General features: G+C 68.4%; 45 protein-coding genes and 2 pseudogenes. 34 read left to right on the top strand and 13 right to left on the bottom strand.

The window, feature by feature from the left end:
• From A5736_RS26485 to A5736_RS21935, 4 genes and pseudogenes are all read left to right on the top strand, one after another.
• Nucleotides 1–321: pseudogene (locus A5736_RS26485) on the top strand (hypothetical protein); the annotation flags it as partial.
• A 47-nt stretch (nucleotides 322–368) separates the two neighbouring features.
• Complete coding sequence (locus A5736_RS21945; protein ID WP_076248536.1) at nucleotides 369–1,457, top strand: PPE family protein; 1,089 nt, start codon at nucleotides 369–371, stop codon at nucleotides 1,455–1,457.
• A 77-nt stretch (nucleotides 1,458–1,534) separates the two neighbouring features.
• Complete coding sequence (locus A5736_RS21940) at nucleotides 1,535–1,831, top strand: WXG100 family type VII secretion target (protein WP_076128462.1); 297 nt, start codon at nucleotides 1,535–1,537, stop codon at nucleotides 1,829–1,831.
• A gap of 31 nt (nucleotides 1,832–1,862) precedes the next feature.
• Nucleotides 1,863–2,147 carry a WXG100 family type VII secretion target gene (locus A5736_RS21935; protein ID WP_076064078.1) on the top strand — a complete coding sequence of 95 codons (285 nt, stop codon included), beginning with the start codon at nucleotides 1,863–1,865 and terminating at the stop codon, nucleotides 2,145–2,147.
• Here A5736_RS21935 and A5736_RS21930 read toward each other — a convergent pair.
• From A5736_RS21930 to A5736_RS21920, 3 genes are read right to left on the bottom strand one after another with little or no spacing between them, the layout of a single operon-like run.
• Nucleotides 2,144–3,160 carry a zinc-binding dehydrogenase gene (locus tag A5736_RS21930; RefSeq protein WP_076248534.1) on the bottom strand — a complete coding sequence of 339 codons (1,017 nt, stop codon included), beginning with the start codon at nucleotides 3,158–3,160 and terminating at the stop codon, nucleotides 2,144–2,146. The two genes, A5736_RS21935 and A5736_RS21930, sit on opposite strands and share 4 nt — an antisense overlap.
• The gene (locus A5736_RS21925) at nucleotides 3,160–4,353 is read right to left on the bottom strand and encodes an LLM class flavin-dependent oxidoreductase (protein WP_076248532.1); all 1,194 of its coding nucleotides are present in this window, start codon (nucleotides 4,351–4,353) and stop codon (nucleotides 3,160–3,162) included. The genes A5736_RS21930 and A5736_RS21925 overlap by 1 nt, the downstream gene beginning before the upstream one ends.
• A complete protein-coding gene (locus A5736_RS21920; RefSeq protein WP_139333495.1) occupies nucleotides 4,350–5,318 on the bottom strand; it encodes an alpha/beta fold hydrolase in 969 nt (322 codons plus the stop codon). The genes A5736_RS21925 and A5736_RS21920 overlap by 4 nt, the downstream gene beginning before the upstream one ends.
• 91 nt (nucleotides 5,319–5,409) lie before the next feature.
• On the opposite strand from A5736_RS21920, the gene A5736_RS21915 reads away from it, so the two are divergent.
• The 19 genes and pseudogenes from A5736_RS21915 (at nucleotide 5,410) to A5736_RS21825 (ending at nucleotide 22,871) form a co-directional block, all read left to right on the top strand.
• The gene (locus A5736_RS21915; RefSeq protein WP_076248528.1) at nucleotides 5,410–5,826 is read left to right on the top strand and encodes a VOC family protein; all 417 of its coding nucleotides are present in this window, start codon (nucleotides 5,410–5,412) and stop codon (nucleotides 5,824–5,826) included.
• A 176-nt stretch (nucleotides 5,827–6,002) separates the two neighbouring features.
• On the top strand, nucleotides 6,003–8,342 hold the full coding sequence (ftsH, locus tag A5736_RS21910) for an ATP-dependent zinc metalloprotease FtsH (protein ID WP_076128472.1): 2,340 nt from the start codon (nucleotides 6,003–6,005) through the stop codon (nucleotides 8,340–8,342).
• Nucleotides 8,343–8,357: 15 nt separating this feature from the next.
• Entirely contained in the window at nucleotides 8,358–8,978 is a 621-nt protein-coding gene (gene folE / locus A5736_RS21905) for a GTP cyclohydrolase I FolE (RefSeq protein WP_076128475.1), read from the top strand.
• Nucleotides 8,975–9,815 (top strand): annotated as a pseudogene (gene folP, locus A5736_RS21900) (dihydropteroate synthase); the annotation flags it as partial. The gene folE and the pseudogene folP, both read left to right, overlap by 4 nt.
• 24 nt (nucleotides 9,816–9,839) lie before the next feature.
• Nucleotides 9,840–10,190, top strand: a complete 351-nt coding sequence (gene folB / locus A5736_RS21895; RefSeq protein WP_369805179.1) for a dihydroneopterin aldolase — start codon at nucleotides 9,840–9,842, stop codon at nucleotides 10,188–10,190.
• The gene (folK, locus tag A5736_RS21890; protein ID WP_076128479.1) at nucleotides 10,187–10,723 is read left to right on the top strand and encodes a 2-amino-4-hydroxy-6-hydroxymethyldihydropteridine diphosphokinase; all 537 of its coding nucleotides are present in this window, start codon (nucleotides 10,187–10,189) and stop codon (nucleotides 10,721–10,723) included. The genes folB and folK overlap by 4 nt, the downstream gene beginning before the upstream one ends.
• Nucleotides 10,723–11,199 carry a DUF3180 domain-containing protein gene (locus A5736_RS21885; protein WP_076128482.1) on the top strand — a complete coding sequence of 159 codons (477 nt, stop codon included), beginning with the start codon at nucleotides 10,723–10,725 and terminating at the stop codon, nucleotides 11,197–11,199. Before folK ends, A5736_RS21885 begins: the two co-directional genes overlap by 1 nt.
• Nucleotides 11,200–11,283: 84 nt before the next feature.
• Nucleotides 11,284–12,654: a DUF6779 domain-containing protein gene (locus A5736_RS21880; protein ID WP_076248526.1), complete on the top strand. Its 1,371-nt coding sequence runs from the start codon at nucleotides 11,284–11,286 to the stop codon at nucleotides 12,652–12,654.
• A gap of 113 nt (nucleotides 12,655–12,767) precedes the next feature.
• A complete protein-coding gene (locus A5736_RS21875; protein WP_076248524.1) occupies nucleotides 12,768–13,676 on the top strand; it encodes a Rossmann-like and DUF2520 domain-containing protein in 909 nt (302 codons plus the stop codon).
• A complete protein-coding gene (gene panC, locus A5736_RS21870; RefSeq protein ID WP_076248522.1) occupies nucleotides 13,673–14,602 on the top strand; it encodes a pantoate--beta-alanine ligase in 930 nt (309 codons plus the stop codon). Before A5736_RS21875 ends, panC begins: the two co-directional genes overlap by 4 nt.
• The gene (gene panD / locus A5736_RS21865) at nucleotides 14,602–15,021 is read left to right on the top strand and encodes an aspartate 1-decarboxylase (protein ID WP_076064099.1); all 420 of its coding nucleotides are present in this window, start codon (nucleotides 14,602–14,604) and stop codon (nucleotides 15,019–15,021) included. Before panC ends, panD begins: the two co-directional genes overlap by 1 nt.
• A 2-nt stretch (nucleotides 15,022–15,023) precedes the next feature.
• Nucleotides 15,024–15,848: a type III pantothenate kinase gene (locus A5736_RS21860; protein WP_076128490.1), complete on the top strand. Its 825-nt coding sequence runs from the start codon at nucleotides 15,024–15,026 to the stop codon at nucleotides 15,846–15,848.
• Nucleotides 15,849–15,945: 97 nt separating this feature from the next.
• On the top strand, nucleotides 15,946–17,442 hold the full coding sequence (gene lysS / locus A5736_RS21855; RefSeq protein ID WP_076248520.1) for a lysine--tRNA ligase: 1,497 nt from the start codon (nucleotides 15,946–15,948) through the stop codon (nucleotides 17,440–17,442).
• A gap of 118 nt (nucleotides 17,443–17,560) precedes the next feature.
• Nucleotides 17,561–17,899, top strand: a complete 339-nt coding sequence (gene lsr2 / locus A5736_RS21850) for a histone-like nucleoid-structuring protein Lsr2 (protein WP_076064105.1) — start codon at nucleotides 17,561–17,563, stop codon at nucleotides 17,897–17,899.
• 299 nt (nucleotides 17,900–18,198) lie between these two features.
• Entirely contained in the window at nucleotides 18,199–20,733 is a 2,535-nt protein-coding gene (gene clpC1, locus A5736_RS21845; RefSeq protein ID WP_076128495.1) for an ATP-dependent protease ATP-binding subunit ClpC, read from the top strand.
• Between the two features lie 69 nt (nucleotides 20,734–20,802).
• Nucleotides 20,803–21,183 carry a YbjQ family protein gene (locus A5736_RS21840; protein WP_076064108.1) on the top strand — a complete coding sequence of 127 codons (381 nt, stop codon included), beginning with the start codon at nucleotides 20,803–20,805 and terminating at the stop codon, nucleotides 21,181–21,183.
• Nucleotides 21,184–21,318: 135 nt separating this feature from the next.
• Complete coding sequence (locus tag A5736_RS21835) at nucleotides 21,319–21,522, top strand: CbtB-domain containing protein (RefSeq protein WP_076128497.1); 204 nt, start codon at nucleotides 21,319–21,321, stop codon at nucleotides 21,520–21,522.
• 9 nt (nucleotides 21,523–21,531) lie between these two features.
• A complete protein-coding gene (locus A5736_RS21830) occupies nucleotides 21,532–22,323 on the top strand; it encodes a CbtA family protein (protein ID WP_076248518.1) in 792 nt (263 codons plus the stop codon).
• Nucleotides 22,320–22,871 carry a histidine phosphatase family protein gene (locus A5736_RS21825; RefSeq protein ID WP_076128500.1) on the top strand — a complete coding sequence of 184 codons (552 nt, stop codon included), beginning with the start codon at nucleotides 22,320–22,322 and terminating at the stop codon, nucleotides 22,869–22,871. Before A5736_RS21830 ends, A5736_RS21825 begins: the two co-directional genes overlap by 4 nt.
• A 3-nt stretch (nucleotides 22,872–22,874) precedes the next feature.
• Here A5736_RS21825 and A5736_RS21820 read toward each other — a convergent pair whose 3' ends face one another.
• Both A5736_RS21820 and mhuD read right to left on the bottom strand, forming a co-directional pair.
• Nucleotides 22,875–24,182, bottom strand: coding sequence for a serine hydrolase (locus A5736_RS21820; protein WP_083667636.1), 1,308 nt, complete (start codon nucleotides 24,180–24,182; stop codon nucleotides 22,875–22,877).
• A gap of 34 nt (nucleotides 24,183–24,216) precedes the next feature.
• Nucleotides 24,217–24,531, bottom strand: a complete 315-nt coding sequence (gene mhuD / locus A5736_RS21815) for a mycobilin-forming heme oxygenase MhuD (RefSeq protein ID WP_076128504.1) — start codon at nucleotides 24,529–24,531, stop codon at nucleotides 24,217–24,219.
• Nucleotides 24,532–24,594: 63 nt separating this feature from the next.
• Here mhuD and A5736_RS21810 point away from each other — a divergent pair, with 63 nt between their 5' ends.
• Entirely contained in the window at nucleotides 24,595–25,350 is a 756-nt protein-coding gene (locus tag A5736_RS21810; RefSeq protein ID WP_076248514.1) for an alpha/beta fold hydrolase, read from the top strand.
• On the opposite strand, the gene A5736_RS21805 is transcribed toward A5736_RS21810, so the two are convergent.
• Entirely contained in the window at nucleotides 25,333–26,232 is a 900-nt protein-coding gene (locus A5736_RS21805; protein ID WP_076248513.1) for an A/G-specific adenine glycosylase, read from the bottom strand. The two genes, A5736_RS21810 and A5736_RS21805, sit on opposite strands and share 18 nt — an antisense overlap.
• On the opposite strand from A5736_RS21805, the gene A5736_RS21800 reads away from it, so the two are divergent.
• Together A5736_RS21800 and A5736_RS21795 are read left to right on the top strand one after the other, a co-directional pair.
• Entirely contained in the window at nucleotides 26,231–26,848 is a 618-nt protein-coding gene (locus tag A5736_RS21800) for a carbonic anhydrase (RefSeq protein ID WP_076248512.1), read from the top strand. The two genes, A5736_RS21805 and A5736_RS21800, sit on opposite strands and share 2 nt — an antisense overlap.
• A 90-nt stretch (nucleotides 26,849–26,938) precedes the next feature.
• Nucleotides 26,939–27,742 carry a hypothetical protein gene (locus A5736_RS21795; RefSeq protein WP_139333493.1) on the top strand — a complete coding sequence of 268 codons (804 nt, stop codon included), beginning with the start codon at nucleotides 26,939–26,941 and terminating at the stop codon, nucleotides 27,740–27,742.
• Between the two features lie 6 nt (nucleotides 27,743–27,748).
• On the opposite strand, the gene disA is transcribed toward A5736_RS21795, so the two are convergent.
• Genes disA through A5736_RS21780 form a run of 3 tightly spaced genes read right to left on the bottom strand, consistent with a single transcriptional unit; the run spans nucleotide 27,749 to nucleotide 30,860 of the window.
• Nucleotides 27,749–28,831, bottom strand: a complete 1,083-nt coding sequence (disA, locus tag A5736_RS21790; protein ID WP_139333492.1) for a DNA integrity scanning diadenylate cyclase DisA — start codon at nucleotides 28,829–28,831, stop codon at nucleotides 27,749–27,751.
• Nucleotides 28,832–28,866: 35 nt separating this feature from the next.
• Nucleotides 28,867–30,285: a DNA repair protein RadA gene (gene radA, locus A5736_RS21785; RefSeq protein ID WP_076248511.1), complete on the bottom strand. Its 1,419-nt coding sequence runs from the start codon at nucleotides 30,283–30,285 to the stop codon at nucleotides 28,867–28,869.
• Between the two features lie 59 nt (nucleotides 30,286–30,344).
• Entirely contained in the window at nucleotides 30,345–30,860 is a 516-nt protein-coding gene (locus A5736_RS21780; protein WP_076128517.1) for a hypothetical protein, read from the bottom strand.
• 292 nt (nucleotides 30,861–31,152) lie between these two features.
• Here A5736_RS21780 and carD point away from each other — a divergent pair, with 292 nt between their 5' ends.
• The 7 genes from carD to A5736_RS21745 all read left to right on the top strand — a co-directional run bounded on the left by carD (nucleotide 31,153) and on the right by A5736_RS21745 (nucleotide 36,566).
• Nucleotides 31,153–31,641: an RNA polymerase-binding transcription factor CarD gene (gene carD / locus A5736_RS21775; protein WP_003419482.1), complete on the top strand. Its 489-nt coding sequence runs from the start codon at nucleotides 31,153–31,155 to the stop codon at nucleotides 31,639–31,641.
• A 16-nt stretch (nucleotides 31,642–31,657) separates the two neighbouring features.
• Nucleotides 31,658–32,335: a 2-C-methyl-D-erythritol 4-phosphate cytidylyltransferase gene (gene ispD, locus A5736_RS21770; protein WP_076128518.1), complete on the top strand. Its 678-nt coding sequence runs from the start codon at nucleotides 31,658–31,660 to the stop codon at nucleotides 32,333–32,335.
• A complete protein-coding gene (ispF, locus tag A5736_RS21765; protein WP_076128520.1) occupies nucleotides 32,332–32,820 on the top strand; it encodes a 2-C-methyl-D-erythritol 2,4-cyclodiphosphate synthase in 489 nt (162 codons plus the stop codon). The genes ispD and ispF overlap by 4 nt, the downstream gene beginning before the upstream one ends.
• Nucleotides 32,821–32,900: 80 nt before the next feature.
• Nucleotides 32,901–33,161 (top strand): hypothetical protein, encoded by a 261-nt coding sequence (locus A5736_RS21760; protein WP_076128522.1) that lies wholly within the window; start codon nucleotides 32,901–32,903, stop codon nucleotides 33,159–33,161.
• 99 nt (nucleotides 33,162–33,260) lie between these two features.
• Entirely contained in the window at nucleotides 33,261–34,670 is a 1,410-nt protein-coding gene (gene cysS, locus A5736_RS21755) for a cysteine--tRNA ligase (RefSeq protein ID WP_076128524.1), read from the top strand.
• A 9-nt stretch (nucleotides 34,671–34,679) separates the two neighbouring features.
• On the top strand, nucleotides 34,680–35,606 hold the full coding sequence (gene rlmB / locus A5736_RS21750) for a 23S rRNA (guanosine(2251)-2'-O)-methyltransferase RlmB (RefSeq protein WP_076248510.1): 927 nt from the start codon (nucleotides 34,680–34,682) through the stop codon (nucleotides 35,604–35,606).
• On the top strand, nucleotides 35,607–36,566 hold the full coding sequence (locus A5736_RS21745; RefSeq protein WP_076248509.1) for a glycerophosphodiester phosphodiesterase: 960 nt from the start codon (nucleotides 35,607–35,609) through the stop codon (nucleotides 36,564–36,566).
• Nucleotides 36,567–36,585: 19 nt separating this feature from the next.
• Here A5736_RS21745 and A5736_RS21740 read toward each other — a convergent pair whose 3' ends face one another.
• Nucleotides 36,586–37,983 carry an NAD(P)/FAD-dependent oxidoreductase gene (locus tag A5736_RS21740; protein ID WP_076128530.1) on the bottom strand — a complete coding sequence of 466 codons (1,398 nt, stop codon included), beginning with the start codon at nucleotides 37,981–37,983 and terminating at the stop codon, nucleotides 36,586–36,588.
• Between the two features lie 236 nt (nucleotides 37,984–38,219).
• Nucleotides 38,220–39,461 (bottom strand): SLC13 family permease, encoded by a 1,242-nt coding sequence (locus tag A5736_RS21735; protein ID WP_076128532.1) that lies wholly within the window; start codon nucleotides 39,459–39,461, stop codon nucleotides 38,220–38,222.
• Between the two features lie 135 nt (nucleotides 39,462–39,596).
• Here A5736_RS21735 and A5736_RS21730 point away from each other — a divergent pair, with 135 nt between their 5' ends.
• On the top strand, nucleotides 39,597–40,922 hold the full coding sequence (locus A5736_RS21730) for an MFS transporter (protein WP_076248507.1): 1,326 nt from the start codon (nucleotides 39,597–39,599) through the stop codon (nucleotides 40,920–40,922).
• Here A5736_RS21730 and A5736_RS21725 read toward each other — a convergent pair.
• Complete coding sequence (locus tag A5736_RS21725) at nucleotides 40,824–41,741, bottom strand: MBL fold metallo-hydrolase (protein WP_076248506.1); 918 nt, start codon at nucleotides 41,739–41,741, stop codon at nucleotides 40,824–40,826. The two genes, A5736_RS21730 and A5736_RS21725, sit on opposite strands and share 99 nt — an antisense overlap.
• The coding region (locus A5736_RS21720) for a LamB/YcsF family protein (protein ID WP_175611356.1) at nucleotides 41,741–41,970 on the bottom strand (230 nt) is incomplete at its 5' end. The genes A5736_RS21720 and A5736_RS21725, both read right to left, overlap by 1 nt.

Here is a 41,970-nt window from a genome sequence, read left to right as displayed (position 1 = left end):
ACGGGCGCGTCCGCGACGCCCGCCGACGCTCAACCGGCCGCACCGGCCACGGGCGCGTCCGCGACGCCCGCCGACGCTCAACCGGCCGCACCGGCCACGGGCGCGTCCGCGACGCCCGCCGACGCCCAACCGGCCGCGGCGGGCGCCGAGCACACGGAAGCGCTGCCCGCATACAAGGACCCCGCCGCTCCCGTGTACAAGGACCCCGCGGTGCCCGAGTACAAGGATCCGCTGCCCGTGTACAAGCACCCGTTGCCTGCGTACGAGGAGCCCGCGGCGCCCGTCTACAAGGCGCCGTCTTACAAGGTGCCGGCCAAGTAGCGCGGCTGTCATACGAGAACAAACGAATCGAAGAAAGGTATATACCAATGGATTTCGGTGCGTTACCTCCGGAAATTAACTCCGGGCTGATGTATGCGGGCCCGGGATCGGCGCCTATGCTGGCGGCCGCCGCGGCCTGGGAGGGTCTGGCCGCCGAGCTGCGCATGGCGGCGACGGGCTATGGGTCGGTGGTCCTCGAACTGGCCGACGCGGCGTGGCAGGGTCCCTCTGCCGCATCGATGGCCGCCGCCGCCGCGCCCTACCTGGCGTGGATGCAGAGCACCGCGGCGCAGGCCGAGCAGGCCGGGACGCAAGCGGCCGCGGCCGCGGCCGCGCACGAGGCGGCTTTTGCGGCCACCGTGCCCCCGCCGATGATCGCCGCCAACCGGGCCCTGCTGATGACCCTGATCGCGACCAATTTCATGGGCATCAACGCCGCCGCGATCGCGGCGACCGAGGCGCAGTACGCCGAGATGTGGGCCCAGGACGCGGCCGCGATGTACGCCTATGCAGGTGCCTCGACCGCGGCGTCCATGCTCACACCGATGGCGCCGGCCCCGGCCACCACCAGTCCGGCCGGGGCGGCCGCCGGCGCCGTCCAGGGAATGACCACCCAAGCGGCCAACGGCGCGTTGACATCCGCATCGACACTGGCCGGCCCCGTCGAATCCGGCGTCGGAAGTTTCGGCGACGTGCTCAGCGGCGTCCTCGGGCAGGGCGGGGGCACCGGCACCTCGGGGCTGAGCGGGATGGAACAGCCCGCCGCCCTGGGTCTGGGCATGGCGGCGCGGGAACCATTGGTCGGCCCTCGACCGGTGATGCCCGAACGGTTGTCTCCCGCGCTGGCTCCCACCCGCGTTCCGGAGATGCCGGCACGGTTGATGCCGTTGGCCGCGCTGGGCCAGGCCACTTCGGTCGGCGGCCTGTCGGTCCCGCCGGGATGGAACCCAGCGGGACAGGCGGTCTCGGCCGCGGCCACACCGGATGTCGCGCCGGCTGCCAGCGCACCCGCGGGTGCGCCGATGATGGCCCGGGGCATCCCCGCGAGCACCGTCGGGGGCATGGAGATTCGCGGATCCGGCGCCGTCGAGGCGCCGCGCGTAGTCGTCCTACCGCGCACGAGCCTCGTCGGTTAACGGAAAGGGGGACAAGAGCTTTCATCTTATCACTGACCACTCACCACACACGACAACTCATTTCAAGGAGATCATCAATGACCACACGATTCATGACCGATCCGCAGCTGATGCGGGACATGGCGGGCCGCTTCGAGGTGCACGCGCAAACCGTGGAGGACGAGGCCCGCAAGATGTGGGCGTCGTCGCAAAACATCTCCGGCGCGGGCTGGAGCGGGACCGCCGAGGCCACCTCGCTGGACACGATGGGCCAGATGAATCAAGCGTTCCGAAACATCGTGAACATGCTGCACGGAGTCAGCGACGGACTGGTTCGCGATGCCGGCAACTACGAGCAGCAAGAGCAGGCCTCCCAGCAGATCCTGGGCAGCTAACCAACCGAACGAACAACAGGAGGCTTTTAAGATGACGATCAACTATCAATTCGGCGACGTCGACGCCCACGGTGCCCTCATCCGGGCGCAGGCCGCATCGCTGGAAGCCGAGCACCAGGCCATCGTTCGCGATGTGCTTGCCGCCGGCGACTTTTGGGGCGGCGCCGGCTCGATGGCCTGCCAGCAGTTCATCACCGACTTGGGCCGCAACTTCCAGGTGATCTACGAGCAGGCCAACGCCCACGGGCAAAAGGTCCAGTCCGCGGGCAGCAACATGGCCAACACCGACAGCGCGGTGGGATCCAGCTGGGCCTAGGGAGTCACGAGAATCTTGCAGTGCCGCTCGGGGTCGGCGAGGTCATCGAAGGCCGCGCCGACCCCGTCCAGGCCTACCTCGCCGGTGATCAGCGGGGTGACGTCGATGTCGCCCTCGGCGAGCGCGCGCAGCGAATCGGCGAATTCATCCGGGCTGTAGGCGAGGACGAACTGCACGTTGATCTCTTTGGCGATCGCGAAGAAGGGATGCACGGTGTCGGGCTGCATACACACCCCGGCGACGACCAACCGGGTGCCTGGACGCGCCCGCAACAGCACGTCGTCGATGATTCCGGGCACCCCGACCGCCTCGAACACCACCGCGGGTTTGACGCTGTCGAAGGGCGAGCCCTGGGCCGGGTCCAGCGTCCGATGCGCGCCCATCGCGGTGGCCAGCTCCCGGCGTTTCGGTGAAAAGTCCGATGCCGCAATGGTTTCCACGCCACGGGCGCGAAGTGACGCGATGATCGCGATGCCGATCGGACCGCAACCGAGCACCAGGGCGGTCTCCCCTGGCGCGATGTTCGACTTGTTGACCGCGTGCAGGCCCACCGCCATGGGTTCGGTCAGCGCGGCGTGCTTGAAATCGAGGCCGTTGGGAATCGGCATCAGCAGCGGCGCCGATAGCAGCATCCGTTCGGCGTAGCCGCCGACCGTCGTGTTGCTGTACACGATGGGCTCGACGCCCTTGCTGGACAGCAACACGGGAAGCGAGGTGACCAGCGTTCCCGGGGGATGCGTTTCGGTGTCCGGTCCGGCTTCGAGTACCTCGGCGCTGAACTCGTGACCCATGAAGATATCGCGACTCAGGTCGAGGCTCATCCCGCCCGCGGCGTCGCCGCCCATCCGGTCGGTCAGCGCCATCACCTCGGACCCGTGCGCCGCGAAATGTAGGTCAGAACCGCAGATTCCGCACGATTGGACCGCGACCAGTACCTGGCCGGATTCGGGAATCGGGTCGGGGACGTCGTCGCGGTAGACCATCCGGCCGTCCCGCAATACCGAGGCGCGCATCAGCTCTTCTCGCTTTCCAACTTGTGCTCGTCGACATGCTCGGTGATGGCCTTCACCACGGCCTCACCGGCGCGGCCAATCAACTGGTCGCGGTGTCCCTTCGCCCAGTCGTGAGACGACCGCGAGGCCTGTAGCTGTCCCTTGAAATGGGGAATCACCTTGCGGGCCATCAGGTCATAACAGTGGTACGTCGCTTCGGGTGATGCCCAGTCATGGCCGAGCATGAGCAGCGTCCCGAAGCCGCCCGAGCGTTCGAGCAGATCTTCGATGTGCGCGATCGCGTCGTCGGGCGTGCCGATGCAGCAATTGCCTTTGGCCGCATAGTCTTCGACAAATTCGTGTGGTGTCTGCGCGCCGTCGACGGTGTTGGCCAGCGGAACGAACCCGGCGGCGCCGAAGTAGTTGGCGAAGTCCTGCAGCCCGTAGGTGCAGTCGTCGATCGCCTGGTCGCGGCTGTCCGCGATGTGCATGATGCTCAGCACTCGCCAATCGGCTCGATCAGGCTCGTCGCGGCCGACTTTGTCGGCCTGTTCGCGCACCACCTCCCAGGTGTTTTCCAGGGCGGCGTAGCCGCCGGGCACCGACATCGACAGTGACAGCAGCGACGTGCCCAGGGCGCCCGCCAGCCGCGGCCCGGACGGCGAAATCATTGCGGCCGTGGCGATTTCCGGATACGGCCAGGTGTAGGGGCGGATATGCAGCTGGGCGTCGCGCAGCGTGAACCAGTCGGAGTGGCGGTCGATTCGCTCGTCGGGCGCGGCGCGAAACAGGGCGAGGATCGCCTCGAGTGATTCCTGCATCATCCGGCGCTGCTCGATCGGGTCGATCCCCATCATGTAGGCGTCCGACGGCAGCGCGCCCGGACCGGTACCGAACATGACCCGGCCGCGAGTCAGGTGGTCCAGCAGCACCCAGCGATCAGCCACCATGAGCGGATGGTGGTACGGCAGCGAGACCACACCGGTGCCCAGCCGGATGTGCTTGGTCCGCTCCGCGGCGGCCGCGATGAACACCTCCGGACACGCGATCAGCTCGTAACCGCCGGAGTGGTGCTCGCCGAACCACGCTTCGTCGAAGCCCAGGCGGTCGAGCGCGACGACACGCTCCATGTCGTATTCCAATGCCACCGTTGGGGATTGGCCGATCGGATGAAACGGTGTGATAAAGACGCCGAAGCGCAGGGGGGCGGTCATCGCAGCTCCAATCCGTTGAGGAAGTCCAGCAGTGCCGCATTGACCTCGTCGGGTCGCTCTTGTTGCAGCCAGTGTCCCGCACCGTCGAGCATCACCTGACGGTACGGCCCGGAAACCACCTGCGAAGCGCGGTCGGCGCGGGTGAAGGACAGCACGGGATCGGCCGACCCGCCGATGAACAAACACGGAACCGAGATTTTCGCGCCGTCGAGTTCGGGAGTGGTCTCCCAGTTGCGGTCGAAATTGCGATACCAGTTCAGCCCGCCGGTGAATCCCGTGCGGGAGAACTCTTCGATGTAGCGGTCGAGCTCGTCCTGGCTTATCCAGTCCGGCAGCCCGTCGGGCTCGGGAAGGCGATCGATGAAGCCTGCCGGGCCGGGGGTAGCCATCCGCACCAGGGCGTCCTGGCCACCGGATGTCCGCAGGCCGCCCATCATCCGTCGAATCACCCTGGCGGGGTCTGCGTTGAGTTCGGCGTCGGCGACGCCCGGTTCCTGGAAATACAGGATGTAGAAGAAGTTTTCGCCGAATAGCTTGCGCCACGCCTTGGTCGGCGCCACGTGCGAGCGCGGCAGCGGCGGGACGCTCAACCCCACTACCGCCGAGACCCGGTCGGGGTGCAGCAGCGGCGCATGCCACGCCACCGGGGCGCCCCAGTCGTGACCGACCCAGACGGCGCGCCCGGCGCCGACGTCATCGAGCAGCCCGACGATGTCGGCGGTCAACTCGTGAATGTTGTAGGCCTCGATCGCATCCGGGGCCGACGACCCGCCGTACCCGCGCTGATCGGGCGCCAGCACGTGGTAGCCCGCCTCGGCGAGGGCCGGAATCTGGTGCCGCCATGAGTACGCCAGTTCGGGAAAGCCATGCGCCAGGACCACCGTCGGCGCGCCGCGGTCCCCGGCTTCGACGACCCGCAACTGCACACCATTGGTGTCTACTAACCGTTCGGTTGATAAGGGCATCGTTTCACCAAATCACAACGCCGGTGGGCTGAGAAGGCCTGACATCGTGGTAGATATCGCGGCAAGACATCTGAACGAAAGGTGACTTGGCGTGAAGCGGCTGGACCATGTCGTCTTGTGGACGAAGGATGCGCGCGCATCGATGGACTTCTACACGCGGGTGGTCGGGCTCGCGCCCGTACGGTTCGCCGAGTTCGAGGCCGGTGAAGCCCCGTTCCCCAGTGTGCGGGTCAGCGAGGACTCGATCATCGACCTCTCGCCGATCGGCAGCGCCGGCGCGACCGAATCCCTCACGAAGGTCGAGGGCAGCGCGGGCCATCCGGTCAATCACGTCTGCCTGGCGATGTCGAAGTCTGAATACGACGCGCTGGACCGTCGTTTGCAGGCCGAGGGCGTGGACACCAGTGCGCGGCTGAAGCGCACCTATGGGGCCCGAGGTTGGGCGCCGCAGGGCTACTACTTCCGCGATCCCGACGGCAATGTCATCGAGGCCCGCTATTACGAGTAGGCGCTCCGCCGAACGTGCGGCCAGCCGCACACTGGGCGACGAGCGTGCGGCCAGCCGCACGCCGGGCCGCCCATCGGCTGCCCATCGGGAACAGCCAGTCGTTGGTATAGCGGTAGCCTGGACTTTTCCAGCTGCGTGTGGATAGGGAAGGACTTGGCCGCAACGGCCGATGATTGATGAACCGGAAAAACGTGATTCGCACCGTGACGGCGATCGCCGTCGTGGTGCTGCTCGGCTGGTCGTTCTTCTATTTCAGCGACGACACCCGCGGCTACAAGCCCGTCGACACCTCGGTGGCGATGGCACAGATCAACGGCGACAACGTCAAGAGCGCGCAGATCGACGACCGTGAGCAGCAATTGCGGTTGACCCTGAAGAAGGGCACCAACGACACCGAGAATTCGGACAAGGTCATCACCAAGTACCCCAGCGGGTACGCCGTCGACCTGTTCAACGCCCTCAACGCCAAGAACGCGAAGATCAGCACCGTCGTCAACGAAGGCAGCATCCTGGGCGAGCTGCTCGTCTACGTGCTGCCGCTGCTGTTGCTGGTGGGCCTGTTCGTGATGTTCTCGCGCATGCAGGGCGGCGCCCGGATGGGCTTCGGCTTCGGCAAATCGCGCGCCAAGCAGCTCTCCAAGGACATGCCCAAGACCACCTTCGCCGACGTCGCCGGCGTCGACGAGGCGGTCGAGGAGCTCTACGAGATCAAGGACTTCCTGCAGAACCCCAGCAGGTATCAGGCGCTGGGCGCCAAGATCCCCAAGGGCGTGTTGCTGTACGGCCCGCCGGGGACCGGAAAGACGCTGCTGGCCCGCGCCGTCGCCGGTGAGGCCGGGGTGCCGTTCTTCACCATCTCCGGCTCGGACTTCGTCGAGATGTTCGTCGGCGTCGGCGCGTCGCGGGTGCGCGACCTCTTCGAGCAGGCCAAGCAGAACAGCCCGTGCATCATCTTCGTCGACGAGATCGACGCGGTGGGCCGCCAGCGCGGCGCCGGTCTCGGCGGTGGCCACGACGAGCGCGAGCAGACGCTGAACCAGTTGCTGGTCGAGATGGACGGTTTCGGCGACCGCGCCGGCGTCATCCTGATCGCGGCCACCAACCGGCCCGACATCCTCGACCCGGCCTTACTGCGGCCCGGCCGCTTCGACCGGCAGATCCCGGTGACCAACCCCGACCTGGCCGGCCGCCGCGCCGTCCTGCGGGTGCATTCCAAGGGCAAGCCGATCGCCCCTGACGCGGACCTGGACGGCCTCGCCAAGCGCACCGTCGGCATGACCGGCGCCGACCTGGCCAACGTGATCAACGAGGCGGCGCTGCTGACCGCCCGCGAGAACGGCACCGTCATCACCGGCCCCGCCCTGGAGGAGGCGGTGGACCGGGTCATCGGCGGGCCACGCCGCAAGGGCCGGATCATCAGCGAGCAGGAGAAGAAGATCACCGCCTACCACGAGGGTGGGCACACGCTGGCGGCCTGGGCGATGCCCGACATCGACCCCGTCTACAAGGTGACCATCCTGGCCCGCGGGCGCACCGGCGGGCACGCGGTGGCGGTGCCGGAGGAAGACAAGGGCCTGCGGACCCGCTCGGAGATGATCGCGCAGTTGGTGTTCGCGATGGGCGGGCGCGCCGCCGAGGAGTTGGTGTTCCGCGAGCCGACGACCGGCGCGGTGTCGGACATCGAGCAGGCCACCAAGGTCGCCCGCGCGATGGTCACCGAATTCGGCATGAGTTCGAAGCTCGGTGCGGTCAAGTACGGCACCGAACACGGCGACCCATTCCTGGGCCGCACCATGGGCACACAGGCCGACTACTCACACGAGGTCGCCCGCGACATCGACGACGAGGTGCGCAAGCTGATCGAGGCCGCACACACCGAAGCGTGGGAGATTCTCACCGAATACCGCGACATCCTGGACACCTTGGCCGGTGAGCTGCTGGAAAAGGAAACCCTGCACCGCGCCGAGCTGGAGGGGATCTTCGCCGGCGTCGAAAAGCGGCCCCGGCTCACCATGTTCGACGATTTCGGCGGCCGGATCCCGTCGGACAAGCCGCCGATCAAGACGCCGGGCGAACTGGCCATCGAGCGCGGCGAGCCCTGGCCCCCGCCGGTCGCCGAGCCGGCCTTCAAGGCGGCCATCGCGGCCGCCAGCCAGGCCGCCGAGGCCGCGCGCGCCGAGGCAGACCGAAATACCCACGGCCCCAACGGTTCTCACGGTCAAGGCGAACGCCAGGGCGCGGCCCACGGTCCCACGCGGCCCGACTACGGCGCGCCGGCCGGCTGGCACGCGCCGGGCTGGCCGCCGCAGCAACCGCAGGGCCATTGGTATCCGCCCGCGCCGCCCCAGCAGCCCTATTGGCCGCAGCCGGCACCGAGCTACCCGGGCCAGGGACACCAGTCTTATCCGCCCTACCCGCCCTATCCGCCGCCTGGTCAACCCACCCCGGATACACAGAAATCCCCCGACCAGCCGGATGAGGATGTGAGCCGGTCCAACCCGCCGGCGCACGGCTGACGAACGGAGGAGTCGATGGCGTTGCCGGATCTGGGGCCGGGTTCCCGTCACGCGGCGGGCCGCGTGCGGAAGTTCGACCAGTCACGTGCCGAGGCCGCCATCCGCGAGTTGCTGTTCGCGATCGGCGAGGACCCCGGGCGGGATGGCTTGCGGGAGACCCCGGCCCGCGTCGCCCGGGCCTACCGGGAGATGTTCGCCGGCCTATACACCGACCCCGACAGTGTGCTCAACACGATGTTCGACGAAGAGCACGACGAGCTGGTGATCGTCAAAGAAATCCCGATGTACTCCACCTGCGAGCACCACCTGGTGTCGTTCCACGGTGTGGCGCACGTCGGCTACATCCCCGGCAAGGACGGCCGGGTGACCGGCCTGTCGAAGATCGCGCGCATGGTCGACCTATACGCCAAGCGGCCGCAGGTGCAGGAGCGCCTCACCAGCCAGATCGCCGACGCTTTGGTCCGGCAACTCGACCCCTCCGGGGTCATCGTCGTCGTCGAGGCCGAGCACCTGTGCATGGCGATGCGCGGTGTCCGCAAGCCTGGCGCCGTCACCACGACGTCGGCGGTGCGCGGCCTGTTCAAAACCAACGCCGCTTCTCGAGCGGAAGCGCTCGACCTCATCCTGCGTAAGTGAGTCCGGCGCCTGTGCAGGTCATGGGAGTTCTGAACGTCACTGACGATTCATTCTCGGACGGCGGGCGCTACCTCGATGCGGACAGCGCCGTCGCGCACGGACTCGCAATGGTCGCCGAAGGCGCGGGAATCATCGACATCGGCGGGGAGTCGACCAGGCCCGGCGCCGCCCGCATCGACTCTCGGATCGAGGCCTCGCGCGTCGTTCCCGTCGTCAAAGAGCTTGCGGCACAGGGCATTACCGTGAGCATCGACACCATGCACGCCGACGTCGCGCGGGCGGCGCTGCAGAGCGGCGCGCGGATCGTCAACGACGTGTCCGGCGGGCGGGCCGACCCTGCGATGGCGCCGCTCGTGGCCGAGGCCGGCGTGACCTGGGTGCTGATGCACTGGCGCTCGGTGTCCTCCGAGCGGCCGCACGAGGCCCCGCCCTACGACGACGTGGTGGCCGAGGTGCGCTCCGAATTGCTCGCCAGCGTTGACGCCGCCGTCGCCGCGGGCGTGGATCCGGCAAAGCTAGTGATCGACCCCGGGCTGGGATTTGCCAAGACGGGACAACACAATTGGGCGCTGCTGCACGCCCTGCCGCAGTTGGTCGCCACGGGCGTGCCGGTGCTCCTGGGTGCCTCGCGCAAGCGCTTCCTCGGCACGCTGCTGGCCGGTCCCGACGGGTCGCCGCGACCGCCCGACGGGCGCGAGACGGCGACCGCCGTGATTTCCGCACTGGCCGCCCTGCACGGGGCGTGGGGTGTGCGGGTGCACGACGTGCGTGCGTCCGTCGACGCGCTCAAAGTCGTCGGGGCGTGGACGCATGGCTGATCGAATAGAGTTGCGCGGCTTGGCGGTTCGCGGGCGGCACGGAGTGTTGGAACACGAGCGCGCCAACGGCCAGGAGTTCGTCGTCGACATCACGGTATGGATCGACCTAGCCGACGCCGCGACCAGCGACGAGCTGGCCGACACCTACGACTACGCCGCGCTGGCCAAGCTCGCGGCCGACGTCGTCGCCGGGCCGCCGCGCAACCTCATCGAAACCGTCGGGGGCGAGATCGCCGGGAAGGTGATGGAGGACGAACGCGTGCACGCCGTCGAGGTGGTGGTGCACAAGCCGCAGGCGCCGATCCCGCAGCGGTTCGACGACGTCGCGGTGGTGGTCCGGCGGTCGCGGCGCGGCGGCCGCGGCTCGGTGGTCCCGGCGGGCGGGGCGCTATGACGCGGGTCGTGCTGTCCATCGGCTCCAATCTCGGTGACCGGCTGGCGCGGTTGCGGTCGGTCGTCGACGGGCTCGGCGATGCGGTGCTCGCGGTCTCCCCGGTGTACGAGACCGACCCCTGGGGCGGCGTGGAACAGGCGCCCTTCCTCAACGCGGTGGTGATAGCCGACGACCCCGGGTGCGACGGGCAGGGGTGGCTGCGGCGTGCTCAGGACTTCGAGCGCGCGGCGGGCCGGGTTCGCGGTGAACGCTGGGGACCGCGCACCCTCGACGTCGACCTGATCGCCTGCTACGACGACACCGAGGTGATCGCCCGGGAGCCCAACCTGACGCTGCCGCATCCCCTGGCGCACCTGCGCGCTTTCGTGATGGTCCCGTGGCTGGCCATCGACCCGGATGCCCAGCTGACCGTCGCCGGGGGCGTTCGGCCGGTCGCCCGCCTGCTGGCCGAGCTGGAGCCGGCCGACCGCGAGGGTGTCCGGTTGTCCGGGCTGACGCTGACGTCCTCCGCCAACCGGGAGTCGCGGCGCTGATGGGCCCGACCAGGAAACGTGACCTGACGGCCGCGGTGGTGGGAGCTGCGGTGGTGGGTTATCTCCTGGTCATCCAGCTCTACCGGTGGTTCCCGCCCATCACGATCTGGACCGGGCTGTCGCTGCTCGCGGTCGCCATCGGCGAGGCGCTGTGGGCGCGCCACGTGCGGGCCAAAATCAACGAGGGCGAAATCGGCGACGGGCCGGGATGGCTGCATCCGCTTGCCGTCGCGCGCAGCGTGATGGTCGCCAAGGCGTCGGCCTGGGTCGGCGCGCTCGTCCTGGGTTGGTGGGTCGGCGTGCTGGTGTACTTCCTGCCGCGGCGGTCATGGCTGCGGGTCGCCGCCGAGGACACCACCGGCACGGTGGTCGCGGCGGTCAGCGCGCTGGCGCTCGTGGTTGCCGCGCTGTGGCTGCAGCATTGCTGTAAATCCCCGCAGGATCCGACCGAGCACGGCGAGGGCGCGGAAAGCTAAAGCCGCGCCGGGGTCGGCGTAGGGCCAGCGGCACGCCGGACCGGTGCGACACGCGGATTGACCTCGCACAGGTACTCTCAGGCCATGACCGTTCTGTCCCGCGGCGCCCGGGTCCGGCGCGGCGGTCGCAGGCCGGGGTGGGTGCTCTTGACCGCGTTGCTGGTCCTCGCAATGGGGGCCAGTTCCGCACTGGTTTTCACCAATCGGGTGGAACTCCTCAAGCTCGCTGTAATCCTGGCGCTGTGGGCCGCAGTCGCCGGCGCGTTCGTGTCGGTGCTCTACCGCCGGCAAAGCGATGCTGATCAATCCCGCGTGCGTGACCTCAAGCTCGTCTACGACCTGCAGCTGGACCGGGAGATCTCGGCCCGCCGCGAATACGAGCTGACCGTGGAGTCCCAGCTGCGCCGCGAGCTGGCGTCCGAGCTGCGCGCCCAGGCCGCCGACGACGTCGCCGCGCTGCGTGCGGAGCTGGCCGCGTTGCGGACCAGCCTGGAGATCCTGTTCGACACCGACCTTCAGGATCGCCCGGCGCTGGAGACGCTCGAGACGGAGGCGCCGCGCGCACGCACCTACAGCGACTGGGAGCGAAACGGTGAGAGCGCCGATTGGGTGTCCAGCGATCGCGTGACGTCGGCCCGCCAGGACAACCCGCTCGGGCGCACCGACCGGCGCGCCGACGAAGAGGCGATCATCGACGTGCCCGAGGAGCCGCTGCTGCCGCCCCGCCAGGCGCCGCCCGCGCGGGAGGCCTCCCGGAGCCACTACGACGTCCCGCCCGAGGCTCCCTACCTGGTCTCGCAGGAGCCCCCGTACATGGCCCCGCCTCCGGAGCCCGAGCAGCGATTCGAGCAGTTTCACCGGCCGCCGCCACAACCGGCCCCACCGCCGCCGTACGCGCCGCCGCCACCGCCGCCCCAACCGGAACCGCAGCCCCAGCCGCAGGATTGGCAGCCGGTCGCCGCGGACGGGCTCTGGCTGCCGCCGGGCGCACGGGGCAGCCACTGGGCCGGTGACGATTCCCCGGCCCCGGCCGACGCGGGGCGCCGCCGCGCCCGGCACTCCCACCCGGACGAGCCCGTGGACGGCGCGCGCGTCGAACACGAACCTTCCTGGCCGTACGGGGAGGCCGGTCGCCGGGCCTCCCGGCATTCGGCGGAGTACCGCGACTTCGGGATCTTTGCGGCGACGAACGAGCCGCCGGCCGCTCCGCCGCCACCCCCTCCCGCCGCCGCTACGCCGCCTATGCCGCCGCCGGCTGGGCCGCCGCCACCACAAATGGCACCGCCACCACCGGCCGCGAACGCCCCTCGGCACGGGGGAGCCGACCCATCGGCCGAAGCGCGGCAGGGCGCGGGCGAGGCCCCGCCGTCGGGTGGCCACTCCGTCGCCGACCTGCTGGCGAGGCTGCAGGTGGAGCCGTCCGGCGGGGGCCGTCGGCGTCGCCGGGAAGGCTGAGCTGAGGGCATCGTCACATTGGGGACGGCCCACCCAATCGACTACAGTCTTAGTGACCGTCCGGTACCCAGATGGGACTGGAACGAACGAATAAATCAGTGAGGTCGTCTGCGATGGTGCAGTTCGACGGTTTGCGCCCGGCCAGGCTCAAGGTGGGCATCATCTCGGCCGGCCGGGTGGGCACCGCGCTGGGCGTCGCGCTGGAGCGCGCTGACCACGTCGTCGTCGCGTGCAGCGCCATTTCCCACGCATCGCGGCAGCGGGCGCAGCGCCGGCTGCCCGATACCCCCGTGCTCTCGCCGCCCGACGTGGCGGCCGGTGCCGAGCTGCTGCTGTTGGCGGTTCCCGACAGCGAACTCGCCGGCCTGGTGTCCGGCCTGGCCGCGACGTCGGCGCTGCGGCCCGGCACGATCGTGGCGCACACGTCCGGCGCCAACGGCGTCGGCATCCTCGCGCCGCTGGCGCCCGACTGCATACCGCTGGCCATCCACCCGGCGATGACCTTCACCGGATCCGACGAGGACATCAGCAGGCTGCCCGACACCTGCTTCGGGATCACCGCGGCCGACGACGTCGGGTACGCGATCGGCCAATCCCTGGTCCTGGAGATGGGCGGCGAGCCGTTCTGCGTCCGCGAGGACGACCGCGTCCTGTACCACGCCGCGCTGGCCCATGCCGGAAACCACATCGTGGCGGTGCTCGCCGACGCGATCGACGCGCTGCGGGCCGCGCTGCGCGGCAGCGAACTGCTCGGGCAGCAAACCGTCGACGACCAGCCGGGCGGCATCGCCGAACGCATCGTCGGGCCGCTGGCGCGGGCCACGCTGGAGAACACCCTGCAACGCGGCCAGGCCGCGCTCACCGGGCCGGTCGCGCGCGGTGATGCCGCCGCCGTCGCCCAGCATCTGGCCGCGCTGGAGCGGGTGGACCCCGCGCTGGCCAACGCCTACCGGGTGAATGCTCTGCGGACCGCCCAGCGCGCCCACGCCCCCGCCGACGTCGTCGAGGTGCTGGCGCGATGAACCCCACGGCGCCGACCGCGTTCACGGCGGGCGAGCTCAACCTGTATTCGACGCCGCGCGACGTCACGGAGGTCAGCCGCGCGCTACGCCACACCGGTCGGCGGGTGATGTTGGTGCCCACCATGGGCGCGCTGCACGACGGGCACCTGGCCCTGGTGCGCGCAGCCAGGCGGGTGCCCGGCTCGGTGGTGGTCGTTTCGATCTTCGTCAATCCGCTGCAGTTCGGCGCCGGCGAAGATCTCGACGCGTATCCCCGGACGCTGGACGAGGACCTGGCGATGTTGCGCGGCGAAGGCGTCGAGATCGTGTTCGCGCCGACCGCCGCGGCGATGTATCCCGACGGCCTGCGCACCAGCGTGCAGCCGGGTCCACTGGCCGCCGAACTCGAGGGCGGCTCGCGGCCAACGCATTTCGCCGGCGTGCTGACCGTCGTGTGCAAGCTGCTGCAGATCGTGCGTCCCGACCGGGTGTTCTTCGGCGAGAAGGATTACCAGCAGCTGGTCCTGATCCGGCAGATGGTGGCCGACTTGAACCTCGACGTCGCGGTGGTCGGGGTACCGACGGTGCGGGAAGGCGACGGGCTGGCTATGTCGTCGCGCAACCGCTACCTCGATCCGGTGCAGCGCGAACTGGCCGGCACGCTGTCGGCGGCATTGGCGGCCGCCGCGCACGCCGCGCCGGTCGGCGCCCGGGCCGCGCTGGACGCCGCGCGCTCGGTGCTCGACGCCGTGCCCGCCATCGAGGTCGACTACCTGGAGCTGCGTGACGCCGAGCTGGGCCCGCCGCAGGTCGGCAGGCCCGGGCGCCTGCTGATCGCCGCCCGGCTGGGCGGCACCAGACTGCTGGACAACATTGCGATCGAAGTTGGAAATCTCGCCGGCACCGACGGGCCGGACGAACTCGCCCAATCACATTGGAGGAACTGATGTTTCGGACGATGCTGAAATCGAAGATCCACCGCGCCACGGTCACGCAGGCCGACCTGCACTACGTCGGCTCGGTGACCATCGACGCCGACTTGATGGATGCCGCGGACCTGCTCGAGGGCGAACAGGTGACCATCGTCGACATCGACAACGGCGCGCGGTTGGTCACCTACGCCATCACCGGCGAGCGGGGCTCCGGGGTGATCGGAATCAACGGCGCCGCAGCCCATCTGGTTCACCCCGGCGATCTGGTGATTCTGATCGCCTACGGCACCATGACGGACGCCGAGGCGCGCGCCTACCGGCCGCGGATCGTCTTCGTCGACGCCGACAACAAGCCGATCGACCTCGGCCACGATCCGGCCTTCGTGCCCGACGACGCGGCCGAGCTACTCGATCCGCGGATGGGTGCACGGTAGCCGTGCTGCTGGCGATCGACGTCCGCAATACCCACACCGTTGTCGGGCTGCTGTCGGGCTCCAAGGAGCACGCAAAAGTCGTGCAGCAATGGCGTATTCGCACCGAATCCGAGGTCACCGCGGACGAATTGGCGCTGACCATCGACGGGCTGATCGGTGAAGATTCGGAGCGGCTCACCGGCGCCGTCGCCCTGTCCACCGTCCCGTCGGTGCTGCACGAGGTGCGGATCATGCTCGACCAGTACTGGCCGTCGGTGCCGCACGTGCTGATCGAGCCGGGGGTACGCACCGGGATCCCGCTGCTGGTCGACAATCCCAAAGAAGTCGGCGCCGACCGAATCGTCAACTGCCTGGCGGCCTTTCACAAGTTCGGCCGGGCCGCGATCGTCGTCGACTTCGGCTCGTCGATCTGCGTGGACGTGGTGTCGGCCAAGGGCGAGTTCCTCGGCGGGGCCATCGCCCCCGGGGTTCAGGTCTCGTCGGATGCTGCCGCGGCCCGCTCGGCCGCACTGCGCCGGGTCGAGCTGACCGAGCCCCGGTCGGTGGTCGGCAAGAACACCGTGGAATGCATGCAGGCCGGTGCCGTGTTCGGCTTCGCCGGATTGGTCGACGGCCTGGTCACGCGGATCCGCGCGGACGTCGACGGCTTTTCCGAGGACCTCGGCGACGACGTCGTCGTGGTGGCGACCGGGCACACCGCGCCGCTGCTGCTGCCCCAGCTGCACACCGTCAACCACTACGACGCGCACCTGACCCTGCACGGCCTGCGACTGGTCTTCGAGCGCAACCGCGACGCCCAGCGCGGCCGCCTGAAGACCGCACGCTGACTTTTCTCTCGCGCTGAGTGTGGCCTCACGGCGCCCGAGGCGCACACAAGACGCCGTCAGCGCACACTCGAAGCCCCGTCATTTAAGCTGGCACGTCGTGAACTCTGCCGACGCAGCAGACCTTCCCGAGCAGTTCCGGATCCGCCGGGACAAGCGCGCTCGCCTATTGGCGGAGGGTCGCGAGCCCTACCCGGTCGCGATCGAGCGCACCCACACCCTGGCGCAGGTGCGCGCCGATCACCCCGATCTGCCGACCGACACCGCGACCGACGACATCGTCGGCGTCGCCGGCCGGGTCATCTTCGCGCGCAACTCCGGAAAATTGTGTTTTGCGACACTCCAGGACGGCGACGGCGCCAGCCTGCAGGTGATGATCAGCCTGGACAAGGTCGGCCGCGATGCGCTGGACGCGTGGAAGGCCGATGTCGACCTCGGCGACCTCGTCTATGTGCACGGCAACGTGATCAGCTCACGGCGCGGCGAATTGTCGGTGCTGGCCGACTCCTGGCGGATGGCGGCCAAGTCGTTGCGGCCGCTGCCCGTCGCGCACAAGGAGATGAGCGAAGAGGCGCGGGTGCGGCAGCGCTACGTCGACCTGATCGTCCGCCCGCAGGCACGCTCGGTCGCCCGCCAGCGGATCGCCGTCGTCCGCGCGATACGCGGCGCATTGGAACGGCGTGGGTTTCTCGAAGTCGAAACGCCTATGTTGCAGACACTGGCGGGGGGCGCGGCGGCGCGGCCGTTCATCACACATTCCAATGCTCTTGACATCGATCTGTACCTGCGGATCGCGCCGGAACTGTTCCTCAAGCGCTGCATCGTCGGTGGATTCGACCGGGTTTTCGAGCTAAATCGCGTGTTCCGAAACGAAGGGGCCGATTCCACGCATTCTCCGGAATTCTCCATGTTGGAGACGTATCAGACCTACGGAACGTATGACGATTCGGCAGTGGTCACCCGCGAGCTTATTCAAGAGGTGGCCGACGAGGCGATCGGCACCAGACAACTACCGTTGCCGGACGGCAGCGTCTACGACATAGACGGAGAATGGGCGTCGATACAAATGTATCCGTCGCTGTCGGCGGCACTAGGTGAAGAGATCACACCCGAGACGACCGTGGATCAACTGCGCGCCATCGCCGGCCGGCTCGGCGTCGAGATTCCCGACAACCGCGGCTACGGCCACGGCAAGCTCGTCGAGGAACTATGGGAGCACACGGTGGGCAACGCACTCACCGCCCCCACCTTCGTCAAGGATTTCCCAGTCGAGACAACACCTTTGACGCGTCAGCACCGAAGTATCCCGGGCGTCACCGAGAAGTGGGACCTCTATGTGCACGGGGTCGAACTTGCCACCGGCTATTCCGAATTGACCGACCCGATCGTGCAGCGCGAGAGGTTCGCCGAGCAAGCCCGCGCCGCGGCCGCGGGCGACGACGAGGCCATGGCGCTCGACGAAGACTTTCTGGCCGCACTGGAGTACGGGATGCCGCCGTGCACCGGAACCGGAATGGGTATCGATCGGTTGTTGATGTGTTTGACCGGACTGTCAATTAGGGAGACAGTTTTGTTCCCGATTGTTCGTCCGCACTGAAGTTCAACTGTGCGTCATGCATCCAGATTGAGTATGCTGCGTTCCTATGGCAGATTGATGCGGGGAGTCTATCCAATCTGCTCAGCAACTGCTCAAGATGAAATGCGAGGGTAATCTGATGGCGAAGAAAGTGACCGTCACCTTGGTCGATGATTTCGACGGTGCGGGCGCGGCCGACGAAACAGTCGAATTCGGGCTCGATGGGGTGACGTATGAGATTGACCTTTCTTCCAAGAATGCGGCAAAACTTCGCAGTGATCTGAAGCAGTGGGTAGCGGCGGGCCGCCGCGTGGGCGGGCGCCGTCGCGGCCGTTCGGGTTCCGGCCGCGGCCGTGGCGCGATCGACCGTGAGCAGAGCGCGGCGATCCGCGAGTGGGCCCGTCGCAACGGGCACAACGTGTCCACGCGGGGGCGTATCCCCGCCGACGTCATCGATGCCTTCCACGCGGCAACCTAGAAACGCAGTCTTAACCGGCGCCCGGCCGCAACCGCCGGGCGCCGGTTCTTTCGCTGGTGGCGAAACGATCGCGCGGGGTTTGCGGAAACGATTTGGCGGTTTGCCGCGTTTCCTCAGTTACCGCTGTGTCGGCGGCGGGGAGATCGCAGGTAAAGGCCGCGCGAGCCCCGAACCGCGGGGAACCGCAAGGTTAGGAACCCTGGCAGGCCGACCATTACAGTGGATGGCAGGTACGCGAGTCCGGCTCCCACTGGCCGGAACTGAGGCTGTACCGACGTTGAGGGAGAGCAGGTAACCCGATGTTCGAAAGATTTACCGACCGTGCCCGCAGGGTCGTCGTCCTGGCGCAAGAAGAGGCCCGGATGCTCAACCACAACTACATCGGCACCGAGCACATCCTGCTGGGTTTGATTCACGAAGGCGAAGGCGTCGCAGCGAAGTCGCTGGAATCGCTGGGCATCTCGCTCGAGGGCGTCCGCAGCCAGGTCGAGGAGATCATCGGCCAGGGCCAGCAGGCGCCGTCCGGACACATCCCGTTCACCCCGCGCGCCAAGAAGGTTCTCGAGCTCAGCTTGCGCGAGGCGCTGCAGCTCGGCCACAACTACATCGGCACCGAACACATCTTGCTGGGCCTGATTCGTGAGGGCGAGGGTGTTGCCGCCCAGGTGCTGGTCAAGCTCGGCGCCGAGCTGACCCGGGTGCGCCAGCAGGTGATCCAGCTGCTCTCCGGCTACCAGGGCAAGGAGGCAGCCGAAGCCGGAACCGGTGGCCGCGGTGGCGAATCCGGCAGCCCGTCCACCTCGCTGGTCCTCGACCAGTTCGGCCGCAACCTGACGGCCGCCGCGATGGAGGGCAAGCTCGACCCCGTCATCGGCCGCGAGAAGGAAATCGAGCGGGTGATGCAGGTGCTATCCCGGCGCACCAAGAACAACCCGGTGCTGATCGGCGAGCCCGGAGTCGGCAAGACCGCCGTCGTCGAGGGCCTGGCGCAGGCCATCGTGCACGGCGAGGTTCCCGAGACGCTGAAGGACAAGCAGCTCTACACATTGGACCTGGGATCGCTGGTCGCCGGCTCGCGCTACCGCGGTGACTTCGAGGAACGCCTGAAGAAGGTCCTCAAGGAGATCAATACCCGCGGCGACATCATCCTGTTCATCGACGAGCTGCACACCCTGGTGGGCGCCGGTGCCGCCGAGGGCGCGATCGACGCGGCGTCGATCCTCAAGCCCAAGCTGGCCCGCGGCGAGCTGCAGACGATCGGCGCAACCACGCTCGACGAGTACCGCAAGTACATCGAGAAGGACGCAGCGCTGGAGCGCCGCTTCCAGCCGGTGCAGGTGGGCGAGCCGACGGTGGAGCACACCATCGAGATCCTCAAGGGTCTGCGCGACCGCTACGAGGCACACCACCGGGTGTCGATCACCGATTCGGCGATGGTGGCCGCGGCCACCCTGGCCGACCGTTACATCAACGACCGGTTCCTGCCGGACAAGGCGATCGACCTGATCGACGAGGCGGGTGCGCGGATGCGGATCCGCCGGATGACCGCGCCGCCGGACCTGCGCGAGTTCGACGAGAAGATCGCCGAGGCCCGCCGCGAGAAGGAATCGGCGATCGACGCCCAGGACTTCGAGAAGGCGGCCAGCCTGCGCGACCGCGAGAAGACGTTGGTGGCCCAGCGTGCCGAACGCGAAAAGCAATGGCGCTCAGGCGATCTCGACGTGGTTGCCGAGGTCGACGACGAGCAGATCGCCGAGGTGCTGGGCAACTGGACCGGCATCCCGGTGTTCAAACTCACCGAGGCCGAGACCACTCGTCTGCTGCGCATGGAGGACGAGATCCACAAGCGGATCATCGGCCAGGAGGACGCCGTCAAGGCGGTGTCGAAGGCCATCCGCCGCACTCGCGCCGGGCTGAAAGACCCCAAGCGCCCGTCGGGTTCGTTCATCTTCGCCGGCCCGTCCGGTGTCGGTAAGACCGAGCTGTCCAAGGCGCTGGCCAACTTCCTGTTCGGCGACGACGACGCGCTCATCCAGATCGACATGGGCGAGTTCCACGACCGCTTCACCGCGTCGCGGCTCTTCGGCGCGCCGCCGGGGTACGTCGGCTACGAAGAGGGCGGCCAGCTCACCGAGAAGGTGCGGCGCAAGCCGTTCTCCGTGGTGCTGTTCGACGAGATCGAGAAGGCGCACCAGGAGATCTACAACAGCCTGCTGCAGGTCCTCGAGGACGGCCGGCTCACCGACGGCCAGGGCCGCACGGTGGACTTCAAGAACACCGTTCTGATCTTCACGTCCAACCTCGGCACCTCCGACATCTCCAAGCCGGTCGGCCTGGGCTTCACCCAGGGCGGTGGCGAGAACGACTACGAGCGGATGAAGCAGAAGGTCAACGACGAGCTGAAGAAGCACTTCCGGCCGGAGTTCCTCAACCGCATCGACGACATCATCGTCTTCCACCAGCTGACCCGCGAGGAGATCATCCGGATGGTCGACTTGATGATCGGCCGGGTCGCCGCGCAGCTCAAGAGCAAGGACATGGCGATGGAGCTGACCGACAAGGCCAAGGCGTTGCTGGCCAAGCGCGGCTTCGACCCGGTGCTGGGTGCTCGCCCGCTGCGGCGCACCATCCAGCGCGAGATCGAGGACCAGCTGTCCGAGAAGATCCTCTTCGAGGAGGTCGGGCCCGGACAGATTGTCACCATCGACGTGGACAACTGGGACGGCGAAAGCGCGGGCGAGGACGCGAAGTTCACCTTCACCGGAACCCGCAAGCCGCCGCCCGAGCCGGAGCTGCAGAAAGCCGGAGCGCACGCCGCGCCCGACACGCCGTAGCCACAGCGCAAACGGGTGGTTAGTCTCTGACGGGACTAGCCACCCGTTTCGCATGTAAGGGGCCCGCCCGTGCTGATCGTGACCACCAACGACCTCCCGGGCTGGGAAATCCAACGCGTATGCGGCGAAGTCTTCGGCCTGACCGTTCGCTCCCGAAACGCGTTCTCCCAAATGGGCGCCGGCTTCAAGGCCATGTTCGGGGGCGAGCTGGCCGGAATGACCAAGAACCTCGCCGAGAGCCGCAACGAGGCGATGGGCCGGCTGATCGCCGAGGCGCGCAACCGCGGCGGCAACGCGATCGTCGCGATGCGCTTCGACACCACCGAGATCGGCGATGTTTGGACCGAGATCTGCGCCTACGGCACCGCGGTCCAGGCGGTGCCGATCACCGACGCGGCGAAGTACACGGCGAATCAGCTCGGCTACGGGGCCGCGCCCCCGCAGCAGTGACGGCGGTTTACACTGTCGCTTGCCAAACGAGTGACGGAATCCGGTGAAAGTCCGAAGCGGTCGCGCCACTGTCAAAGTCAGACCCGAAGCTCGTCGGACCTAAGCGGGACGCGATATCCCCAGAAGGAGTCAACTGTGTCCGATTCCACCGACACCCGGTCGATCGATTTATCGGCGGCAAGCGCCGCGCTGTGGCTGGCGGCGACCGTCTTCCTGGCGCTCTTGGCGCTTTACTTCGTCGGCATCGATCAGGGCGCGGTGTCGCTGTTCGGCAGCGACTCCCACGTGCACGAGTTCGTGCACGACGCGCGGCATCTGCTCGGCTTCCCCTGCCACTGACGGCTCCTGGTGGAGAAGCGTCTGATCGCGCGCGGCCTCTTGGCCGGCGCGCTTGCCGCGGTGCTCGCATTCCTCTTCGGCCGCCTGTGCGCCGAGCCCGTCATCGGTCGTGCGATCGCCTTTGAAGACGGCCGAACCGACGCCGAGCACGCGCACGGCGTGCACGAGCACGGCGCCGAGTTGTTCACCCGCGCGGTGCAGGCAAACGCCGGATTGGGTTTCGGCGTCCTGATTTTCGGCGTTGCGATGGGCGCATTGTTCGCCGCGCTGTTCTGCGTTGTCGCCGCGCGCGCCAGAGGTCTTGGGCCACAGTCGCTTTCGTTGCTGCTGGCGGCGGCCGCCTTCGGCGCGGTCTACCTGGTGCCGTTCCTGAAGTACCCGCCGAATCCGCCCTCCGTCGGGCAGGCGGACACGATCGGGGCGCGCACCGGCTGGTATCTGGTGGCGGTGCTGGTGTCGGTGGTGCTGGCGATCGCGGGGGTGTGGTTGGCCCGCCGGCTCGCCGCCCGGCTGGGCACGCCGAACGGTTGGCTGCTCGCCGCCGGCGCCTATCTGGTGACGATCACGGCGGTGCTGGCGTTGTTGCCCGCCGTGGACGAGACGCCCGAGCCGTTGCGCGACGCCTCGGGTGCGATCATCTATCCCGGCTTTCCCGCCGATGATCTCTACGAGTTCCGGTTGGTTTCGCTGGCCACGCAGGCGGTGCTGTGGGCGACCATCGGCGTGGCGTTTGCGACGCTGGCGGGGCGGCTGCTGGGGGAGCGATCCCGGAGCGGACGCGCGTCAAGCACCGCCGCGTGACCGAGGTCGTCCGGCTGACCCTGGTCTCGCACGCGATGACCGACGCGATGGCGGCCGGGCGGTTTCCCGCCGACGAGCCGCTCAACGACACCGGCCGGCGCCTTCTCGAAAGCGTTGCTGCACTTGCGATCTCCGGCGATACACGTCAGCTCACCGCGCCCGAGCGGCGGGCCCGCCAAACCGCGCAGTTGCTGGGCTTGCAAGCCACGACGGAGCCGCGGTTGGGCGATCTCGACTGCGGGCGGTGGCGCGGCGAGGCGCTGGCGAATATCGGGCCCGCGGACGTCGAGGCGTGGCTGGCCGACCCGGCCCATGCCCCGCACGGCGGGGAGTCGATAGCCGACCTGGTCGCGCGTGTGAGGGGCTGGCTGGGCGCCCTGACGGGCGACATGTCGCGCGCCGTCGCCGTGACGCATCCCGCGGTGATCCGGGCGGCGATCCTGCTGGCCCTCGATGCGCCGCCGAAATCGTTCTGGCGCATCGACATTGCCCCACTCAGCCAAACCGTCCTGCACTTCCGGGACGGCCGCTGGACGCTGCGGTTGTGAGGGTTACCGCGGCGCGATCAGCGCGAACACCTGCTTGGCGACCTGCAAGAACCAGCCGGTCGCGGTCGGGCCATGATCGCGGGGCCAGTTCAACTGGAAGCTGACCACCCACGGCTGCCCGGTCTTGTCGACGGCGTACCAGCTGAACGTCAGGTCACCGGGTAGCCCGCCGGCCTTCGCACCGATGTATGGCCAGACGTTGCGGTCGAGCTGGATTCCCGATACGGCGGACAGGATCTGTCTTACCGGCGCGGCCGCGCCCACCGCGTCGGCCTGCAGCGCCGCGTGGACTCGGCAGATGTCATCCGCGTTGCCGTACCACTCAGCGCCGTAGCTCGAGGCCGGGGTGTGGGCTCGGGTCGGATCGGGTTGATAGGGAGCGGAATTCGCCTGCGCCAGCAGCCGAGCCCGGTCGTCCGGCGAACCCTGTTTCCACTGGTTGCGCAGATCAGGTTGGCCCCAGCCGACGGAGAACAGCTCGTACATCGTGGGGAAGGGCGTCATGCTGGCCGGATCGTGGTGGCCGGCCGTCGCGAGCGCTTCCTCGATCGCATGCGTGCCCATCCGCCCGATCAGCAAGTCAGTCGCCATGTTGTCGCTGGTGGCGATCATCTTCTCAGCGGCCGTGCGAACCGAAACATGAGCTCCCGGAGGCAATTCCAGGCCCGAGGAACCGACGGCCCTACTCTTCTCCGTGACCGTCAGCTGGTCATCCCAGGACACCGTGCCGTTTTGCACCGCACCCGCCAGCGCGTGCAGCACGTACAGCTTGAAAATCGATGCCAGCGGCAGGGATTCGCGGGCGTTGGTGCCCTGCACCGGGTCGCAGCGACCGTTGTCGACCTTGGAAACCTGGTAGGAGTAGCGGGCACCGGTCTTGCTCAACACCGCATCGACGTCGTGCCATGACGCGACCGTCGGGGGTTGCGTCTCGAGATCGAATCGATCGACACGCCCGTCGTCGTCGGTGTGGATCCGGATGTCTTGTCGCGCACCGTAAGAGGAGATGAGATGCAGCGTGGCAACGCTTGCGCCGATGTCGACGCCCCCAAGGGTGAAGGGGCGATCCCACCACAGCCCCTCCATGGTGGTTTGCACCGATTCGACCTTGTCGGACGCGGCCAGCGTGCGCACACCGACCGGGCCGATGGGCCAGTCGGAGTTCAGCATGTCCAACGTCTGCTGCGCACGGATACCGGGCGGAGTCCGGGTGTCGATCTGCCGTCCCGGGTTCGCCGCGTTCGCCTGCGGCGAGGGTGAGGGCGCGCAACCGGGCGCCAGGGTGACCACGAGTGCTGCGGCGGCGCTCATCGCCGCCGCCCGGCGTCGCGCGGATGGCCGCTTGCTAGCCGGTCTTGTTGGCGGCAACGTCCAGCACAACCTCGAATTCCAGCAGCGTCGCGCCTGTCGCCACGGGGTTGGCCCGGTGGCCGGCATGGGCTTCGATGGCAGGCCCTTTCGCCCACGCCTGGAATGCTTCATCGGACTCCCAGTGTGTCACCACGAAGTAGCGGTCCTCACCCTTGACCGGACGCAGCAGCTGAAAGCCGAGGAAACCGGGTTGGTTCTCCACCGCGTGCGCGCGATGGGCGAACCGCTTCTCCAGCTCGGGGCCAGCGTCGGCGGGTACTTCGATTGCATTGATCTTCACCACTGGCATTCCGCTAGGCTACCGCGGCCCCTCGCCCGTCGAACTCGAGGGCGCTACACGCAAGATGGTCATATGCCCGGCGATCTGCTGACCTGCCACGGCGGCCAAGGCCCGCCGTTGGTACTGGTGCACGGCCTGATGGGCCGAGGCACCACCTGGTCGCGGCAGCTGCCGTGGCTGACCCGTTTGGGCACCGTGTACACCTACGACGCACCGTGGCACCGCGGCCGCGATGTCGACGATCCGTTTCCGATCAGCACCGAGCGGTTCGTGGCCGATCTCGGCGATGCGGTGAGCGGGTTGGGGGCACCGGCCAGGATGGTCGGGCACTCGATGGGTGCCCTGCACTCGTGGTGTCTGGCCGCGCAGCGTCCCGATCTGGTGTCGGCGCTGGTGGTCGAGGACATGGCCCCGGACTTCCGTGGCCGCACCACCGGCCCATGGGAGCCCTGGCTGCACGCCCTCCCGGTCGAATTCGATTCCGCGCAACAAGTATTCGATGAATTCGGCCCGATCGCGGGGCAGTATTTCCTGGATGCCTTCGATCGCACCCCAACGGGTTGGCGGTTGCACGGCCACACGTCGCGATGGATAGAGATCGCCGCCGAGTGGGGCACCCGTGACTACTGGTCGCAGTGGCGGGCCGTGCGGGCGCCGGCGCTGCTCATCGAGGCCGGCAACTCGGTCACGCCGCACGGCCAGATGCGTGCGATGACCCAAACCGATTCCCCGACAACATATTTGGCGGTCAAACAGGCGGGTCACCTGATCCACGACGAAGCGCCGCGGGTGTACCGCGAGGCGGTCGAGTCATTCCTCGCCGGCTAACCCGAAGCGGCCGTCTGGAGTCTGGGTCACCAACCCGTCGGCGAGTAGCGAATCCAGCGCCCGGTCGCGCTGAGCGCAATTGGTTAGCCACGCCACGTCCAGCTGGGCGCGCGTCACCGGTGAATCGTTGGTCCGCAACACATCCAGCAATCGCCCGCGGACCTGACGGTCCGTTCCGGCGTAGGTCTGGACGCGTCGCGCCGGACCCTGCGCTGGCGGGTATCCGGCATGCCGCCACGCGCACCGGTCCAGGGGACATATCCCGCATCGCGGGCTGCGCGCGGTGCACACCGTCGCGCCCAGTTCCATCAGTGCCACCGAAAACTTCGGCGCCGTGTCGTCGCGCGGCAGCAGGGCCGCGACGTCGGCGTGATCGCGCGCCGCGGCGGGCGCGGCGGCGTCGGCCAGGCCGTGTACGGCGCGGGCCACCACCCGTCGCACATTGGTGTCCACCACAGGTACAGCGTGGCCATAGGCGAAGCAGGCCACGGCGCGCGCGGTATAACTGCCGATACCGGGCAGCGTCAGCAGGGTTTCGACGTCGTCGGGAACCACGTCGCCGTGGTCGCGGGCGATGACCGTGGCGCATTCGTGCAGCCGCTTGGCCCGCCTCGGATAGCCCAGCTTTCCCCAGGCGCGCAGGACGTCGGCCGCGCTGGCGGCGGCCGTGGCCGACGGGGTGGGCCAGCGTTGTACCCAATCCGGCCAGATCGCCAGCACCCGGGCCACCGGCGTCTGCTGCAACATGAACTCACTGACCAGGATCTGCCACGCGCTGATTCCGGGTTCGCGCCACGGCAGGTCGCGGCGCGATCGGTCATACCAGTCGATGAGCTCGTTCGGAGGGACGTTCATTTGCCCATGCGGCATGATGTGTGCCATGCCCAACACCAGCCCGGTAACCGCGTGGAAAGCACTCAAAGAGGGTAACGAGCGATTCGTGGCCGGCAAGCCGCAGCATCCCAGCCAGAGCGTCGATCACCGGGCCAGCCTGGCCGCGGGTCAGAAGCCCACCGCGGTGATATTCGGCTGCGCGGACAGCCGGGTGGCCGCCGAGTTGCTCTTCGATCAGGGCCTGGGCGACGTGTTCGTGGTGCGCACCGCCGGTCAGGCGATCGATTCGGCGGTCCTGGGCTCCATCGAGTACGCGGTGACGGCCCTCGACGTGCCGCTCATCGTCATCCTCGGCCACACCAGTTGCGGTGCCGTCAAGGCGGCGATACAGGCGATCGATGACGGCGCGATACCGGCCGGTTTCGTCCGGGACGTGGTGGAGCGGGTCGCGCCGTCGATCCTGATGGGCCGCCGCGACGGGTTGAGCCGGGTCGACGAGCTCGAGGAACGCCACGTGCGCGAGACGCTGGCGCAGCTGGTGGCGCGTTCGACGGCGATCTCGGAGCGGGTCGCGGCCGGCACGCTGGCGGTAGCGGGCGTCACGTATCAACTCGCCGAAGGGCACGTGGTGCTGGTCGACCACGTGGGCGATATCGGCGAATAACGGCCTCTTACACGCGTGCTGGCCAGCTAACATCGCGACACGCCGAGGCGGGTCGGGCAAAACCACGTGACCTGGCCCTACGGTGTGAATGTGCTGGATCTGGAACCGCGTGGCCCGCTACCGACCGAGATCTATTGGCGGCGCCGGGGCCTGGCCCTGGGCATCGCGGTAGTAGTGATCGGGATCGTCGTCGCCACCGTCATCGCCTTCATGAGCAACAACGCGGGCGCAAAACCCGCCAACGCCGACAAACCCAACTCCGCGCAAAGCAAGCCGGGATCGCCCGCACCCCAGGCGCCCCCGCCGGTGGCGCCCGAAGGGCCCGCACCGGTGCCGGCGCCGCAGGGCCAAAACCCGGAGTCGCCGACACCCACCGCCGCCGTGCAGCCGCCGCCGGTGCTGAAGGAGGGCGATGACTGCCCCGATTCGACGCTGGCCGTCAAGGGACTGACCAACGCTCCCCAATATTTCATCGGTGACCAGCCGAAATTCACCATGGTCGTCACCAACATCGGGCTGGTGTCCTGCAAGCGTGACGTCGGGGCCGCGGTGCTGGCGGCATACGTGTACTCGCTGGACAACAAGCGGCTGTGGTCCAACCTGGACTGCGCGCCGTCCAACGAGACGCTGGTCAAGACCTTCACCCCGGGTGAACAGGTGACGACCGCGGTCACCTGGACCGGGATGGGGTCCGCGCCGCATTGCCCGCTGCCGCGGCCGGGAATCGGGCCGGGCACCTACAACCTCGTAGTGCAGCTGGGCAACCTGCGCTCACTGCCGGTCCCGTTCATCCTCAACCAGCCGCCGGCGCCGCCGGGTCCGGTGCCGGGTCAGCCGGCGGTGCCGCAGCCCGAAGCGCCGCCCGGGGTTCCCCCGGGTCCCCCTACGGGGTAACCGAGCTCAGCTCAGCGGGTCGGCGATCGTCGACTCCGCCAAATGCGACAACCCCTCCCGCACGTGGCGGGCCCACATCGTGCCGATGCCGTCCACCGATTGCAGGTCGTTGGCGCTGGCCGCCAGCAGGCCCTGCAGCGTCCCGAACGCCCTGACCAACAAATCCACGTGGGCGAACTGCAGCCGCGGGATACCGGCCATCGCGCGATAGCCACGGGGGCTCAGCGCCGAGTCCTGCGCCTCGGCGGTCGTCGGATACCCGAAAACCTTTGCCAGCGAAGTGAAGTCGAGCAGCTCAGTGTCCGACAGGGCGTCCAGTTCGCCAAGGGTGGCAGTGATTTGCGCTTCGGACAGCGGTTCGGGGCTGGCGTGATAGTCGCGCACGATCAGCGCGCGGGCGGTGTCGTTGCCGCCCAGCAGCTCCTCGAGCTGCAGCCGCAGCTGACGCCCGTCGGTGCCGAGCTCGACGCAGTCGTAATCGATCGCCAGCCCGATCCGCCGGACCAGCTCCAGCCGCTGCACCACCGTCATCGCGTCGCGCAGCGTGACGAAGTCCTCGATCTCGGCCCGCGACAGCTGCCTGCTGACCTCGTCGAGCCGGGCCTTGTAGCGTTCCAGGGTCGCGATGGCCTGATTGGCCCGCGACAGGATGGTCGCGGAGTCCGCCACGACGTGCCGTTCCCCGGCGACGTAGACGGTGACGATGTTCATCGAGTGGCTGACCGAGATCACCGGGTGGCCGGTCTGGATGGCGGCCCGTTCGGCCGAGCGGTGCCGCGTTCCCGATTCGTCGGTGGGAATGGACGGATCCGGAACGAGCTGCACGTTGGCCCGCACGATGCGGCTGCCGTCGGTGGACAGCACGACGGCGCCGTCCATCTTCGCCAGCTCGCGCAGCCTGGTCGGCGCGTAACGGACGTCGAGGGCGAAGCCGCCGTCGCAGATGGCCTCGACGTTCTCGTCGTTGCCGAGCACGATCAGCGCACCGGTGCGGCCGCGCAGGATGCGCTCGAGGCCGTCGCGGAGCCCGGTGCCGGGCGCCAGCCGGGCGATGGTCTCACGCAGGGTCGGACGGGTCACAGCGTGCATTCTGCGGCCCGATTGGGCACTGCGTCTAGCCACGTCTAGCCACTGAGGCCCGGAATCGCGTTGCCGCGGTGGTCGCCGATGTCGACCATGTGCTCCAGTGCGGCGCCGATGGTGGGTGCGCGCAGCGCCCGCATACCCGGTGGCACGATCTCGCGTCGCGGGTCGTCGCCGTCGGGGATCAGCGCGATGTTGAAGCCCTGCCGCGCGGCTTCGCTCAGCCGCCGTTCCATGCCGCTGACGCGGCGCAGGTCGCCCGCCAGGCCCACCTCGCCGATCATCACCGCCGTCGTGGGCAGCGGCAGCTTCGCATACGCCGACGCCAGCGCCACGGCGACCGCCAGGTCGGACGACGGATCGGTCAACCGCATGCCGCCCACGGTGGACAGGTAGATGTCGTTGACGGCGATCGCCAGCCTGGCGTGCTTTTCCAGCACGGCCGCGATCATCGCCGCCCGCGAGTGGTCGATTCCGCTGACGGCGCGGCGCGGCGAACCGCCGGACGGCGTCGCCAGCAGCGCCTGGACTTCGCCGATGAGCGGTCGCTTGCCGTCCAGCGTGACCGTGATCGCCGTGCCGGCGACCGGCGCGGGCCGCTGATCCAAGAACAGGTTCGACGGATCGGCCACGCCTTCAATGCCGTTGTCGTGCAACATGAAACAGCCGACCTCGTCGGCAGCACCGAACCGGTTCTTGATCCCGCGGACCATCCGCAGCGTGCCGTTGCGGTCGCCCTCGAAATGCAGCACCACGTCGACGAGGTGCTCGAGTGACCGCGGCCCGGCAATGGCCCCGTCCTTGGTGACGTGCCCGACGAGGATCAGCGCGACGTCGCCGGCCTTCGCGGCGGCGGTCAGCCTGGCCGTGACCGCGCGTACTTGCGTAACGCCCCCCGCGACACCATCGGCCTCGGTGGTGGACATCGTTTGCACCGAGTCGACGATGACCAGCGCGGGCTGCACCGTCGCGATGTGGTCGAGCACGGTGTGCAGATCGGATTCGGTGGCCAGATAGAGCTCGTCGCCGCCGCAGCCAATCCGGTCGGCGCGCAACCGGATCTGGCCGGCGGACTCCTCACCGGAGATGTACAGCGCGCGCCTACCGGACTGCGCCCAGCGATGGGCGACCTTGAGCAACAGCGTCGACTTGCCCACGCCCGGATCGCCCGCCAGCAACGTCACCGACCCCGGCACCACACCGCCGCCCAGAACGCGGTCGAGTTCATCCACGCCCGTCGACCGGTGCCGGCTGACGTTGGGCGCAATGGAATTGATCGGGACGGCTTGCGAGCTCGATCGCGAAGCCAGGCCCACCCGGCGACCGTTACCGCCGACCGCGCTGAGCACCGCTACCTCGTCGACCGTGCCCCACGTGCCGCACTCCAGGCAGCGACCCACCCACTTGGCGGTGACATGCCGGCATTCCGAACAGCGGTATTGCGAGCGCACGTTTGCCACGCCATGACGGTATCGGGCTGGACCGACAAGCCCGGCCGCACAGAACGGCGAGTCGTGCCTCAGGCGGGCTGTGGCCCCAGCCCGGCCGAGATCGGCACCAGCACGCTGGCCTGCCCGGCCTTCTCGAAGTTGAAGGTGAAGTTGTAGGTAAGGCCGTTGGTGATGGGCTTGGCGAGGGCGACGGTCGCCTTGGCGGCATTGCTCGAACCGAGGGGTCCCGGCGCCACCTTCGCGCCTTCGGGCGTACCGACGAAAAGCATCCCGCCGGCGGGCAGTCGCGCGTCGCCAGTGACGGTCACCGTTCCGATGTCGCTTGTCACGCCCAGCAGCCGGTCGGCGACGTCCGGCGACTGATTGACGGCGACCAGCACCAGGTCCACTGTTCGGCCCGGCTGAATGTAGTCGCCGGTCTGCACGGCCTGCATCCGGATGTCGCGCAGCGCCACGTTGTTGATCGTGACCTTGTTGCCGTTGACGGCGGGCTCCTGGGTGGCCATCTGCGAGATCTGCCCGGCGCCGCACCCCGTGAGCGCGACGGCGATCAAGGCGACCAGGCCGATCTTGAAGCGGTTCACTCATTGCCTCCTGCTGGGCCTCGCGCCGTCGTACGGCCGTTCCATCGTGCAACTATGCACAGTAGTAGGAAGGCCATCGGAGCGGTAGCGCAGGGCACCAGACCAGGGCCGCAGGGGTCCGGACGGGGTACCCGGACAGGTCAGCTGAGGACGTTGGTACTGTGTTCCAGTGCACGTTCTTCTCCGCCTGTCAACCCCTAATTCGCACGTGTTGTGCCCCTGACCTGCACCGTTGTTCCGCATGAGTCGGCCCGCCGTGCTAGCATGAAGTAACGAAAGGGGCTCCAATCAGATGATCTTCAAGGTCGGCGACACCGTTGTCTATCCACACCACGGTGCTGCGTTAGTCGAGGCGATCGAAACCCGAACCATCAAAGGGGAACAAAAAGAGTATCTCGTCTTGAAAGTGGCGCAGGGGGACCTGACCGTTCGAGTACCCGCAGAAAACGCTGAGTACGTCGGTGTCCGCGACGTCGTCGGCCAAGAAGGCCTCGACAAGGTTTTCCAGGTGCTGCGCGCTCCCCACACCGAAGAGCCCACCAACTGGTCGCGCCGCTACAAGGCGAACCTGGAAAAGCTCGCCTCCGGTGACGTCAACAAGGTGGCCGAGGTAGTGCGCGACCTGTGGCGTCGCGACCAGGAGCGCGGCCTGTCCGCCGGCGAGAAGCGCATGCTGGCCAAGGCGCGCCAGATTTTGGTTGGCGAGTTGGCGCTGGCCGAGAGCACCGACGACGCCAAAGCGGAGACCATCCTCGACGAGGTTTTGGCCGCCGCTTCCTGAAAGCCCAGAGGCTCTGGTGGTCGGGGCAGCGGGCGGCATAGTCGCAATCGTCCCGGCCGCGGGCTCGGGTGAGCGACTGGCGGCCGGGATTCCGAAAGCATTCTGCGAGCTCGGTGGCCGCACCTTGCTCGAATGGGCCGTCTCGGGGCTGTTGAAGTCGGGGGTCGTTAACCATGTTGTGGCGGCGGTGCCTTCCGATCGCATCGACCAGGCCAAGCAAGTTCTGGGTGCCCAAGCCGTCGTCGTGGCCGGCGGCGCCGGTCGCACCGATTCGGTCAACCTGGCTTTGTCCGCCCTGCCCGGCCAACCGGAATTCGTGCTCGTTCACGACGCCGCCCGGGCGCTGACGCCGCCGGATTTGATCGTGCGGGTGGCCGAGGCGTTGCGGTCGGGCCACGCGGCCGTCGTGCCCGCGCTGCCGCTGTCCGACACCATCAAGGCCGTGGACGCCAACGGGGTGGTCCTGGGCACGCCGGAGCGGGCCGGCCTGCGCGCCGTGCAGACCCCGCAGGGCTTCGCCACCGACCTGCTGCTGCGCGCCTACGGGCGCGCGGGTACCGCCGAATTCACCGATGACGCGTCGCTCGTCGAGCAACTCGGTGGCCAGGTACACGTGGTCGACGGCGACCCGCTGGCATTCAAGATCACCACCCAGCTGGATCTGTTGCTGGCCGAAGCGATCGTGCACCGGTGAGCGAACTGCCGAGGGTCGGGCTGGGTACCGACGTGCACCCGATCGAACCGGGCCGGCCCTGTTGGCTGGTCGGTCTGCTGTTTCCCGGCGCCGACGGTTGCGCCGGCCATTCCGACGGCGACGTCGGAGCTCACGCGCTGTGCGACGCCGTGTTGTCGGCCGCGGGGCTGGGCGATATCGGCGGCGTCTTCGGCATCGACGATCCGCGCTGGAAAGGCGTCAGCGGCGCCGACATGTTGCGCCACGTCGTCGATTTGATCGCGCAACACGGCTACCGGGTGGGAAACGCCGCGGTGCAGGTGATCGGCAACCGGCCCAAGATCGGCCCGCGCCGCGCCGAGGCGCAGGAGGTGCTGTCGGGTCTGCTGCGGGCGCCGGTATCCGTGTCGGCCACGACCACCGACGGCCTGGGCCTGACCGGGCGGGGCGAGGGCCTGGCTGCCATCGCGACGGCGCTGTTGGTCCCGATCGGGGATGCCCGCTAGCCCATCGACCCGAGATCGGTGACGAAACGCGTGGTCCGGGGCAATAATCAACGTGGGCGGGGCTCGATATAGGAGTGCAAATGAAGAAGCCGACAGCCGCGCTATTGACAGCCATGGCGCTGGGGGCAGCGCCGTTGGCCCTAGCTCCGGTGGCGCACGCCGATGTGTGCGCCGGCGCCGACGGACGCCACGTCGCCGTGGGTGGATGCAGCCACGTCGCCGGTGATGTCGCGGCCGGCGCGGCCATAGCGGCGGCCACCGAGCCGTACTGGCCGGGCGAGGTGCCGTGTTACTCGGTGGAGGGCGTGCCGTATTACACGCCCGATGGCGACCCCTGCTAGCGACAAGCAGTCCGCCGCTCGATCTCGAACGGTCGGGCGTCGCCGCGGCCCAGCCCTGAGGGCCGGGGAAATCGGAACCAGCAGGTAAGCTGGCACGTCGTGACCGATCGCGCCCGCATGCGGCTACACGACACCGCGGCCGGTGCCGTGCGTGATTTCATTCCGCTGCGCGAGGGCCACGTCTCCATATACCTGTGTGGCGCCACGGTGCAGGGCCTGCCGCATATCGGCCACGTCCGCAGCGGGGTGGCCTTCGACATCTTGCGCCGCTGGCTGATCGCCCGCGGCTACGACGTCGCATTCATCCGCAACGTGACCGATATCGACGACAAGATCCTTAACAAGGCGGCCGCGGCATGCCGGCCCTGGTGGGAGTGGGCGGCCACGTACGAGCGCGCTTTCAGCGCGGCCTACGACGCCCTGGATGTCTTGCCGCCGTCCGCGGAGCCGCGGGCGACCGGGCACATCACGCAGATGGTCGAGTTAATCCAGCGGCTGATCGAAAAGGGCCACGCGTACACCGGCGACGGCGACGTCTATTTCGACGTGCTCAGCTATCCGGAGTACGGCCAGCTGTCCGGGCACAAGATCGACGACGTCCACCAGGGCGAGGGCGTGGCCAGCGGCAAGCGAGACCAGCGTGACTTCACGCTGTGGAAGGGCGCCAAGCCCGGCGAGCCGTCATGGCCCACCCCGTGGGGGCGCGGACGGCCCGGCTGGCACACCGAATGCGTGGCGATGGCGCGCGAGTACCTGGGCCCGGAATTCGACATCCATTGCGGCGGAATGGATTTAGTGTTTCCCCACCATGAGAACGAAATCGCGCAGAGCCGCGCCGCCGGTGATGGGTTCGCCCGCTACTGGCTGCACAACGGCTGGGTGACGATGGGCGGGGAAAAGATGAGCAAGTCGCTGGGCAATGTGCTGGCCATCCCGGCGATGTTGCAGCGGGTGCGGCCCGCCGAACTGCGCTACTACCTGGGCAGCGCGCATTACCGGTCGATGCTGGAATTCTCCGAGACCGCCCTGCAGGACGCCGTGAAAGCCTATGTCGGCGTTGAGGATTTCCTGCACCGGGTGCGCAGCCGGGCCGGCGCGGTCGTGCCCGGCGAGTGGACACCGCGCTTCGCCGAAGCGCTCGACGACGATCTCGCCGTCCCGGTCGCGCTGGCCGAGGTGCATCATGCCCGCGCGGAGGGCAACCGGGCCCTCGACGCCGGCGATCACGAAGGCGCGTTGAAGTACGCCGGGTCTATCCGCGCCATGATGGGCATCCTGGGCTGCGACCCGCTCGACGAACGCTGGGAATCTCGCGACGAAACGTCCGCCGCACTCGCCGCCGTCGGCGTGCTGGTGGAGGCCGAGCTGGAGAGCCGGCAGAAGGCCCGCGAAGAGCGCAACTGGGCTCTCGCCGACCAGATTCGGGATCGACTCAAGCAGGCCGGCATCGAGGTCACCGATACCGCCGACGGGCCGCAGTGGGAGCTGCTGGCCGGTCAAGACAAGTAGGCCGCCTAGATGGCCGGTAACTCGCGGCGCCGCGGAGCGATACGCAAACCCGGCACCAAGAAGGGCCCCACCGTGGGCTCGGGCGGACAGCGCCGCCGTGGGCTGGAGGGGCGCGGTCCCACCCCGCCCGCGCATCTGCGTCCCAACCATCCCGCCGCCAAACGCGCCCAGCAGCCGCGGCGGGGGCCCAAACGCACCGACGAAACCGAAACCGTGTTGGGCCGCAACCCAGTGCTGGAATGCCTGCGTGCCGGCGTGCCGGCGACCGCTCTCTTTGTAGCGCTCGGCACCGAAGCCGACGAGCGTCTAACCGAATCCGTCTCTCGTGCGGCCGATTTAGGGATCGCGATCCTCGAGGTACCGCGCACCGACCTGGACCGGATGACCAGCAACCACCTGCACCAGGGCATCGCGTTGCAAGTGCCGCCGTACAACTACGCCCACCCCGACGACCTGCTCGCGGCCGCCGCCAAATCGCCGCCGGCGCTGCTGGTCGCGCTGGACAACATCTCCGATCCCCGCAATCTCGGTGCGATCGTCCGTTCGGTCGCCGCGTTCGGTGGTCACGGCGTGCTGATCCCGCAGCGACGTTCGGCCTCGGTGACGGCGGTGGCGTGGCGCACCAGCGCAGGGGCGGCGGCGCGCGTTCCGGTGGCGCGGGCCACCAATCTCACCCGGGCGCTTCAGAATTGGGCCGATGCCGGCCTGCGGGTGATCGGATTGGACGCCGACGGTGACACCGCGCTCGACGACCTGGACGGCACCGACCCGACGGTTGTGGTCGTCGGCTCCGAGGGCAAGGGGCTCTCGCGGCTGGTTCGGCAGAACTGCGACGAGGTGGTGTCCATCCCGATGGCCGGTCAGACAGAATCGCTGAACGCGTCGGTGGCCGCCGGTGTGGTACTCGCCGAAATCGCCCGTCAGCGAAGGCGTTAGTTGACCGGCCGTCTTGTCGCCGCCCTGCTGGCGCTGGCGGTGCTGCTTGCGTCGCCGGCGTCTGCGCAATCGCCCGGCTTTGATCTGCAGGCCCATCGCGGCGGGCGCGGCGAGACTACCGAGGAATCGCTGCGCGCATTCGCCAAATCGCTCGGATTGGGGGTCAGCACACTCGAACTCGACGTCGGCATCACCAGGGACGGGCAGCCCCTGGTATGGCACGACCCGACGATTCAGCCCGAGAAGTGCTCCGACACCGCGCCCGTCGTCGCCGGCGACCCGCAGTACCCCTACGTCGGCAAGCTCGTGCACGAGCTGACCCTGGCGCAGATTCGCACCCTGGACTGCGGCCGCCGGCTCGAGGAGTTCCCGCGGGCGGAAGTGGTGCGGGGCAACAAGGTCGCGACCCTGCCGGAAGTGTTTGCGCTCGCCGATTCGTATCGCGCCGACGTCCGCTACGACATCGAAACCAAGGTGGAAGCCGATGACCCGAGCAGATCGGCCGGCCCGCAGGAGTTCGTCGACCTGATCCTGGCCGCGGTGAGAGCGGCGGGCAAGGTCGACCGTGTGGAGATCGAGAGCTTCGACTGGCGCACGCTGCCCATGGTGCACCGGGCCGAGCCGTCGATTCCCTTGGTGGCCTTGTACAACGAGGAAACCTGGGCGCCCGGCTCTCCGTGGGTCGCGGGCGAAAATGTGGCCACGATCGGGGACCCGATGATCGGGGCGTTACTGATTGGCGCCAACATCCTCTCGCCGGACTACCAACAGGTCACCGGCAAACCCTACGTCGATCGCGCGCACGCGCTGGGGCTCAAGGTGATTCCCTGGACCGTCAACGACGCCGACACTATGCGTGCGGAGATCGCTGACGGCGTCGACGGCATCATCACCGACTACCCAGCGCTGTTGCGAGGTGTGCTGGCCGAGCTCGGAATGCCGCTGCCGCCAAAGGTCTAGGCCTCGGCCTCGACCGCGACTAGCCAGCCACGCTGTCGGCCAGAACACCGATGTCGTCGAGATCCTGTCGGCGGCTGCGCTGGTTGGCGCGGGCTGCGCGCCAGATCATGCCCGGACGCAGCAGCCGGGTCGCGGGATCGACGAGTGCTGTCACCCTGAAGAACTGATTGAATGCGGTGGTGTCGTATTCGGCCGCGGCGAGCACGCGATCGACGTATACGTTGAGCAGCCGGGTGACCAGCGGGGGTGTGCCGTCGATTTCGGGCAGGGACAGGTCGGGATTGGCCGAGAGCTCCCACGCTTGGCGGATCGGCACCTTCGCGGCTCGGAAAAACCTCCGCGCCAAATCCCTTGTGCCGCTGGACAAGCATTCGCGCAGCGCCAGCGCCTCCAATGCGGCCACCGTCATGCCCTGGCCGTAGATCGGGTTGAAGCTGCAGATCGCATCGCCGATAACCAGCAAGCCCTCGGGAAATCGCCGCATCTTGTCGTAGCGGCGCCACTGACTGGATGGCTGACGGTGCCGCGTGGGCTCTCCCACAGGTTCGGCGGCTCGCACTGCGGCGAGCATGTGGGCCGGTGCGTAGTCCTCGACGAACTCGCACATCGCCGCGATGTCGGCGGGTGGCTCGTGTCCTGCCATTCCGAACACGGTGAACATCCAGGTGTCGTTCTCGCAGTGCAGAATTCCCAGCCCGTGCGGGCGACCCGGCACGACACCGACGAGGAAACCGCGTTCGTGCAGCGCGTCCGGCGCCATGCGCAGCAGCTGGCTCACATAGGTCAGCTGCACCGAGACATGATCCTCGCGCGGGCGGTCGTAGCCCATCCGGTTCAGCCACAGCGGGGTGCGGGCTGCGCGCCCGGTGGCATCGACCACCAGATCGGCCCTCAGCGGGGCGACTTCGCGGGTGCGACGATTGACCATCTGCGCTCCCGTGACGCGGTGGTGGTCGGGAGTTGATGTCAACTGCACGATGTCGTGCTCGTCGAGCAGGGTGACGTTGGGGACGCTGCGTAGCCGTGCGCGGACGTGTTCCTCGATGAACGGGCGGGTCGCGAGATAAGCGGTAACCGAGGTGGCGCTGCCGGTGCGCGCCATCAGGTGCCCGCCCAATTCGTAGTGCAGCCGCGACAGGTCCCGGCCGTCGATGTAGTGCGCACCGTCGAGGACCAGCTGATCGAGGATGCCGGGGAACAGTTCCTCGAGCACCTGGGCGCCGCGGGGCAGCAGGCCATGGAGGTGCCGGCCCTGCGGCACGCCTCGACGAGCCTCCGGGTTGGCGGGAAGGGCGCCGGGCAGCGGGTCGCGCTCGACCACCGTGACTGCTTCGTAGAACTCGCTCAGCGACCGCGCGGCCAGCAGTCCGGCCATGCTCGCTCCCAACACCACCGCTTTGTTGCCGATCTTGGCCATGGTCTCTGCCTTTGCTCAGCGCTTATCTGACGAAAGCCATGCTCACGGCCCGCGGGTCGGGGCCGATAGCGTAGTCGACTACTCCACTAATGCGTGTCACGCGAAACGCGGGAAAATCGCCGTGCGTGGGAATCACTGCGGGAACTCGTGCCTACCGGCAATCGTCTGCCCGCGCTGCGGCGTGCTCGCAGACGAGATTGGCGCCTGAAGCTTTTGGCCAGGACCTACCGCCGACCCTAGATGCCCAGCAGCCGCGCCGATCCCCACAGCGCCACCACCGCCACCGCCAGCGCCGGGGGCACCGTGCACAACCCGAGGCGGGTGTATTCACCGACGCCGGCGTCGACGTCGTGCTGGCGTAAAACCCTCCGCCACAGCAGGTTCGACAGTGAGCCGACATAGGTCAGGTTGGGTCCGATGTTGACTCCGATCAGCACCGCCAGGATGACAACCGGGCCGCTGTGCGCGACCAGTGGCAGCAGCACCAGCGTCGCCGGCAGATTGTTGACGACGTTGGCGAGCACGGCGGCCACGGCGGCGATCGCGAGCAACGCGGACAGTCCCGAACCCGACGGCAGCACCGCGGACATCGCCCGGCCCATCCCGTTACGCATCACCGCCTGCACGACGACGCCCAGCGCCAACACGAACACCAGGAACGACGGCTGCGCTGAGCGCGCGATCTCCACGACCGAGGTGTGCCCACGGCTCAGGCTGCGCACCGCCAGCACCGAGGCGCCGACCAGCGCGACCCACGCCGGCGCCACCCCCACGGATTGGCCGACGGCGAACCCGGCGAGCGTCAGCCCGACGACCACCAGCACGAACACCGGCGGCCGCGGCGCCGGCCCGGTGTGCTCCGGGTCGGGCTGGACGCGCAGGTCCCCGGCGAAGAACAAGCGGAACACCCCGTAGAGGACGGCCACGGCGCCCACCCACGGCAACGCCATCGCCAGGGTGAACTTGGTGAACGAGAGGTTGGCGGTGTGAAAGGCCAGCAAGTTGGTCAGGTTCGACACCGGCAGCAGCAGCGAGGCGCCGTTGGCCAGGTGGGCGGTCGCATACGCGTAGGGCCGCACCGGCGTCCGCAGCCGCCGGACGGCGGCCAGCACCACCGGGGTCAGCAACACCACCGCGGCGTCCAGGCTCAGCACCGCGGTGATCAGGGACGCAATGCCGAACACCCGCAGTAGCAGGCCGGCCGACCCGACGCGCCCCTGGGCGATCGCCGCGCCCGCGGCCTCGAACAGGCCCTCGTCGTCGCACAGCTTGGCCAGCACCAGCACCGCACCCAAAAACGCGACCACTCCGGACAGCCCGGCGACCTCGTCGGCCGCCTGACGAACCGAGATCGCACCGAGCGCGATCAGGATCGCGGCGGCCGGAACCGCCGCCACCGCCTCGGGCCAGCCCCGGGGCCGGGCAACCGCAAACCCGAGAACGACGGCGAGGAGCAGCAGGCCGAGGGTCAAGGCCATGCGGCACGGCTCCTAACGCTGAATGCGGTGACGCCGCATGGTACCTGCCAGCGGCCGAATCTCGCGCGCGCTGAACGGCGGCGGGATCGGTTACTCTACGTCGATCCTTTTGACTGCCCGGGGAGATCGGAATCGATGTCGGAGCCAGATGCCGTTGCGGCGCTTCCGCGCCGGACGATGCACGCGCTGGACCTACTCTCCTTCTCGCTGGCCGACGTTCGTGATGGTTTGGGCCCGTATCTGTCGGTATATCTCCTGCTGACCCATCATTGGGATCAGGCTTCCATCGGATTCGTCATGGCGGTCGGCGGTATCGCCGGCGTGGTGGCGCAGACACCGGTCGGCGCGTTGGTCGACAAGACGACCGCGAAGCGAGCCCTCGTCATCGGCGGCGCCGTGGGGGTCGCCGCCGCCGCACTGGCGATGCCGCTGCTGCCCGGCTTCTATACGATCTCGTTCCTGCAAGCCGTCACCGGGATCGCCGGCTCCATCTTCAATCCGGCGTTGGCCGCGATCACGCTGGGCATCGTCGGCCCGAAATTGTTCTCCAGGCGGGTCGGACGCAACGAATCGTTCCGGCATGCCGGCACCGCGTCGGCCGCTGCGGCCGCGGGCGGGCTCGCGTACTTCTTCGGCCCCGTGGTGGTGTTTTGGCTGTTGGCGGCGATGGCGGTGATCAGTATCGTCGCGACGCTGCGTGTCCCGCGTGACGCCATCGACAACGACGTCGCGCGCGGCATGGACAAGGTAACCGGAAAGCGGCACCGGCAGCCGTCGGGATTCGCTGTGCTGCTGCGCAATCGCCGATTGATGATCTTCGCCGCGGTGGTCTTCGCCTTCCACTTCGCTAATGCGGCGATGCTGCCGCTGGTCGGGCAAGAGCTCGCACTGCACAACAAAGAGCTCGGGACGGCGCTGATGTCGGCATGCATCGTCGCCGCGCAGGTGGTCATGGTGCCGGTGGCATACCTCGTCGGCACCAAAGCCGATGTCTGGGGCCGAAAGCCGATCTTCTTGGTCGGTTTCGCCGTGTTGACCGTGCGTGCTTTCCTGTACCCGCTGTCGGACAACTCCTACTGGCTTGTCGGCGTGCAGTTGCTCGATGGTGTCGGCGCCGGCATATTCGGGGCGTTGTTTCCGATCGTCGTCCAGGATGTCACGCATGGTACGGGCCGGTTCAACGTCAGCCTCGGGGCGATAACAACCGCGTGGGGGGTGGGTGCCGCGCTGTCGAATTTCGTTGCCGGCGGGATAGTGGTAGCCGCCGGGTACGGCACCGCGTTCATGTCACTCGGCGCGGTCGCCGCGGCGGGCTTTGCCCTCTATCTGATTGCGATGCCGGAAACGCTGGCCGGATCCGCTTCACGCCCAGGGGTTTTCGCGCCGCCACACCGTGGGCATGTGCAGCGCGACGCCGTCGCGTCCGGCCAGCTCGTCGAGGACGGCGATGGACGCGTCTAGGTCGTCGCCCGCATAGGGCAAGGCCCGCAGCGGTTTCGACAACGGCTGGAAGAAATCGTCCCAGTGGATCAGGATCGCCCTGCGCGCACCGACCGCGCGCACGGTCTCATTCCAGTAGGCATCCAGGTACGAGCGCGGCTGTACGCCCAGCTGACCGACGCTGAGGTAGACCGCGTCGGCGCGGTGCCCCGCCAGCGCGCCCTCGACGTAACCGGCACTGCCCTGGATCAGCAGGCGCTGCCCCGACGGCAGGTGGTGCACCAGCGTCGACCATGCCTCACCGCAGCGGTAGGCCGATACCTTCACCGGCGGCGTCAGTGGCGCGTCGATCACGCCGGGAAACCGGTCGGGTGGACAGTGGTGCGACTCCACCAGCGTTACCTCGTAGGCGCCCAACCGAATTGGCTCGCCGGAGGCCGCGACGACGAGGCGGTCTTCGGGCAGCCCGTATCCGCGCCCGACGTTGGCCGCCGACTCGCCCCCGACCAGCTGCGCGCCGGTGCGGTCGGCGACCAGCGCGGAATCCATCACGTGGTCGATGTGCGTATGCACCGGGATGACGGCCACCAGCCGCGACACCTTGGCCCGGGCCAGGCAGCCGTCCACCCGCGCCGGTGACGGCGAGAGCTTGCCGGCCGCGACCCGCGCCAGGCCGGGGCGGGAGAAATAGCCGTCGGTCATCAGCGCGCACGATCCGTCGTCGAGCAGCAGCGTCGCCACACCCATCCAGGTCACCGAAAGCGAACCGGCCTCGGCCGCGGGCACGTCGAACCGATCCGAATAACGCGCGATGTCGGGGCGACCGAGCCGCAGGCGCATCAGAGGAAAGACCTGACGTCGACGCCGGCAGCGGTGAGCCGCTCGCGCACCGCGGCCGCGATGGCCACCGCGCCCGGCGAATCACCATGCACGCAAACGGATTCCACGCTGACCGGAATCTGGGCGCCGTCGATCGCGGTGACCTGGCCCGCGGTCACCATTGTCAGCACGCGCTCGGCGATTGCCGCCGGGTCGTGTAGCACCGCACCCGGTTCGCGACGGGAAACCA

The organism is Mycobacterium sp. SP-6446 (assembly GCF_001954045.1).
Taxonomy (GTDB): domain Bacteria; phylum Actinomycetota; class Actinomycetes; order Mycobacteriales; family Mycobacteriaceae; genus Mycobacterium.
Note: the sequence above shows the minus strand (reverse complement) of the source record. Positions and strands in the feature narration are given on the sequence as shown.

Coding starts and splice junctions, on each gene's coding strand:
- folE (WP_076128475.1), top strand. CDS start 8,358: ATGGCGTTGCCGGATCTGGGGCCGGGTTCCCGTCACGCGGCGGGCCGC.
- mhuD (WP_076128504.1), bottom strand. CDS start 24,531: ATGCCAGTGGTGAAGATCAATGCAATCGAAGTACCCGCCGACGCTGGC.
- A5736_RS21805 (WP_076248513.1), bottom strand. CDS start 26,232: ATGGCACACATCATGCCGCATGGGCAAATGAACGTCCCTCCGAACGAG.
- A5736_RS21925 (WP_076248532.1), bottom strand. CDS start 4,353: ATGACCGCCCCCCTGCGCTTCGGCGTCTTTATCACACCGTTTCATCCG.
- A5736_RS21875 (WP_076248524.1), top strand. CDS start 12,768: ATGGTGCAGTTCGACGGTTTGCGCCCGGCCAGGCTCAAGGTGGGCATC.
- A5736_RS21725 (WP_076248506.1), bottom strand. CDS start 41,741: ATGCGCCTGCGGCTCGGTCGCCCCGACATCGCGCGTTATTCGGATCGG.
- A5736_RS21740 (WP_076128530.1), bottom strand. CDS start 37,983: ATGGCCAAGATCGGCAACAAAGCGGTGGTGTTGGGAGCGAGCATGGCC.
- A5736_RS21735 (WP_076128532.1), bottom strand. CDS start 39,461: ATGGCCTTGACCCTCGGCCTGCTGCTCCTCGCCGTCGTTCTCGGGTTT.
- A5736_RS21730 (WP_076248507.1), top strand. CDS start 39,597: ATGTCGGAGCCAGATGCCGTTGCGGCGCTTCCGCGCCGGACGATGCAC.
- A5736_RS21810 (WP_076248514.1), top strand. CDS start 24,595: ATGCCCGGCGATCTGCTGACCTGCCACGGCGGCCAAGGCCCGCCGTTG.
- clpC1 (WP_076128495.1), top strand. CDS start 18,199: ATGTTCGAAAGATTTACCGACCGTGCCCGCAGGGTCGTCGTCCTGGCG.
- A5736_RS21920 (WP_139333495.1), bottom strand. CDS start 5,318: ATGCCCTTATCAACCGAACGGTTAGTAGACACCAATGGTGTGCAGTTG.
- A5736_RS21945 (WP_076248536.1), top strand. CDS start 369: ATGGATTTCGGTGCGTTACCTCCGGAAATTAACTCCGGGCTGATGTAT.
- ftsH (WP_076128472.1), top strand. CDS start 6,003: ATGAACCGGAAAAACGTGATTCGCACCGTGACGGCGATCGCCGTCGTG.
- folK (WP_076128479.1), top strand. CDS start 10,187: ATGACGCGGGTCGTGCTGTCCATCGGCTCCAATCTCGGTGACCGGCTG.
- A5736_RS21820 (WP_083667636.1), bottom strand. CDS start 24,182: ATGAGCGCCGCCGCAGCACTCGTGGTCACCCTGGCGCCCGGTTGCGCG.
- A5736_RS21935 (WP_076064078.1), top strand. CDS start 1,863: ATGACGATCAACTATCAATTCGGCGACGTCGACGCCCACGGTGCCCTC.
- disA (WP_139333492.1), bottom strand. CDS start 28,831: ATGCACGCTGTGACCCGTCCGACCCTGCGTGAGACCATCGCCCGGCTG.
- panD (WP_076064099.1), top strand. CDS start 14,602: ATGTTTCGGACGATGCTGAAATCGAAGATCCACCGCGCCACGGTCACG.
- A5736_RS21800 (WP_076248512.1), top strand. CDS start 26,231: ATGCCCAACACCAGCCCGGTAACCGCGTGGAAAGCACTCAAAGAGGGT.
- A5736_RS21880 (WP_076248526.1), top strand. CDS start 11,284: ATGACCGTTCTGTCCCGCGGCGCCCGGGTCCGGCGCGGCGGTCGCAGG.
- A5736_RS21760 (WP_076128522.1), top strand. CDS start 32,901: ATGAAGAAGCCGACAGCCGCGCTATTGACAGCCATGGCGCTGGGGGCA.
- rlmB (WP_076248510.1), top strand. CDS start 34,680: ATGGCCGGTAACTCGCGGCGCCGCGGAGCGATACGCAAACCCGGCACC.
- lsr2 (WP_076064105.1), top strand. CDS start 17,561: ATGGCGAAGAAAGTGACCGTCACCTTGGTCGATGATTTCGACGGTGCG.
- A5736_RS21885 (WP_076128482.1), top strand. CDS start 10,723: ATGGGCCCGACCAGGAAACGTGACCTGACGGCCGCGGTGGTGGGAGCT.
- carD (WP_003419482.1), top strand. CDS start 31,153: ATGATCTTCAAGGTCGGCGACACCGTTGTCTATCCACACCACGGTGCT.
- panC (WP_076248522.1), top strand. CDS start 13,673: ATGAACCCCACGGCGCCGACCGCGTTCACGGCGGGCGAGCTCAACCTG.
- A5736_RS21930 (WP_076248534.1), bottom strand. CDS start 3,160: ATGCGCGCCTCGGTATTGCGGGACGGCCGGATGGTCTACCGCGACGAC.
- A5736_RS21940 (WP_076128462.1), top strand. CDS start 1,535: ATGACCACACGATTCATGACCGATCCGCAGCTGATGCGGGACATGGCG.